The sequence below is a fragment of the Ruminococcus sp. RTP21198st1_G1_RTP21198_201120 genome (genome assembly GCF_040924265.1).
Taxonomy (GTDB): Bacteria; Bacillota; Clostridia; order Oscillospirales; family Ruminococcaceae; genus Hominimerdicola; species Hominimerdicola aceti.
This window is the reverse complement of record NZ_JBCOMH010000007.1, coordinates 1-57671: the sequence shown is the minus strand read 5'-3', so window position 1 is coordinate 57671 and position 57671 is coordinate 1. Positions and strand designations below refer to the sequence as shown.

Below are 57671 nucleotides of genomic sequence, written 5' to 3'. Positions count from 1 at the left end.
ACCTATGACCTTCCTCATAATGTAAGATTGGCTGACGCTGAAGAATACGGTATCAACAGCTTTGACAGCTTCTATGGCTTTGTTGCAGGTCTGATGGCTGGCAACTATGACATTCAGGAAGTTTTCGTTGACGGTATCCTGAAGATCGGCGGCAGAGATTATGACGCTCTTGGCAATATGCTTGAAAAGGTAGCAGTTCTCACAAAGGACGTAAACGTTACTTTCACAGTATCTGCTGACGTTGACGAGCTGCCTGCAAAGGTAAAGGCTTTCATCAAGTAAGGCTTTGCGCTTCGTTTATTGGTATTTTGATAGCAAAAACGAAAAAATTGAAAAAAAGTATTGACAAATCACGTTTCTCAGGTTATAATGGAATTTGTGATGTTTGAGGTGCAAGTATGAATGTACAGTTGAAGGAACTTTTCGATATAATCGGAGAGCGAAAAACGATCGATTATTCCATAACAGCAGACAAGCTGTCGGAGTATGGCGGATATTCTTTTGCATCGCCCGTTGCGGTAACAGGTGAGATAGAGAACAGGGCAGGGGTGGTAACGCTCAGGTTCAAGACTGTTTTTACTATGGATCACACCTGTGACAGATGTCTAAAGGAGTTCAGCAGGGAGTATGTTTATGACTTTGAACACACTTTGGTGAGAAGTGTTCAAAGCGACAGGGACGATTATGTGGTCTGCGAGAACAATACTCTTGATCTGGACGAATTAGCTATTTCAGATTTGTTGTTACAGCTGCCTACAAAAATTCTTTGCAGGGATGACTGCAAGGGTTTGTGTTACGTTTGCGGACAGGATTTGAATGAGGGCAAATGTAACTGCTCTTGACGGGAAATAGCTGAACAGACTATAATGATTTTACTGACGAGGAGGTGCCAGAATGGCAGTACCAAAGAGAAAAGTATCCAAGGCTAGACGTGACAAGAGACGTTCAGCAGTTTGGAAGCTTGACGCACCTGCACTTTGTAAATGTTCTAACTGCGGTGAGCTTACTTCACCACACAAGGTTTGCAAGAATTGCGGTTATTATAAGGGCGTAGAGGTTATCAAGAAGGAAGCATAATTTTTGATAAGCACATAGAGCAGAATGGCTTAGGCCGTTCTGCTCTTTTTTGTTGTAGCAGTGAAAAAGGCGGGCAAACGCTGTTTGCTTCTACATATTTGTAGTAAAAATCTATGGAATGTGGGTGCTGTATTTCTCGTATGGTTGACAAAACAAGAGAAATTGTGTTATACTATACGATGTATCAATGTGCAAATTTATATGAAATGAGGTCGATATATATGTCATTGCCGATCGTTGCGATAGTGGGCAGACCTAATGTTGGTAAGTCTACTCTTTTTAATAAGCTTATCGGTCAAAGACTTTCTATAGTTGAAGATACTCCTGGAGTCACAAGAGATAGGATATATGCAAAGTGCGAATGGCTCGGACACGAGTTCATGCTGGTTGACACAGGCGGAATCGAGCCTGAGTCTGATGATATTATCCTTGCTCAGATGCGCAGACAGGCGGAGCTTGCTATACTGAAAGCTGATGTCACCATTCTTGTGACAGACCTTAAATGCGGAGTTACTGCCACTGATTATGAGGTGGCACAGATGCTTTTGAAATCGGGCAAGCCTATTGTGCTTTGCGTGAACAAGGTGGATAATGTGGGCGAACCGCCTATGGAGCTGTATGAGTTCTATAATCTCGGTTTGGGCGAACCGTTTCCTGTTTCTTCTGTTCATGGTCACGGAACAGGCGATCTCCTTGACGAGGTGCTGAAATATCTTCCGGAGGAAAATGAAGAGGACGATGACGATGATTCGATAAAGGTCGCTGTTATCGGCAAGCCTAACGTTGGAAAGTCCTCTATAATAAACAAGATATGCGGTGAGGAACGTGTTATCGTGTCAAATATTGCAGGCACTACCCGTGACGCTACTGACTCGGTTGTGGAAAATGAAAAGGGCAAGTTCGTTTTTATCGATACGGCTGGTATCAGACGTAAGTCAAAGGTGCTGGAGACTATTGAGAAATACTCTGTGCTGAGGGCTTATATGGCTGTTGACAGAGCCGATGTTGCGGTTATCGTTATTGACGCAACTGTGGGCTTTACTGAGCAGGATTCAAAGGTTGCAGGCTATGCTCACGAAAAGGGCAAGGCTTGCGTTGTTGCTGTGAACAAGTGGGACGCTATCGAGAAAGAAACTAACACCATGAACGACTTTCAGAAAAAGCTTCAGGACGATTTCAGCTTCATGAGCTATGTGCCTTTTGTGTTCATCTCTGCAAAAACAGGTCTGAGAATGGACAAGCTTTTTGATACTATCAAGTTCGTTGCAGAGCAGAACTCTATTAGAATACCGACAGGCAGACTTAACGATGTTCTTGCATATGCTACCCAAAGGGTACAGCCACCGTCTGACAAGGGTAGAAGGCTGAAGATATACTACATGACGCAGGTGTCTACCAAACCGCCTACATTCGTGTTTTTTGTAAACAGAGCCGATCTGTATCATTTTTCCTATCAGCGTTATATTGAAAATCAGATAAGAGAGACCTTCGGACTTGAAGGCACGCCTATCGTTTTCAAGATAAGAGAGCGTGACAAGGACGACGTTAAATAAAATTCTGGAGGTTATTTTGTGGACATATTTTTAAGTCTGGCATTCACTATAATTTTTTCCTATCTTTTCGGAAGTCTTAATTCTGCCATAATCGTGTGCAGAGTTTTAAAGCATAAGGATATCCGTGATTACGGAAGCAACAACGCAGGTTTGACCAATGTTCTGAGAGTATTCGGAAAAGGGCCTGCGGCGGCAACGCTGTTGTGTGACCTTGCAAAGGGCGTGCTTGCGGTAGTTATCTGCCGACTTGTGGTGACTAACTGTTTCGGCGTGACATTTTTTCATGACGATAAATTTATCGGATATCTTGCGGGCTTTTTTGTAATGCTTGGACATATTTTCCCGGTATTCTATGGTTTTCACGGTGGAAAGGGCGTTCTTATTGCGGCAACGACCCTTATCGCTATCGACCCACTGACCTGTGCTTTCTCGGTGGCTGTTTTCGCTATCGTGCTTGCGGCAACAAAATATGTGTCTGTAGGTTCTATATGCGCCGCTATCGCATATCCTGTTTTTACGCCTATCGTTCAGCTTTTTATCATCAAGGGCGACGGCGTTCTTGCAAACACTCTTATGGCAACGGCTATCGGTCTGCTTATCATTTATATGCACAGACCTAATATCAAACGCCTTATGAACGGCACCGAAAACAAATTCGGAAGCAAGAAAAAGGCGTAAGGGAGGTTTTATTATGGCAGATATTACTATACTCGGTTCAGGCGGATTTGGTCTTGCACTGGCAATAATGTGCGACAATGCAGGGCATAAAGTAACAGTATGGTCAAAGTTTCAGGACGAGATAGATGCTATCAAGAGAACAGGTGAGCTTAAAGCAAAGCTTCCTGGCGTTCAGGTGAACAAGACTATCGAGCTTACAACGGATATAAGCTGTGTTAAGGATAAAGACATGGTGATACTTGGCATACCTTCACCTTTCCTCAGAGAGGTCTGCGAAAGCGTTGTGCCTTATCTTGAAAGCAGAACAATAGTTGTGAACACGGCAAAGGGTCTTGAGGGCGGAAGCCTTAAAACTATGTGCTGTGTGGCGAGAGAGTGTTTTCCGAACAATCATGTTGCGGTGCTTACCGGTCCGTCACACGCAGAGGAAGTGGCAAGAAAAGTTCCAACTACTGTTGTTACTGCTTCTGACGACAGGGAGGTTTCATATTATATACAGAACACTCTTTCTAACGATACGTTCAGAGTGTATGTTAATGATGACGTTATGGGCTGCGAGATAGGCGGTTCGCTGAAAAACGTCATCGCTTTGGCGGCAGGCGTTTGCGACGGCCTTGGACTTGGTGACAATACAAAGGCTGCACTTATGACAAGGGGTATCAGAGAGATATCACGTCTTGGAGTTGCAATGGGAGCAAAGCTTGAAACCTTTGGCGGACTTAGCGGCATAGGCGACCTTATCGTTACCTGTTGCTCAATGCACAGCAGAAACCGCCGTGCGGGTATTCTCATAGGCAAGGGAGTTACCCCTGAGGAGGCTGTAAGACAGGTCGGCACTGTTGAGGGCTATGTTTGCACCAAAAACGCATGGGAGCTTTCAAAGAGAATGGGCATTGAAATGCCTATCACAGAACAGCTTGCAAAGGTGCTTTTTGAGGGTGAGCCTGCGGCTAACGCTATCAAAAATCTTATGGGCAGACCAAACAGAAATGAAACTGAGTCAACTTTTCTGAGCTAGGAAAGCGACCGTTGAAAGGACGGATACATATGCTTAAAAGATACACTATCAAGACAGAACGCAGAGGGCTTTACAACATCACAAGCTATGTAAGGCAGGCTGTGACCGAATCAGGAGTTCAGGAGGGCATTGCAGTTATATTCTGTCCCCACACCACGGCGGCGATAACCATAAATGAGAATGCCGACCCCGACGTAAAAACAGATCTTCTTTACGCTTTGGAGGAAACATTTCCGAACAGACCGCAGTTCCGTCACGCTGAAGGAAACTCTGACGCTCATATGAAGTCAAGCTGTGTTGGTGCTTCGGAAACTGTTATCATCGACGATAACGAGCTTCTTCTTGGCACTTGGCAGGGTATCTATTTCGCTGAGTTTGACGGACCGAGAACAAGAAACTTTTTTGTGAAGATAATAAAGGGCTGATTTTGGCGTTTTTCCTCTTTACAATCTGCTGAAAATATTGTATAATTAATATGGATAATTCCAACGAAATATGTGTTAAGGAGTGCTTTGAAATATGGAACCTAAATATAAGAGAATATTGCTCAAATTAAGCGGCGAGGCTCTCGCAGGCGATAAGAAGATAGGTCTTGATTATGACGTTATCACCTCATTCGGCAAGAGCATAAAAAAATGTGTTGACGCCGGTGTTGAGGTAGGTATCGTTGTAGGCGGCGGCAATTTCTGGAGAGGCAGATCAAGCGGTGCAATGGACAGAACAAGAGCCGACCATATCGGTATGCTGGCAACTGCTATGAACGCACTTGCTGTTGCGGACGGTCTTGAGAACTGCGGACTTGAAGTGAGAGTACAGACGGCTATATCCATGCCACAGGTCGCTGAGCCTTACATCAGAAACAAGGCTATGCGTCATTTTGAAAAGGGCAGAGTAGTTATCTTCGGCTGCGGCACTGGTAACCCGTTCTTCTCAACTGATACGGCTGCTGCACTGAGAGCGGCTGAGATAGAGGCTGATATATTCTTTAAGGCTACCATGGTAGACGGTGTTTATGACAAGGATCCTCACAAGTATCCTGACGCTGTTAAGTATGACACACTTACATTTGCTGATATCCTTGCAAAGGGTCTGCAGGTAATGGACTCGACCGCTGCGGCAATGTGTAAGGACAACAATATCCCGATACTCGTTTTCGATCTTGCAAGACCAGACAATATCTATGACGCTTGCATGGGCGAAAATATAGGCACTCTCGTAAAATAATAAAGATAATCAAGAAAGGATCGTTTGAATATGAAACAGATCAAGGAAAATGCTAAGACAAAAATGGAGAAATCCATAAACGTTATGCTTTCGGACTTTGCAGGCATCAGAGCAGGCAGAGCTAATCCGTCCGTACTCAACAAAGTCCAGGTAGAATATTATGGCGCAATGACTCCTGTTACACAAATGGCGGCGGTTTCTGTTGCTGAGGCAAGAGTGCTTGTTATACAGCCATGGGATAAGTCAACTCTCAAGCCTATCGAAAAGGCTATCCAGGCTTCTGATATCGGCATCAATCCACAGAACGACGGCTCTGTTATAAGACTTACTTTCCCACAGCTCACTGAGGACAGACGTAAGGAGCTTGTTAAGGACATTAAGAAAATGGGCGAGGAGTGCAAGGTCGCTATCCGTTCTATCAGACGTGACGCTATGGAAAAGTTCAAGGCAATGAAGAAGAACAACGAGATCACAGAGGACGATCTTAAGGACTGCGAGGATGAGATCCAGAAGCTTACTGACAGGTTCGTTAAGGAAGTTGACGGTCACGTTGCCGAAAAGGAAAAAGAGATACTCTCTATCTAAGCCATGGCGAAGAATGAGAAGATAAGCCTTGGAGAGAACGTGTCTGTGCCTGTTCATGTGGGCGTTATCATGGACGGCAACGGCAGGTGGGCGAAAAAGAGGGGTATGCCCCGAAAGTTCGGTCACAGAGAGGGCGCAAAGACCTTTCGTGCCATAACAAGACACGCCAAGGCGCTTGGAATACAATATATAACTTACTATGCGTTTTCTACCGAGAACTGGAAAAGACCTAAGGACGAGGTAGACGCAATTATGGATCTTTTTGAAAAGTATCTTGACGAGGTCAGGGACTTTATCGAGGAGAATATCAGGGTGCGCTTTATAGGCGACAGAACAAGACTCAGCGAAAATCTGCAAAGGAAAATGGCTTCCGTTGAGGAGGACTCAAAGGACTTTGACTCTATGACCCTTGTGCTTGCTATCAACTACGGCGGCAGGGACGAGATCTGCCATGCGGCTAAGAAATTGGCTCAGCAGGTGAAAGAAGGCAAGCTGGAGCCTGAGGATATCACAATGGATATGATAGAGAGAAATCTCTACACTGAGGAGATACCTCCTGTTGACCTTGTTATAAGACCTAGCGGAGAGCAAAGATTGTCAAACTTTATGATATGGCAGGCGGCTTACGCGGAGTTTTATTACACAAATATCCTATGGCCTGACTTCAAAGGCAGCGACCTTGACAAGGCTGTTATCGCATACAGCGAAAGAAACAGAAGATTTGGAGGGGTGTAAAAAATGTCTACCCGTATTAAATCTGCGGCAGTTGCCATTGTTATCGCAGTGATACTGCTTATCGCACACGGAACGTTCCTGTTCAATATTGCGGTGGGCGCAATTTCTGCACTTGCAATATATGAGATATTCAGGGCGACAAAAATGACAGAGCATAAGTATCAGACCATTGCCTGCTGTGCGTTTGCCTTTGTGGACGCTTTCATGCCTGTGTTCTACAGACACGGCTGGCTGTACTTTTTCAGCTACAAGCTTTACATGGGGCTTTTCGTTATAGCAATGTGTCTGCTTTATCTTAAAGAGCATACAAGATTCCAGTATACAGAGTTTTTCTTCATGCTGGGCGTGGGCATACTTCTGCCGTATTCATTCTCAACTTTGGTCACAATGGCAGGCTTGGGCGGCAAGGGCGTGTTTATGATAGTTCTTACTCTTGCAGCGGCTTGGCTGGCTGACAGCGGTGCTTATTTTGCAGGAACTTTCTTCGGCAAAACAAAGCTTTGCCCTGAGATAAGCCCTAAGAAAACTGTGGAGGGTCTTATAGGCGGTGTTATCTCAAATGGTATTCTTATGCTTATAATAAGCCTGTTCTATCAGTTCGTACTTAAAGGCGAGCCTATCCACTATCTAGGCGTTCTTATCGCAGGTATGCTTGCGGCTCTTATCGGACTTGTGGGCGACCTTACAGCTTCGGTGATAAAAAGACAGACAGGTATAAAGGACTATGGCAACATAATGCCGGGTCACGGTGGAATAATGGATCGCTTTGACAGCGTTCTGCTCGTTGCACCTTTTATGTACTATATGTTCACACAGGGGCTCATACTTAAATAGAAAATTATGACTTTTAGGGGCAGGCTTAGGCTTACCCCTTTTAAGCGTTATTAAGGCAACACCGCTTGCAAACCATCTTTATGCGGAATTGCCTGAATTTATTTTATATGATGAGGGACAATAAATGAAAACAATGACCATACTCGGTTCAACGGGTTCTATAGGCACGCAGGCATTAGAAGTGGCTGCAAAGCATAATATTAAAGTAAAGGCGCTTGCGGCAAATTCTGACGTTGAAAAGCTTGCGGCTCAGGCTAAGAAGCTTTTGCCTGAGCATGTGTGCATCTACCGTGAGGACAAAAAGGCAGAGCTCGAAAAGCTTCTCAGTGGCACTGGCATAAAAATATCCACAGGCATGGAGGGACTTAAAGAGATAGCAAGAATGGACGGGGTCGATATCATGCTCAACTCAGTCGTTGGCATGGTGGGTCTTGTGCCAACCCTTACGGCTATCGAAAAAAGCACTGACATTGCACTTGCAAATAAGGAAACACTTGTGGCAGGCGGTGAGCTTGTTATAAAGGCGGCTGCTGAAAAGGGAGTGAAGATATATCCTGTTGACAGCGAACATTCGGCTATCTTTCAGTGCCTGCAGGGAAACGAGGGCAACAAGCTCAAAGGGATAATCCTTACTGCTTCGGGAGGACCATTCTTTGGCAAAACAAAGTCTGACCTAGAGGGCGTGACAGTTGAGCAGGCTCTTAATCACCCTAATTGGTCAATGGGCAGAAAGATAACCATTGACTCTGCTACGCTTATGAACAAGGGTCTTGAATTTATCGAAGCAATGTGGCTTTTCAAGCTCAGACCTGAGCAGATCGAGATAGTTGTCCATAGACAGAGCGTTGTACATTCAGCGGTGGAGTATGAGGATAATTCTGTTATCGCACAGCTTGGCGTGCCTGATATGAAAATACCCATACAGTATGCTCTGCTTTATCCTGAAAGAGTGGAATGCGATGTGAAAAAGCTGTCCCTTACAGACTATGGAAAACTCACTTTCGAGAAGCCTGACTATGATACGTTCGATTGTCTGAGGGCTTGTATAAAGGCTGTCACTATCGGTGGAAATCTTCCTGCGGCAGTGAATGGAGCGAATGAGGAAGCCGTTGCGGCTTTTCTTGACGGCAGGATAGATTTTCTTGACATTGGCAGGATAGTAATGAATGTCTGCGAGAATACACCACGAAAAGAGATAAAGTGCGTGGAAGATGTGCTGGAAGCGGATAGAAAGGCTAGGAAGAGAGCGAAGGAGCTTATCGAAGCTTAGTGAGGAGCGGCTTTTAAGTGAGGAGTGAGGAGTGAGGAATGGCAAAGCCATACCGAGCAAAGCGATTTTGCGGCAAGATAAACTATCCCGAATATTTGTAGGGGCTGGCGCCCTCGACAGCCCGCTCGGAGGAGCGAGGTTTGAATTATCCAGAGCTTATGTAGAAAACATTATGTGGATAACACAAATGAGATTGTAGACGAAATGTCGGAGGGGTCGGGACGTCGGATTTATGCAAAGCAGAAATTGTGCCGCTCCCCTACAGAAAATAAATTACCACAACATTAGTAAATCAAACGCACAGAGTGTTCATGCGAGGTAAAAAAATGAGTATATTATTTGCAATATTGATCTTTGAAGCTATCATAATAATACACGAGCTTGGTCACTTTATTGCGGCGAAAGCCAGCGGAGTAAAGGTCAACGAGTTCGCTATTGGCATGGGTCCTGCCATTATCAAAAAGAAAAAGGGCGATACCCTTTACGCTTGGCGTGTGTTTCCCATAGGCGGCTATTGTGCCATGGAGGGCGAAGATAACGGCAGCGGTGACGAGGGTGCTTTCTGCAACAAGAGCCTGCCTAGAAGAATGCTTATCGTGGTGGCAGGCGTTATAATGAATCTTGTGCTTGGATATATTATCCTTTGTATCAGCACCGCAAGGTCTGACGGCATCGCAACCACCACTATATCGTGGTTTGAGGATAACGCTATATCCCAATCGACCGGCTTGCAGGTGGGTGACGAGATAATCGAGGTCAACGGCATGAGGATTTTCACTACTATGGATATGTCCTATCAGTTTGGCAACGATGAGGACGGCAAGTTCGATATGGTGGTGAAGCGTGACGGAAAAAAGGTGGAGCTTAAAGATGTCACCTTTGCAACGGACGATAATACCATGCACATTGATTTCAAGGTCGCACCAAAAGCTGTGACCGTCGGCTCTGTGATAACTCAGTCTTTTAAGCAGGGCTGTACTGACGGCAGACTTATCTATATCTCCTTTGCCGACCTTATAAGAGGAAAGTATTCCATAAAAGACCTCAGCGGTCCTGTGGGTATCGTTGATACTATCGACAATGTTATCGACAGCGAAAGGGACAGCCAGTCAGGTAAAATAGATTGGTCGTCACTTATTGACACAATGTTGTCGCTGGGTGCGTTCATGACCATAAATATCGGCATTTTCAATCTCTTGCCATTGCCTGCACTTGACGGCGGAAGACTTTTGTTTCTTATTATCGAAGCGGTACGCCGTAAGCCTGTCAAGCCTGAGCATGAGGGAATGGTACACGCTATCGGTATGGCGGCTCTGTTGCTTCTTATGGTAGTGGTGACAGTGAGCGATATCATCAAGCTTGTTTAAAGGAGGAACTGTTTATGTCAGGTGAAAATAAGAGAAACGTAAGACCAGTCAAGGTGGGAGGACTTGTCCTTGACGGAAAAAAAATATATATTCAATCAATGCTCAATGTGCCGTCTACGGACATAGAAGGCTCTGTTAAGCAGGCTGTGGAGCTTGAAAAGGCTGGCTGTGAAATAGTAAGAGCGGCTATACCAAACATGGAAGCCGTTAAGCTTATCCCTGCTATCAAAGAGAAGATCTCTATCCCTCTTGTGGCGGATATCCACTTTGACTATCGCCTTGCCATTGCGGCGGCGGAAGCTGGTATCGACAAGATAAGGATTAACCCCGGAAATATCGGCTCTATGGATAGGGTGAAAGCGGTGGTTAAAGCCTGTCGTGAAAGAAATATCCCTATCAGGATAGGCGTGAACGGCGGCTCTCTGGAAAAGGAGCTTCTTGCAAAATACGGTTCGCCAACTGCGGAGGCTCTTGTGGAAAGTGCAATGGGTCATGTGAGAATTTTGGAGCAGTGCGACTTTGAGGATATCGTTATTTCTATAAAGTCATCAGACGTGCCGACTATGATAAAGGCATACAGACTGTGTGCACAGACCTGTAATTATCCTCTGCACCTTGGAGTAACTGAGGCTGGCACCGAGAGAATGGGTCTTATAAAATCATCTATCGGTATAGGTTCGCTTCTGTGCGACGGCATAGGCGAAACTATAAGAGTTTCACTTACCGACGAGCCTGTAAAAGAGATATACGCCGCAAAGGATATTTTAAAGGCTATCGGCAAGAGTGGCGGAGTAAGGATAGTTTCCTGCCCTACCTGCGGAAGAACTAGGATAGACCTTATAGGTCTTGCTAAAAAGGTTGAGGAAGCCACCAAGGATATAGACAAGGATATCAAGATAGCCGTTATGGGCTGTGTTGTGAACGGCATAGGCGAGTCTGGCAACGCTGATATAGGCATTGCAGGCGGTGACGGCTGTGCGGTGATATTCAGCCACGGTGAAAAGCTCAGAAAGGTATCAGAGGAGGAGGCTTTGCCTGCGCTTCTGGCGGAAATAGAAAAACTTTAAAAGGATATACCATAAATGAATACATACACCATTGAAAGCTTCTTTGAGAACTATAAGGAGCTTATACCCTCTGTGATAGAAAAGGGCAGGATATTAAGGCTGGGCTATAACGAAGAAAACGGCACCTTTACCTGTCAGGCGGCTTTTGACAAGCTGGTGCCTTTTGACAGCACAGTGGAATTTGAAATGAAAATGAGGGCGGCTCTCGGAGCAGGAAAGTTTATTTTGCAGCTCAAATATACCCCTGATATGCTTTGTGCGGAGTATTTTCCTGAGCTTTGCAAGTTCCTTAAAAGCAGATTTCCTCTTGTGAACGGCTTTTTTGACAACGCTGAGGCTGTTTATGAAAACGGCGTTTTCACCGTGGATATAAAACACGGAGGCGAAGCGTTGCTGAAAAAGGCGGGCATAGAAACGGCTTTTCCTGCGCTCACCATGGAGCTTTTTTCCGTAAGGGCGGATATAAAGCTCACAGGTGTGCTTGAAACTGATATGGAAGAGCATCAGCGTGAGCAGGAGGAGTTTTTGAACTCCCTCCCTGTGCCGAAAATAGACCCTGCACAGCCTGAGAAAAAGGCGGCTGTTACCACTAATACTGCAAGCGGTGCTTCTGTGGATTTCCGAACTGCAAATGTGGACTTCACAAGGTTCTCGCTTTTGTGCGATGACGCTCTTGTGCTTATGGGTGCGCCAATATCAGGAAACGAGCAGGTGATGCAGATGAAAGATATCCCTGCGGATTACCGTGGACGTGTGGTGGTCTGGGGCGATATTTTCGGACCTGTGGAAACAAAGGAAACAAAGTCGGGTATGCTTATAGCACACCTGAATTTTACCGACTATACTTCCTCAAACTCTATAAAGTTCATAGGCTCAAACAAGAATTTCAGAAACATGAAAGGCTTGAAAAGGGCAGTGCTTGAGGCAATGCTGGAACACCTTAAGGCAGGCAAGACCATACTTGTGGCAGGTGAGATAGAGGAGGACGATTTCGACCATTCTATAAATATCAAGCCTGACAGCATTATGGTCGTAAAGCGTGAAAAGGAAAAGGATACCTGCGAGCATAAGCGTGTGGAGCTTCATTGCCATACCAATATGTCTATGATGGACGCTCTCACTCCTGCGGGCAAGCTTGTGGAAAGAGCCTATTCATGGGGACACAAAGCACTTGCCATAACAGACCACGGTGTCGTTCAGGGCTATCCTGACGCCGGAAATACCTGTATCGGCATACGCAAGGGCGGCGGTGACTTCAAGGTGCTTTACGGCATAGAGTCATACGAGGTCAATAATGACGAAAAGATATTCCGTGGAACGGACAAGCGTGAACTTACAGACGAGATAATCTGCTTTGACCTTGAAACTACGGGTACAAATCCTAATGAAGATAGGATCATCGAGATAGGCGCTGTCAAGCTGAGAGATCTTGAAGTTGTGGACAAGCTCGATATTTTCGTGAACCCTGAAAGACCTATCCCTGAGTTTATCTCAAACCTCACCCACATCACTGACGATATGGTAAAGGACGGTGCAAGCGAAAGGGAAGCTCTCCTTAAATTCAAGGAGTTTATCGGTGACGACCCTGTTCTTGTGGCGCACAATTCTCAGTTCGATACGGGCTTTATATCCGCCTGTGCAAAAAGACAGGGCATCGAGATAAAATATTCTTCTATAGACACTGTGCCAATGTCGCAGATAATGCTTCCGGAGCTTGAAAAGCATAAACTCAACTATGTGGCGGAGCATTTCGGACTTGGGGATTTTCAGCACCACCGTGGCTGTGATGACGCAGAGGTGCTTGCAGGGATATTCATAAGGCTGTCGAAAATGCTCATGGAGCAGTATCCTCTGATTCTTATAACAGTGGATATGCTCAACAGTTTGCTTGCAAATGAAAATCAGGTGCTTGCAAAGCCGACTTATCACCAAATTATTATCGTAAGAAATAACACGGGTCTGAAAAATTTGTATAGGCTTATATCAGACTCCAATCTTAAATATTTCAAAAGACGTCCGAGAATACCAAAATCTGAGCTTGTAAGACACCGTGAGGGTCTTATCCTCGGTAGTGCCTGCGAGCGTGGCGAGGTCATTCAGGCTTATCTCGAGGGCAGAAACTATGAGGAGATCAAGCAGATAGCAAGCTTTTATGACTATCTGGAGATCCAGCCTGACGGAAACAACAAATTTATGCTCACCACCGAAAAGCCTCCTTATGACAGGATACACACAGCGGAGGATATAAAGGATATAAACCGCTTTATTGTAAAACTTGGGGAGGACTTGGGCATACCCGTCTGTGCAACAGGCGACGTGCATTTTATGGACAAGACCGACGCACAGTTCAGGTCGGTGATACAGGCTTCAATGGGCTTCCCTGACGCCGATACTCAGCCTCCTTTGTACCTTAAGACCACAAACCAAATGCTTGACGAGCTGAGCTATCTTGGCGAGGAAAAGGCATTTGAGGTCGTTGTAACGAATACAAACAACGTGGCTGATATGGTAGACCCTGATCTGAAAGCGTTCCCGAACGGTACTTATACGCCTTTTATCGAAGGCTCGGTTTATCAGCTTCAGTATATATGCTGGAAGAAATGCTGTTCCATTTACGGCGACTGCGACCCTGAGACTATAGAAGTTCCTGAGGGCGAGGACGTTGACGTATCAAAATATTTTGAGGGACACATTCCAGACCTTGTTTTCAAAAGACTTAAAAGAGAGCTTGACTCTATTATCAAGCACGGATTTGCAGTGCTTTACATGATATCTCAGAAACTTGTTGCCAACTCTAACGAGAATGGCTATCAGGTAGGTTCAAGAGGCTCGGTAGGTTCGTCCTTCGTTGCCTCCATGTCGGGTATCTCTGAGGTAAATCCTCTTGTGCCACACTATGTCTGTCTTAACTGCCACCACAGCGAGTTCATTACAGACGGCTCGGTAGGCTCAGGCTTTGACCTGCCGCCGAAAAACTGTCCTGTGTGCGGAGAGAATATGCACCGTGACGGACACGATATCCCATTTGAAACGTTCCTTGGCTTTGACGGCGATAAAGCCCCTGATATCGACCTTAACTTCTCAGGTGACTATCAGGCAAAGGCGCATAAATATACGGAAGTTCTTTTCGGTGAGGACCATGTGTTCAAAGCCGGTACTATCGGCATGATCCAGGAAAAGACAGCTTTCGGCTATGTTATGAAATATCTTGACGAGCGTGGAAAAACAGTGCCAAAGGCTGAGATAGAGCGTCTTAAGCTTGGCTGCTGCGGCATAAAGAGAACGACCTCTCAGCACCCGGGTGGAATGGTCGTTATCCCTAGCGACTATGAGGTCTATGACTTCACACCTGTTCAGCACCCTGCGGAAAAAGTGGACTCTGACATGGTCACTACCCACTTCGACTTCCATTCTCTCCACGATACTATCTTGAAGTTGGACGAACTTGGTCACGATAACCCGACAATGTATAAGTATCTGGAAATGTTCACAGGACGAGATATCCTCGATTGCCCCATGTCTGACCCTGCGGTCTATTCGCTGTTCACTTCCCCTGAGTCACTTGGAGTGACGGAGGAGGATATAATGTGTCAGACGGGAACACTCGGTATACCTGAAATGGGTACGCCGTTCGTAAGACAAATGCTTCTTGACTGTCAGCCGAAAAACTTCTCTGACCTTTTGCAGATATCAGGACTTTCACACGGCACTGACGTATGGCTCGGCAACGCACAGGAGCTTATCAAAAACGGCACCTGCGATATCTCAAATGTTATCGGTACTCGTGACAGTATCATGACATATCTGCTTTATCATGGCGTTGAGCCAAAGCTGTCATTTAAGATAATGGAGATAACCCGTAAGGGAAAAGCTCCGAAACTGCTCACAGAGGAAATGAAAGAGAATATGCGTCAGCATGACGTTCCGGAGTGGTATATCGACAGTTGTTTGAAGATAAAATATATGTTCCCGAAAGCCCATGCGGCGGCATATGTTACGGCAGCTATAAGACTTTGTTGGTTCAAGGTGCATGAGCCGCTTGCGTTCTATGCAACTTATTTTACGGTCAAGGGCGAGGATTTTGACGCAGAGATCGCTCTCAAGGGAAAATATATCGTCAGAAGCAAGATAGAAGAAATAAAGAATAAACCAAAAGACGAGGTGTCGGGTAAGGACAGCGGTGTGCTTGAAATTCTCATGCTTGTGAATGAAATGCTCAGCCGTGGATATGACTTTTTGCCTGTAAACATCAAAAAATCTCACGCAACTATCTATCAGATAGAGGACGGCAAGATAAGGCTTCCGTTCTGTTCACTTAACGGAGTGGGCGAGTCTGCGGCGATAAGCATTTACGAAAAGGCGCAGAACGGCGAGTTTATCTCTATCGAGGAGTTCCAACAGCAGAGCGGAGTGTCCAAATCTGTTATCGAAACTCTGGAGAAAAACGGAGCTTTCGGCGATATGCCTAAATCTAACCAGATATCGTTGTTCTGATAGTTACTATGCACAATTTCATACTTTGCCCTTGTAACACTATTGACAAACAAGGGCGGGTGTGATAAAATTATTTGTGTTGATACTATGCTATCACTTTACTACGATAAAGTGAGCGAAGGCGTTACATAACAACATAGAAAGTACAATCTATAATTTATATACAGGAAGGAAAAGTGTATGAAAAGATATGATCTTATAACCCCTGAGGGTACGAGAGATCTGCTGTTTGAGGGCTGTCTGGCACGAAGAATGGTGGAGGACAGGCTGTCAAAGCTGTTTGAGGGCTTTGGCTACAGCGAGGTGGTAACACCGGGAATAGAGTTTTATGATCTGTTTATGGGAAGCTCGAGAAACTTCCAGCAGGAGAGCCTTTATAAGCTTACAGACTCAAAGGGCAGACTTATCGTTATGCGTCCTGATTCCACGATACCCATAGCAAGACTTGCTTCCACAAGATTAAAGGGAGCAAAGCTTCCCCTTAGACTATACTACAATCAGAGCATTTTTGAAAATAACTCCCTGCTCAAAGGACGTTCAGACGAGGTAGTTCAGGCAGGTATCGAGCTTATTGGCGGAGAAAATTCCAAGAGAGCAGATTACGAGGTGCTATGCACTGCTGTTGAAGCCCTTTCAAGCTTTGATAAGGAGAATTTCAGACTTGAGATAGGTCATATCGGATATTTCAAGGAGCTTGTGGCTCAGCTTGACGTTGACGACGCAGTAAGAGAGGAGATAAGACTTCTTATCTCTGCAAAGAACTATCCTGCACTTAACGATATACTTGACGAGGTGGGCGACAATCAGGTGACTAATGCGCTCAGACAGCTCCCAAGACTTTTCGGAGGTGTTGAGGTGTTCGACAAGGCTGCTGATATTTATACTGACGATAAGATAACAGGCATACTTTATAACCTTAAAGAGGTCTACACCAGACTTTCAAGCCTTGGTTATGAGGGCAAGATATCTGTTGACCTTGGCATCGTGAGTCATGCGGATTACTACACAGGCATTGTGTTCAAGGGCTATCTTTCAGAGGTCGGTCAGTCGGTGCTTAAAGGCGGAAGATATGACAGACTTCTGGCAGAGTTCGGCAACGATTGCCCGGCGGTGGGCTTCGGCATAAGCGTTGACTCTGTTGCAAGACATATCGAAAAGCTAGGCGGAGCACCAAAGCTCAGAACTCCTGACGCAGTTGTGTTTGGCGAAAAGGGCTACGTGGTGGAAGCCATGGAATATGCTCAGACACTCGTAAGAGAGGGTCTGACAGTTGAAAACTCGCTTTTCAACACCCTCGATGAAACAAAGTCTTACGCAAAGTCAAAGGGAATAAAGAAGCTTGTGGTCGTTGGCAGCGAGATAACAGAGCTTGATATATAAGTTTGGAGGATAAGTTAAAATGAACAGACCCCTTAGGATAGCTCTTACAAAGGGCAGACTTGAAAAGGATACAGTCGGTCTTTTAGAGAAGATAGGCTATGACTGTACCGCAATAAGAGAAAAGGGAAGAAAGCTTATTCTTCCTGTACCTGACGGAAACCTTGAAGTTGTGCTTGCAAAGGCAAACGACGTTATCACATACGTTGAGCATGGCGTGTGCGATATGGGTGTTGTTGGCAAGGACACTATCATGGAAATGCAGGGCAAGTTCTTTGAGCTTGTTGATATCGGCTTCGGCAGATGTAAATTTGCACTTGCCACAAAGAAAGGCTCAAAGTTCTACGGCGGATTTGATGTCAAGACAGTTGCAACAAAATACCCTAACATCACAAGAAGATTTTTTGAAGCAAAGGGAATGGACGTTGACATCATCAAGATAGAAGGCTCAGTTGAGCTTGCACCGCTCCTTGAGCTTGCAGACGGTATCGTTGATATCGTTGAAACAGGCACGACACTTAAAGAAAACGGCCTTGAAGTCATCGAGGACGTTTGCCCTATCTCTGCAAGGCTTATCGTAAATATGGTAAGCATGAAAATGCGCCAGCAGGAGATCGAGAATTTTGTAAAGCTTGTTGAAGAAAATATCGACAAGTAGTTTATATAAACGGAAAGGACAGTATTGAAATGGCTGAAATAAAGAAGATTTTTGTCAACGGCAAAGACGAGGTAGAGTTTTTCAAGCAGCTTGAAAAGAGAAGTGGCGAAACAAATAAGAAGGTCACAGCCGTTGTTAATGAAATAATCGAAACTGTCAGAGAGGGTGGCGACAACGCTGTAAAGGCTTATACAGAAAAGTTTGACGGCAAGCTCCCAGAGTATTATGAAGTTCCAAGAGATGTTATAAATGACGCTCTCACTGAAGCCGATCAGGACTTTGTTGACGCAATGCTCAACGCAGTTGCGAACATCACAGATTTTCACCAAAGACAGAAGTCACAGAGCTTTATAAATGCTAAGGATAACGGCTGTATTCTCGGTCAGAAGGTAAGAGGACTTAACAGAGTTGGTCTTTATGTTCCGGGCGGCACAGCAGCTTATCCGTCAAGCGTGCTTATGAACGCTGTTCCTGCAAAGATAGCAGGCGTTAAGGAGATAATCATGGTAACTCCACCGCTCAAAGACGGCACACCAAATAAGGATATTCTTGTGGCAGCAGCTCTCTGCGGAGTTGACAGAGTGTTCATGAGCGGCGGCGCACAGGCTATTGCTGCCCTTGCCTACGGCACAGAGGAGATACCAAAGGTCGATAAGATAGTAGGCCCTGGAAATATCTATGTTGCAACAGCAAAGAAGCTTCTTTATGGTGTTGTTGATATAGACATGGTGGCAGGTCCGAGCGAGATACTTGTTATGGCTGACGAAAAGGCTAACCCTAAGTTCATTGCCGCAGACCTTATGTCACAGGCTGAGCATGATAAGCTTGCTTCCGCTATCCTTGTTACAACAAGCGAGAGCATTGCAGACAGAACTATCGAAGAGATAAACAGACAGGTGCAGAGCCTTTCAAGAAAAGAGATAATCGAGAGCTCTCTTGAAAATTACGGTGCTATCCTTATCTGCAATACAAAGGACGAAGCTTGCGACCTTGCAAACAGATTTGCTCCTGAGCACCTTGAAGTGCTTTTTGAAAACCCTATGGAGTATCTTGGCAGACTTGATAATGCAGGTTCAATATTCCTTGGTCAGTATGCTTCAGAGCCGCTTGGCGACTACTATGCAGGTCCTAACCATGTTCTTCCAACAAGCGGCACAGCTAGATTCTTCTCGCCTCTGTCAGTAAACAGCTTTGAAAAGCGTTCAAGCTTTACATACTATACCGAGGACGCTCTCAGAGAAGCAAAAGACGATATCGTTCTTATTGCAGAAAAAGAGGGTCTGACGGCTCACGCAAATGCAATAAAGGTAAGATTTTAAGCGGTAAAGGTGATGAAAATGCGTACAGCGGAGATAAAAAGAAAAACTAAGGAAACTGATATAGAGGTGTTCGTGAAGCTTGACGGTGAGGGCAAGGTAAGTGTAAACACAGGCATAGGCTTTTTTGACCATATGCTCACAGCCCTTGGCGTTCACAGCGGAATAGACATGGACGTTGAGTGTACAGGCGACCTTTATGTTGACGGACACCACACAGTTGAGGACGTTGGCATATGCTTGGGCAAAGCCTTTGCGGAAGCATTGGGCGACAAAGCAGGCATTGCAAGATATGGCTCGGCTTTCGTGCCAATGGACGAAGCACTGGCATTCTGCTCACTGGATATAAGCGGCAGACCTTTTCTTGCGTTCAATGCTGAGTTCCATGATGACAGGATAGGTCAGTATGACACCTGCCTGACAGAAGAATTTTTCAGAGCCTTTGCTTTCAATTCAGGCATAACACTGCATATCCGTGAGGAGTACGGCAAGAACGACCACCATATTGCAGAAGCAATGTACAAAGCAGTGGCTCACGCTTTGAAGGACGCTGTAAAAATAACAGGAACAGGAGTTTTATCCACCAAAGGAGTGCTTTAAATGATAGCAATAATCGACTACGGTGCAGGCAATATATTCTCTGTAAAAAACGCTCTGGACTATCTTGGTTTTGAGAACAAGCTCACAGACAAAAAAGAAGATATCGAAAAAGCCGACGCAATTATACTCCCCGGCGTGGGAGCGTTCCCATGGGCAATGAATATGCTCGGTCTTAGCGGTCTTATCGACACTATCAAGGAGCAGGCTAAAATAAAGCCTTTCCTTGGCATATGCCTTGGAATGCAGCTTCTTTTTGAGAAAAGCTATGAGTTTGAGGAGTGCAAGGGTCTTGGCCTTATCGGTGGCTATGTTGACAAGATAAACGAGCCTGACCTCGTTATCCCGCACATGGGTTGGAACAAGCTTGTGTATAACCACGATTGTCCTCTTTTTGACGGTCTGGGTGATGACGAGTATGTCTATTTCGTACACTCATACAAGGCTTTCTGCGACAATAAAAGTCTGTATGCCTACTGCGAATACGGCTCGAAAGTCCCTGCGGTGGTATCGGACGGAAGATATATCTTCGGCTGTCAGTTCCACCCTGAGAAGAGTGGAAAAACTGGTCTTAAAATACTTGAAAACTTTGCGAAAATGTCACAGGAGGTAAAATAATATGCTTGCAAAAAGAATTATACCATGCCTTGATGTGCGTGACGGAAAGGTTGTAAAGGGAGTAAATTTCGAGGGCATAAAAGAAGTCGGCGACCCTGTTGAATGTGCATATGAATACAATTTGCAGGGTGCAGACGAGATAGTTTTCTATGACATAACAGCCTCCCACGAGGGCAGAGGCGTTATGCTGGACGTTGTACGTGAAACAGCCAAAAAGGTATTTGTACCGCTCACTGTTGGAGGCGGTATCAAAACTGTTGACGATATAAGAGATACTCTCCGTGCAGGCGCAGACAAGGTGTCTGTGAACTCTCAGGCAGTGCAGAATCCTCAGCTTATAAAAGACGGCGCGGATATTTTCGGCTGTCAGTGCATCTGCGTTGGCGTTGACGCAAAGAAGGTCGGCGACAACAAGTGGACGGTCTACATCAACGGCGGAAGAGTGGATATGCGAATGGATCTTATCGACTGGGTGAAAAAGTGCGAACAGCTTGGTGCAGGTGAGATATGCCTGAACTCTATCGACACAGACGGTGTAAGGGGCGGCTTTGACCTGCCAATGCTGAAAGCTGTGTGCAGTGCTGTAAAGATACCTGTTATCGCAAGCGGCGGAGCAGGAAAGCTTTCAGACTTTGCTGACGCTTTCCTTGAAACTGATTGCTCAGCGGCTCTTGCGGCAAGCCTTTTCCATTTCAAAGAGCTGACAGTACAGCAGGTAAAGGACGATTGCAGGAGCAAGGGAATTATCGTGAGGTGAGCATAATGATTGTTTTCAATATCGTATTTACTTTGTTTATACCAGTGCTTATGATATTGTGCGGCTATCTGATGTATAAGCATACACCGAAAGATATCAACTGCTTGGTGGGCTATCGCACTGCTATGTCATTGAAAAATCAGGAAACGTGGGATTTTGCCCACAATTATTGCGGACGTCTGTGGGTAAAGGTCGGAGCGGTCATGACGATAATTTCGGCATTGGTCTGTGTTCCATATTTCTTTATGAGCAGCGGCAAGGCGACTGTGATAATGTGCATAGCTGAAGTGATACAGGTGGTATTTTTGTGCTGGACGATAGTACCAACAGAACGAGCACTCAAAGATAATTTCGACCAAGACGGCAACAGAAAGGACAAATAATGAACCCAATAAAAGTTGATATAAACGATCTGGATAAATATTTTGTAAAAAGCGAGCTTACCCCTGCTATCGCATTTGATGTGGATACAAAAACTGTGCTTATGCTTGCTTATATGAATAAGGAGAGCCTGAAAAAAACACTTGAAACAGGCTATACATGGTATTGGAGCAGATCAAGACAGGAATATTGGAACAAGGGTGCAACAAGCGGTCATCTGCAAAAGGTGGTTTCTATCTATGCGGACTGTGATAACGATACCCTGCTTCTTAACGTAAAGCAGACAGGTGTAGCCTGCCATACAGGCTCATATAGCTGCTTTTTCAATGAGATATATAATACGGAGGAAGAATAAAATGACAGTTTATCAGGAAATTTTCGAGGTAATAAAACAGCGTAAAGCTGACTATGAGGCAGGCAAGGCGCAGGAGAACAGCTACACAGCTTATCTTTTTGACAAGGGCGTAGACAAGATTTGCAAAAAGGTGGGCGAAGAGGCTACAGAAACAGTTATCGCTGCTAAAAACGGTGACAATGACGAGCTGAAAAACGAAATAAACGACCTTCTCTATCACGTTATGGTGCTTGCGGCAAATCAGGGACTTGAGTGGTCTGACGTGGAAAAGGTCCTTGACGAGAGAAACGAAAAAATAGGCAATCTGAAGAAATTTCATCAGGTAGACAAGAACACCTGATTATATGTATCCAAAGGCTCTGCGTTCATGCGCAGGGCTTTTTTTGCTTTATGAGAGGATTTTCAGAAATTTAAGCACACAAAAGCCTTTTGCCGAATAGAATATAGCGAAGTAAAAAAACTTCCATGATTTGATTTATAGGAGGACTTACTATGAGCGATTTTAACGGCAAACCTTTCAAGGAAGCAATGTGTATCGAGGCAATGCGTGTGTTTGATTCATGCTCGTCACAGGATTGTCTGGAGGATCTTGCGTTTACATTCAGCCAGGCAGACCAGACCGTGATAAACGCTGCGGCGTATATCAAAAGCACTTGTATCGACGTGACAGACGTAAGCTTTGCAATATCTCCGGTGGCATTCAACCACGGCTTTTATGCAGTTGACGTTACTTACACATTCAGGGCGCAGATAGAAGCATATGAAGCAGCAGGCGCAGCTCCAACAGTAGTTTACGGCACCTCATCATTCACAAAAAAAGTTATTCTTTTCGGCAGCGACGGCGGCACACAGAGATTTTCTACCTGCGAGCCGAACCAGGTCGTCACCACCTCGCCTACAAGCGGCTGCTCATGCTGTTGCTGCACAGCGGCAATGCCTTGCGCTTCTGTGAGCGTAGCAGCGCCAATGTGTCTTGACGCAAAGCTTGTCGCAGAGCCTGCACCAAGCGAGGAAAAGAACGTTCTTATCACTATCGGACTTTTCGCTATCATTCAGTTGTCAAGACCTGTGCCTATAATGGTGCCTGTATATGATTACTGCGTACCTGGCAAGGAGTGTTCCACAAACAGTGACAGCCCATGTGAGATGTTTGAAAAGATAGCATTCCCGACAGTAGAATTTTTCCCAAGAGGACTTGAAGAACCCCACTGCAAGGAAGAAAATGATACAGGGGGTCAGGGCGAAGCTCAGGGATAATATGTGATCTATGGGGGCGGAGTTTTCTGCCCCTTTTTGTTTTGCAAAGCAACCTGTTTGGCTCTTCGCTCCCAAAACGCTTGACAAGAAGCCTTAAAAGATTTATAATTAAAAGGAATGTACGAAATGAAATGAGGATATCAATGACTGAGAATTTTTCGGAAATAATAAATGAGGAAACCGCTCCGCAGAAGCTGCTCCAATGGTCTGGTGAATACGAAAGAACTTGCGGTCACAAGCCACTTGCCCTTATCCATTCATACGGCTGTCAGCAGAACGTCAGCGACGGCGAGAAGATAAAAGGTATGCTCTCAAAGGTGGGCTATGAGTTCACGTCCGATGTGAACGAGGCTCAGCTTATATTGTATAACACCTGCGCTGTAAGAGAAAATGCCGAGGACAAGGTGTTCGGCAAACTTGGCGACCTTAAACATCTCAAAGAAAACAATCCCGAGCTTATTATAGGTATCTGCGGCTGTATGGCTCAGCAGAAGCACGTTGCCGAGAAGATAAAAAAGACCTACCGTCAGGTGGATCTTGTTTTCGGAACTTTTGCATACAACGATATGTATAATATGCTGTGGGAGATAATATCAAAGCATGACAGGATATTCAATCTGTCAGAAAATCATGTTGACATAAACGAGGATTTCTTGCAACTTCGTGACGATAAGATAAGAGCGTTCGTGCCTATCATGTATGGCTGCAACAATTTCTGCACCTATTGCATAGTGCCTTACGTCAGGGGCAGAGAACGCAGCAGAAAGCCTGAGTCCGTTATCGCAGAGGTAAAAGCACTTGTGAAAAACGGATACAAAGAAATAACACTGCTAGGTCAGAACGTTAATTCATACAGTTATGGTTTTCCTGAGCTTTTGAGAGAGCTTGACAAGATAGAGGGCGATTTTCGCATAAGATTTATGTCAAGCCACCCAAAGGACGCAAGCCATGAGCTTATTGACGCTATACTTGAATGCAAAAAGGTGTGCAAGCATTTGCATCTTCCTGTGCAGGCAGGCTCAGACAGGATACTAAAGCTTATGAATCGCCGCTATACCACGGCGGATTATCTGAAAATAATCGACTATGCCAGAAGCAAAGACCCTGAGTTTTCATTCACAACAGACCTTATCGTTGGCTTCCCAAGTGAAACATACGAGGAATTCTGCGAAACTAAGGAGCTTATCAAAAAGGTAAAGTACGATAATATCTATTCTTTTGTGTATTCAAGACGAAGCGGCACAAAGGCTGCCGAAATGGAGGATCACATCTCAGACAAGCAGAAGGGTCTGTGGCTGAGAGAACTGCTTTTGGAGCAGAGAGAGGTGTCAACAGCGTGGCTTTCAAGATTTGTGGGAAGAACTGTAACCGTGCTGCCAACAGGCGAGGGCAGAACTGGCGCTGATTATCTCACAGGCAAGAGCGACGAGGATATGATCGTCGAGGTGAAAGCGGATAAAAAATATATCGGTAAATTCATTCAGGTTCGCATAACAAAAGCAATGAACTGGGCTTTGAGAGGCGAGCTTGTTGAAGATAAATAACAGCGAAAGCTGAATAATATTTAAAGGAGAATTACCATGGATGTAATTGAAATGACAAGAAAGCTTGGACAGGCTATTCAGGAAGACGAGAGATACAAGGCTTATATGGAGGCTTGTTCTATCAATGATACAGATGTTGAGATACAGAACAAAATAGGCGAGTTCAATCAGCTCCGTTCACAGCTCAGCGTTGAGATGCAGAAGCCTGATAAGGACGGCGAGAAGATGACAGCACTTGACACTCAGATCAGAGAGCTTTATGACGAGATCATGGCTATGCCTAAGATGATCGCATTTAACGAAGCTAAAGAAGTTATGGATAAGCTTCTCGGCTCTGTAAACTATATCATCTCAATGGCTGCAAACGGCGAAGACCCAATGACTTGCCCAGAGGAAGCTCCTCATAGCTGTTCAGGAAGCTGCGCATCATGCGGCGGCTGTCACTAAGACAGTATCAAAAAACGAATAACAGTCAGGGGGAGCTTATCCCCCGTCTGCCCGAATCTGAAGATACCTTCGGACTGGGGCGGATAATTTCTATGGCGATATGACACCAAAAGTGTTCGTATCGAAAAAACAAGTAGGGGCGAACAGTGTTCGCCCGCATTTTGAAAGCATGAGAATATTGCGGTATGATAAATATATGAAACGGAGTGAGTTTGAGTGGAAACCAAAGATATAGATTTTTCAAAGCTGTCACCTATGATGAAGCAGTATTTTGAAGTAAAGAACAAATATAAAAACCATATACTGTTCTACAGACTGGGAGATTTTTATGAAATGTTCTTTGATGACGCTATCATTGCGTCAAGAGAGCTTGAACTTACCTTGACAGGTCGTGACTGCGGACTTGAGGAAAGAGCGCCTATGTGTGGTGTGCCTCACCACGCCTGCGACGTTTATCTGAAAAAGCTTATTGAAAAAGGCTACAACGTGGCTATCTGCGAGCAGACCATGGACCCTGCAATGTGCAAGGGAATAGTGCCGAGAGAGGTCATAAGAGTAGTCACACCGGGTACGCTTATCGAAAGCAGTATGCTTGATGAAACGTCCAACAACTATATCTGTGCATTTTATATGAGAGCCAAGGAAAGCGCATTGTGCCTTGCGGATATTTCCACAGGCGAGGTGCATCTGTTTGAGTTTGAGGGCAAGGAAATGACAAGTTCGGCTATAAATGAGCTGTCGAGATTTTCCCCTGCGGAGATTCTTATAAATGACGCTTTTCTTTCAAATAAAGAGCTTTCAAGCTTCATAAGAGAAAAGCTCAAGACCAGCGTTCAGCTTTTGGAGGAGAACGATTTTTCCCCTGAGATACATACAGAAGAGGTGCTGAAACAGTTTTCCACAAACAGCCTTGAATCTATTGGCGTTAAGCCTGACACAGTTGCAGCATTTGCAGTGTGCGGGCTTTTTGCATACATACACGATACACAGAAAGCATTGGTGGGCAGATTTTCCGAGATAATAAAGCATGACGCCGACCCTATCATGACTATCGGCTTCACTGCAAGAAGAAATCTGGAGCTTACAGAAACTCTCAGAAATAAAGAGAAAAAAGGCTCGCTCCTATGGGTGCTTGACCATACCAAAACTTCAATGGGCAAGCGTATGCTAAAATCCTTCCTGGAACAGCCCCTTGTCAATCCTGCAAAGATAATCGACAGACTTGACGCTGTTGAACAGCTCACAATGAAGCCTGTTGAACTTGGAGAGCTAAAAGAGATACTGGGAGGAGTCTATGACCTTGAAAGACTCATGACAAGGGTAATGTATAAGACCGCTACCCCTAGAGATCTTAAATCACTGTCGCTGACAGCACTTAAACTCCCTGAGATAAAGGAGCTTCTCAAAGGTTTTGATTCAAAGCTTCTTGCAAACTGCAACAATAAAATATCCACCCTTGAAGCTATCTCAAACCTTGTTGAGAACGCCATTGTTGACGAACCGCCTGTTAATGTCAAGGACGGCAACGTTATCAAAGACGGCTTCAACGAACAGCTTGACGGACTGAGAAATATAATCTCAGGAGGCAAGGGTATAATTGATGATATTGCGGAGCGTGAAAGAGAAAAAACGGGTATCAAAAATCTGAAAATAGGCTATAACCGAGTTTTCGGATATTATATCGAGGTAACAAAGTCTTACTATGACCTTGTGCCTGACAACTATATAAGAAAACAGACCCTTGCCAACTGCGAGCGTTTTATCACGGACGAGCTTAAAGTCGCAGAGAACACTATCCTCGGTGCAAGCGATAAGATAGTTACTCTTGAGCAGGAAATATTTGCGGAGATAAGAGATTTTGCAGCCACACAGCTTAGACTTGTGCAGGAAACTGCCACAGCAGTGGCGCAGATAGACGTGCTTTGCTCGTTTGCAACTGCGGCGGTGAACAATAACTATACAAAGCCTGAGATAGCCATTGACGGCATTATTGATATCAAAAACGGCAGACACCCCGTTGTTGAGCTTATGCAGAAAGACGAGGTGTTCGTGCCTAACGACACATATCTTGATCTTACAAGCAACAGAATGGCTGTCATAACAGGTCCGAATATGTCAGGTAAATCAACTTATATGCGTCAGGTTGCTCTTATCACCCTTATGGCGCAGATAGGCTGCTTTGTGCCTGCGGACTATGCAAAAATATCTGTGGTCGACCAGATTTTCACAAGAATAGGCGCTTCTGATGACCTTACCGCAGGTCAGTCTACCTTCATGGTGGAAATGAGCGAGGTTGCAGATATCGTAAAGCACGCCACCAAGAACAGCCTTGTTATCCTCGACGAGGTGGGCAGAGGTACTTCAACCTTTGACGGAATCTCCATTGCAAGGGCAGTGTCGGAGTATATCTCCACCAACAGATCAATGGGCTGTAAGACCCTGTTTGCAACACACTATCATGAGCTTATCAGCCTTGAAAAAGAGCTTGACGGCGTTAGAAATTTCTCTGTCGCAGTAAAGCGTCAGGGGGATAGTATCAAGTTCCTTAGAAAGATAGTTCCGGGCGGAGTTGACGAAAGCTACGGCATAGAAGTTGCAAAGCTTGCGGGTCTGCCAAACAAGATAATAAACAGAGCCAAAGAGCTTCTCGAACAGCTTGAAGCGGAAAACAAAAAGGCAAGACTTGCCGCTCAGCAGATAGAAAGCGACCAGATATCCTTTGACAAAATAAGCGACAGCATCGTTACCGACAGACTTAGAAAAACCAACATAGACGAAATGACCGACAGCGAGCTTAGAGATTTTGTGAAAGACTTGCTGAAATATGTTTAGGTGAGCGTTATGAAAAAGTGGTATGACGAGGAGTACGAGTTTGAAATAGAGGTCACGGGATTTCTCCGTGGCGACCATACTGAAAGATATTGCCGAAACGGAGAGGAGATAGGGGATAAATATTTCTGCACCTATGGCTGTCCTGTGAATAAGAACGGCTATGGCATTTGCAGTAAAACAATGATGATGCTTTATCCCATTATGGAAGCTGTCCGCAGCGGCGGCGATATGACTAAGATAGGCGGCGACAGCAAATATACAAAAACTATCGTCTGTCCTGACGGCTGTGTCATGTTCCGCTTGACAGCAAAGCCGACAGGCAAGGAGAATTTTCATACAGGCGGCTTTTGGAAAGAGCCATAGAAAAGGATAGAAAAATGTCAGAAATAAAAGTTCTGAGCAAGGAAGTTTCCGAGCTTATTGCGGCAGGCGAGGTAATAGACAGACCTGCTTCAATAATAAAGGAGCTTCTTGAAAACGCAATAGACGCAGGTGCGAACGTCATAACAGTTGAGATAAAAAACGGCGGCCGCACCTATATAAGAGTGACGGATAACGGCAAGGGTATCTCAAAAGATGATCTGCCTATAGCCTTTCTTCGTCATGCAACAAGTAAGATATCAGTAAAAAATGACCTTGACAGTATTATGACCCTCGGCTTCAGAGGTGAAGCACTTGCTTCTATCTGTGCCGTATCCAAGGTAGACGTGCTTACGAAACGTCCCGAGGAGGATTACGGCACGCATTATGTTATCGAGGGCGCAGTGGAAAAGACCTGCGAGGAGTGCGGCTGTCCTGACGGCACGACTTTCGTTGTGAGGGATATTTTCTATAATGTTCCTGCAAGACTAAAGTTTCTGAAAAAGGACGTTTCAGAGGGCAATTTTGCCGCAGACCTTGTTACAAAGCTTACCCTTTCACACCCTGAGATATCATTCAAGTTCATCAGGGATAATAAAGTTGAGATATTGACAGCAGGGGACGGCAAGATATATTCCGCAGTTTATTCAGTTTATGGCAGAGATTTTGCAAACTCCATGCTTGAAGTTGACTATACATGGCAGGGTATGCACATAACAGGCTTCACTGTGAAGCCTCTGTCTGCAAAGCCTAACAGACGTTTTCAGAATTTCTTTGTGAACAAAAGATATGTGAAATCAAGGGCTTGTGCGGCAGCATTGGAAGAGGCATACAGAAATCTTCTTATGACGGGAAAATTCCCAGCTTGCGTGCTTTATATTGATATTCCGCCGAACACCATAGATGTGAACGTCCACCCTACTAAAATAGAAGTGCGTTTTTCAGACGAAAAGCTTATGCACGAGGCTGTGTTTTTTGCGGTGAAAAATTCCCTTATGAAGAATGACAGACCTAATGAGATGCACCTTGAAAACAAGCGTAATTTCACCGACAGAGAGCTTTTTGATATACCTAAAAAAGATAACAGCGTCCAGCTTAAATTCTCTATGGAGGATAATAGTCAAAAGCCTGTTGCCTCAAAGGCTGATATACCTGCCCCAAAGCCGCAGACAGAGAAACAGTACGAAAATTCGTACAGCTATCAGAAGCCTGCACCAACGCTTAAAACTGTGGAGAGCAGGAGCATAACTGAGGAAGAAAAAGAAAAACTCAGCGGCAGTGACGATATGTTTCTTGCAAGCCTTGAACAGCCTGCAAAGAGAAAAACAGCCGTCACAGAGCTTTCAGGTCCTGAGCCGAAACCCCATAAGGTGACAGTGGAGGAGATAAACAAAGCGATAAGCGAGATACCTCTTCCCGAAGAGCCGGAGGAGCAGAGCGGAGAAGCTTTCAAGTTTATCGACGCTCAAAGCTTCACAAAGAAAAAGCCTGTTTCCGTTATCGTGGAGGAGAAAGAGCCTGAAAAGCCGAAGCCTGTTGTGGTGGGCGAGCTTTTCAAGACCTATGTTGTGGCACAGGTGGGCGACGAGATGATACTTATGGATAAGCATGCCGCCCATGAGAGATATATTTTCGAGAGGATAAAAAGCGATGCCGAACAGCTTGAAACGCAAATGTTCCTAGAGCCTATCATGGTGTTGCTTTCTTATGACGAGTATGACGCTCTCACCGCAAACCTCGATAAGGTGTCACAGCTTGGCTTTGAGATAGAGCCGGACGTTGCGCCAACTGTTGCAGTAAAGGGCGTGCCTATCATTCTTGGTGACGATAACCCTGCGGATATAATCAGCGAACTTGCAAAGAATTTTATCGAGAATAAACTCAATCCGCAAATAGAGCTTTTTGATGACCTCTACCATTCTATCGCCTGCAAAGCGGCAATAAAGGCGAACGATACCAACAGCGGAATAGAATTGCAGGCGCTCGTGAACGCCGTTTATGGTCAGGAAAATATCAGATATTGCCCTCATGGCAGACCTGTTATGATAACCCTCACCAAAAGAGACATCGAAAAGCAGTTCAGACGAGTTCTATAAAAAATGCAGGAGGCGAAAGCTATGGAAAATAAAATACCTCTCCTTGTCATTGCAGGGCCTACCGCCAGCGGAAAGACCGCCTGCGCAGTGGAGCTTGCAAAGATATATGACGGTGAGATAGTTTCCGCAGACTCTATGCAGATATATAAGGGTCTGAGCATCGCTACTGCCAAGCCTACCAAAGAGGAAATGCAGGGCGTGCCACATTATCTTATAGATTTTCTCGAGCCTGAGCAGGCTTTTTCCGTGGCAGATTATGTGAAGCTCGCAGGTGAGCGTATCAGAGAGATACACAGCCGTGGCAAAGTTCCTATTCTCTGTGGGGGAACAGGACTATATATAAGCTCACTTGTGAACAACGTGATCTTTGACGATACCGAAACGGACGGCTCAGTGAGAAAACGTCTTGAGGAGGAAGCCAAGACGCTGGGCGGTCACGCTTTGTGGGAAAGGCTCAGAGAGGTCGATCCCGAAACTGCGGAGAAAGTCCATGAGAACAACCTGCCAAGGGTCATACGAGGACTTGAAGTCTTTGAAACTACAGGTATACCGCTTTCACAGCATAAGGTGAACAGCCGTCGTGAGAAGTCGCCATATAACGCCTGCATTATCGGTCTTACAGCTTCCGACAGACAGTATCTCTATGACCGTATAAACCGCCGTGTTGATGTAATGGTGGAAAATGGACTTATAGAGGAGTGCAGAGTTTTTTATGACAGCTTTACCCCTGCTACAGCTTATCAGGCGATAGGCTATAAGGAGCTCGTGCCGTATTTTGAAGGCAAAGCTGAGCTTTGTGAATGCCTCGACAAAATCAAACAGGAAAGCCGTCATTATGCCAAAAGACAGCTTACTTGGTTTAGACGAGTTGACGGAATTCAGTGGGTGGAAACAGATAAATTTGATAGTTTTCAAAAAATTATAGAAAATATCAAAAATATTATAGCCAAATCGGAAATTATGTGATATAATATAATTTGAAAGATTTTATAGTAAAAAAAGCAATACATTGCTGTAAAAATTTTTAGGAGTGTTATTTATGAATAAGAATCTTAATCTTCAGGACGTTATACTCAACCAGATCAGAAAAGACAAGATAGCGTCTACTTTTATCCTTATGAACGGCTACCAGTTCAAAGGCGTTGTAAAGGGCTTTGACAGCTATGTTGTAGTTCTCGATTGCGAGGGCAAGCAGAACATAGTTTATAAGCATGCTATCTCAACTATCGTTCCGTCAAGATATATCAACGTTCTTGACGCCGCAGGCAATTCAGATATTTAAGAGGGCAGTAAAAATGAATTCTCTGACCGTTAAAATACTTACCGGTCTGCTTTCTGTGCTGATAATCACAACTATCGGCAGTCAGATATACAGTGCACTTACAGAGCGTCATGACACCGAGGAAGCTGTGCTTGTTACTATCAATGAGGATATTGCTTTTAAAGGCGTTATAATCAGAGATGAAAAAGTGGTCACCTATGACAGCGGCGGAGTTTTGGATTATACCTATTCCGACGGCAGTAAAATATCTGTTGGCAATACCATAGCGTCAGTTTATTCTTCTGAGGACGCTGTCACAGCGAAAAACAAGATAAAGATACTTGAAAGCGAGATAGCCGCCCTTGAAAGAGCACAAAATCCGGGTACAACTAATTATGTTCAGCCTGAAACGCTCAAAAGCAAGATAGATAAGGAATATAAGGAGCTTCTCTCATATTCTTCTCAGGATAATTTCTCTGAGTTTGCAAAAACAAGAGAGGATATGTCCCTTGTGATGAATATTTATAATATCGTCACAAAGACCGAGCAGAGCTATGACGAAAGGATAAGCCAGCTTCAGGCGAAAGTCAAGGAGCTGGAGGAACAGACCTCAGGCTCAGGAAAAACGATCACTGCTGACGAAACAGGCTATTTTGTTTCCTATGCAGACGGCTATGAGAGCGAGCTTACTATGGAGAACGCTTCCCAGCTCACTGACAAGGATATCCAAAAGGTCATCGACCGGCCTAGTAAGGACGCACCGAACGCCATTGGCAAAATGTTTTCCGACTATTCATGCAGGATAGCAGGGATCATGGAAAACGATAAAAGGATAACAGAGGGCGCATGGCTTAGAATGACGCTCAGTACCACAAAAAACATCTATGACGTTCAGGTGGAGTCTGTTAAGCCTTGTGAGGACGATGAGAACAAAGTGGTCGTCGTGCTTTCCTGTGACAGACTTGACGAAGCTCTTGTTGAGTCAAGAGTGCAGTCTGCGGAGCTTATCTTCGACGAGTATCAGGGCCTTAAAGTTCCAAGAAGTGCGATACGTTTTCAGGGCGATCAGAAGGGCGTTTATGTGATACTCGGCAAGGACGTTACCTTTAAGAAGATCAATGTTATTTACGAGGGCGATGATTATGTGCTCTCTGAAAATACCTCAAACGAGGATTATCTGCTGCTTTACGATCAAATTTTGTTAGAGGTGGTATCAGATGAAGATGTGCAGCAAAGTAGATCAGACAGCAACGCTGTCACCTCAGGATAATTATTTTCCGGAGGTTCTTGAAAACTGTAAGGAAATATGTTATAATGTAGAGAACGCCAAAGCAAAATGGCGTAAGCCTGACGAAGAAGTCAGGATAATGGCTGTCACAAAGACAGTGCCGCCTGAAAAGGTGAATTTCGCTGTGGCTCAGGGCTTTAAGCTGCTGGGCGAAAACAGGGTGCAGGAGTTTCTTTCCAAGAAGGAAGCTTACGATAAAAGTGCAGAAGTGCAGTTTATCGGACATTTGCAGACCAATAAGGTGAAATATATAATCAATGATGTTACTCTGATACAGTCTGTCGATAACCTGAAGCTTGCTCATGAGATAAGCAGGCTTGCAGTGAAGAATAATAAAACTATGAACGTCCTTGTGGAAATAAATATAGGCGATGAAGCTACTAAAAGCGGCGTTTCCGCTGAAATGGCTGAGGAGCTTGTAAGACAGACGGCGCAGCTGCCTAACGTTTCTGTTAAGGGACTTATGGCAATACCGCCTGTTGGCTCAGGGGAGGACGTTTTTGAAAAAATGCACGGTATCTTTCTTAGTGTAAAGGAAAAGGATATACCGAACGTGTCTATGGATATTCTCTCAATGGGAATGTCTGGGGACTATGAGCTTGCCATAAAGCATGGCTCAAATTTGGTGAGGATCGGAACAAAGCTTTTCGGAGCTAGAAAATATTTGGAGGATTAAAAATGGGTGCAATGCAGAAATTAAAAAATCTCTTTGTAGGCGAAGATGAACTTGAGCAGGAGGACGCAATGTATCAGCAGCCGATGTATGAGAATAAAACAGAATACAACGAAGCACCAAAGAACACAGGTGCATATGGCAATAACGCACGTCCGGTAAGAATGGAGCAAACCACGACTTTGCAGATAGTTCTTGCAAGACCAAACGATTTTTCAGAGGTCAAGTCTATCGGCGGCGATATAAATGAGGGAAAGACAGTGCTCCTTAACCTTGAAACAGTCAAGAGCGAGGATGCAAAGAGAATACTTGACTTTATCTCAGGCGTTGCGTATGCAAATGGTGCAGACATCAAGATGATGGCTCAGAAAACTTTCGCTATCATGCCTAGAAACGTTGGCTTCTCAGGAGTTGACCTTATGAGTGAGCTTGAAAATAACGGCTATAGCTTCTAAAAATGGCTCGTGCTAAATATCAGTTTTTGCCCGACCTGTCTGAGGACGATATCCGTCTGTTAGACAGAGTGTCCGATTGGATAATGGCGGCTGATGAAAAGTATATAACAAAGTTTTCTGCGTTTCTCGATGAAAGGCAGTGTCTGCTGTGTGAAAAACTCATGGTGTCTGTGAAATATGAGAATTATAGGCTTTGGGGCGGATATGAAAACGCCGCAAGGCGTATGTTGTGTGTCTATCCTGAATATGGCGAGGCAGAAAGTGAGGATTTTCCTATCACCGCAATTACACTGCTGTATCGCAAAGAGGATAAAATAACTCACAGAGATATCCTAGGCTCGCTTATGGGACTAAGAATAAAAAGAGACAGCGTTGGCGACATTCTTGTGGGAGAGGGAAAGTCAGCGGTGTTCCTGCGTTCTTCTGTGGCAGGCGAGGTTACAAGCGCCCTGACGAAGGTCGGCAGAGCAGGAGTAAAGCTACAGGAGGGCTATGACGGCAGTATACATATTGAGCAGAAAACTCAGGAAATAAGCGGTACTGTGGCTTCCATGCGTGCAGATTGTATCTTAAGTCTTGCAGCAAGGATATCACGAGAAAAGTCAGCACAGCTTATAAAAAACGTGGGCATCGAAATAGACCATATGCCGAAAAATTCACCGAAAATACCTCTTGAAGAGGGCTGTACATTTTCAGTGAGAGGATACGGAAAATTCAAGCTGCTTTCAGTTGACGGCACAACTAAAAAAGACAGAATACATATAACTTTAAATAAATTTGTGTAAAGATCACGGAGGTCCTAGTATGTTAAATCCAAATAATATTAAAGGAAAAACTTTTGATACCGAGAAAAACGGTTATTCAAAAGAAGACGTAAAAGAATTTCTCGGGCAGGTAGCCGAGGATTATGCCGAAGTAGTAAAGGCAAATCAGGATACCGAAGCTAAGATAATCAAGCTCGTTGAGAAGATAAACGAGTACAGAGAGGACGAGGAGGCTATCCAGCAGGCTCTTGTCGTGGCTCAGAAAGAGTCAAATAAGATACTTACTGAGGCCAAAACTCAAGCTCACGATATGATCGAATCTGCCAAAACAGAGCAGGTAAGACTCGCAGAGCAGAGTGCCTCTGAGTGTGAGAGAATAGTTAAGGAGCATAAGGAAAAGTGCGCTGAGCTTATCAGAACTAATACCGAGATAACAGAAAAGAAGATAAATGAAGTAAGAGCCGCTTATGACGAGGAGCTTGCTAAGTTTGAAAACCTCAAGGCTGAGGTAACTCAGTTCAAGGCTGACCTTACTCAGCTTTATAATAAGCAGATAAGACTTATTATGGAAATTCCTGCGTCCGAGCCTGCCGAGGATACAGCAGAGGAGTATGAGGAAGAAGAAACAGTCGAGGAAACTCAGGAAGCTGTAGAGGAGCAGGCAGAGGAAACAGCTGAGCCGGAGGAAACTGTTGAGGCTGAATCTGCACCTGTTACTGACAGTGAGCACGTTGAGAAGATACTTAACACTGGTTCTTTCGACCCTGTTATACCAAAGACAGCTCCTGCTGAGCTTAAATTTGGAAAAAATAATTAATATCAAGGCTCTGTTTTCCGCAGAGCCTTACTGTTCATAAATGGAGTAGGGAATAGATGTTTGTAATTTCGCTTGTTATCATGGCAGTTCTCGTTGCCGCCGACCAGCTCATAAAGCTTGCCGTGACAAATAACCTGCCGTTGAATGGTCAGCCTGTCGAGGTCATAAAGTTCGGTAGCTTTAAGGTATTCAGCCTGACCCATATAAGAAACACAGGAGCAGCATGGAGCATGATGTCAGGAAAGACCTGGTTTCTTATCGGTCTGCCTGTTGTCGTACTGATCGCGGCGGTGACCTATATGTATAAGATACGCAAAGGCTCAAAGCTGGAGCTTGTGTCGCTGGCTATGGTACTTGCAGGCGGTATCGGCAACCTTATCGACAGAATAAGGGTAAAAGAAGTTGTGGACTATATCAAGTTCGAGCCTATCAATTTCCCTATTTTCAACTTTGCGGATATCTGTATCGTTATCGGCGGAATTTTGTTCGTTATCTGCTTCTGCTTTTTGGACGAAAAGAAAAAGCCGATCCGTGACGATATAAAGGTCAAAGACGAAAATGACAAAGCTTGATTTTATTGCAACTGCCGAGGAAACAGGCGAGCGTATCGACAGATTTCTGTCAGCGCAGGATACAGGTCTTACACGTTCCGCTGTGCAGAAGCTTATCGAGGACGGTGGCGTCACAGTTGGAGGCAAAAAAGTATCGAAAAATTATAAGCTGCATAACGGTGACAGCGTTGAGATAATTATTCCCGACCCTGTGGAGCTTGACGTCAAGCCACAGGATATCCCAGTGGAAATAGTCTATGAGGACAGCGAGTTGCTCGTGGTGAATAAACCTAAAGGCATGGTGGTGCACCCTGCCGCAGGCAATCCCGACGGCACTTTGGTGAATGCATTGCTTTATCATTGTCAGGGCAGGCTTTCTTCAATAAACGGCGTCATTCGCCCTGGGATAGTCCATAGGATAGACAAAAATACAAGCGGACTGCTGATCGTTGCCAAGACCGACAGCGCACATAACTTTCTTGCGGCTCAGATAAAAGAGCATAGCTTTACAAGAGAGTATGAAGCTATACTCACAGGCGGTCGCCTAAAGACCCCTACTGGCACAGTTGACGCACCTATCGGCAGAAGCAAATATGACAGAAAGAAAATGTGCGTGACAGAGCAAAACTCCAAGCACGCAGTTACCCATTATGAGGTGCTGGAGGAGTTAGGTCAGTATTCGCTGGTGAAATTCCGCCTTGAAACAGGTCGAACCCACCAGATAAGAGTACATTCCGCCTATATCGGTCACCCTGTCTACGGCGACGATGTTTACGGCAAAGCTGTAAAGGAAATCGAGGGGCAGTGCCTACACGCAAAGAAAATTGGTTTTATACACCCTGCGACCAAGGAATATATGGAGTTCGACAGCGAATTGCCCGATTATTTTCAGGCGGTGCTGAAAAAACTCAGAGTAGGGAATTGACCCACGGAAGTGATTTTATGTTTGAAGATATATCAAAAGTCCTGCTTATAACGGATATGGACGGAACTTTTCTCCCCGCAAGCAAGATACCTACCCCGAAAACTCTCGCCGCTGTCAAGCGTTTTGAAGAGGCTGGGGGCAGATTTTCTATCGCTACAGGCAGAGCCATTCAGGCGGCCAGACAGTATTTTGACATGGTGAATGTGAATTGTCCTATCATAATGTCAAACGGTGGAATGGTCTACGATATCCATACGAAAGAGCAGATATATAACGTCTTTCTGCCAAGCTTTGCGGCGGATATCGTCAAGGAGATACTTGCCGATAATCCTTATGTTGGTTGTGAAGTGCTTACTGTCAACGAGGTCTATGTGCCAAGCATGACGCCTATGGAAAAGCGTCATAACGAGATCTGCAAGCTCATTCCCGTTCAGTGTGCCGTTGACGAGATACCTGACAAGAACTGGTATAAGGTGCTTTTTGCAGTTGAGCCTGAGCGTATGGACGAGCTTATAAACTATGTGGCAAAAAAAGGCTACAAAGGTGTAGATTTTGTGCGTTCAAGTATCGAGTATTACGAGATACTTCCACAGAATATATCAAAAGGTACGGCTCTTGAGGAGTTGAGAAAAGCTTGTGGCATGGATGATTTTACTTTCGTGGCAGCAGGCGACTATAATAATGATATTGAACTTCTTCAAGCGGCTGACGTGGCATATTGCCCGTCAAATGCGGCAGAGGAGGTCAAAAAGGTTGCGGATAAGGTCTTTGAGCAGTCCTGCGAGGAAGACTTCATAGCCGCAGTCATAGATGAAATTTTTGAAAAACTGAAGAAATAATATTTTTTGGAGGTCAAAAGTATGGACGAAACATTAAAGAAACAGCTTGAGATCACAGCCTGCAAGGTTCGTCTTGGAATACTCGAGGGAGTATTCAACGCAAAGTCGGGTCATCCGGGCGGATCGCTCTCCATAGCAGATCTGCTCACTTATCTCTATTTTGCCAAGATGAACGTATATCCTGATAAGCCGGAAGAGCCTGAGAGAGATAGACTCGTGCTTTCAAAGGGTCACACAGCACCTGCACTTTATGCAACTCTTGCAGAAAAAGGCTTTTTTCCAAAGGAGGAGCTGAAGTCCCTCAGACATATCGGTGCAATGCTTCAGGGTCACCCTTGTATCTCTATCCCTGGCGTAGATATGTCCTCTGGATCCCTTGGACAGGGCATTTCTGTTGCTTGCGGTATGGCACTTTCAGGCAAGCTCACAAGCGATACCTATAAGGTGTATACTATCCTTGGCGATGGTGAGATCGAAGAGGGTCAGGTATGGGAGGCTGCAATGTTCGCCGCTCATTATAAGCTTGATAACCTCGTTGCTGTTGTGGATAATAACGGACTTCAGATCGACGGAAAGATAGAGGACGTAATGTCGCCATATCCTATCGTTGACAAGTTTGCAGCATTTGGCTGGCACGTTATCACAGCCGACGCTCACGATTTTGACTCACTTGAAAAAGCATTCAACGAGGCAGAAACAGTATGCGGTCAGCCTTGCGTTATCGTAATGAAGAGTATCAAGGGCAAGGGCGTTTCATTTATGGAAAACAACGTTTCATGGCATGGTTCAGCACCTAACAAGGAGCAGTATGAGCAGGCTGTGGCAGAAATAAACGAACAGCTTAAAAGTCTGGAGGGTTAAGCAATGGCAGAATTGAAGAAGAAAGCTACAAGAGAAAGCTACGGCGAGGCTCTTGCAGAGCTTGGCGATAAGTACGATAACCTCTATGTTTTTGACGCAGACCTTGCTGCTGCAACAAAAACAGGTATATTCAAGAAGAAATTCCCTGACAGATTTTTTGACTGCGGTATCTCTGAGTCAAATATGATGGGCGTTGCAGCAGGTATGGCAGCAACAGGCAAGATACCATTTGCTTCTACATTTGCAATGTTCGCCGCAGGCAGAGCATTTGAGCAGGTTAGAAACTCTATCGGTTATCCTCACCTCAACGTGAAGATAGGTGCAACACACGCAGGTATCTCTGTAGGCGAAGACGGTGCAACACATCAGTGCAACGAGGATATCGCTCTTATGAGAACTATCCCTGGCATGGTGGTAATAAACCCTGCCGACGACGTTGAAGCAAAGGCTGCCGTTGAAGCCGCTATCCTCCATGAAGGTCCGGTTTATCTCCGTTTCGGCAGACTTGCCACACCTGTTTTTAACGACCCTGAAACATATAAGTTCGAGCTTGGCAAGGGCGTTAAGCTCCGTGACGGCAAGGATATAGCTATCGTTGCAACAGGTCTTATGGTTTATGAGGCTATCGAGGCTGCAAAAACACTGGCAGCTGAGGGTATCGAAGCAACAGTTATCAATATCCACACTATCAAGCCAATCGACGAGGATATCATCGTTGAAGCCGCAAAGAACACAGGACTTCTTCTCACAGTTGAGGAGCATAGCGTTATCGGCGGACTTGGCTCAGCCGTTGCAGACGTTCTTGCAGCAAGACACCCTGCAAAGCTTGTTAAGATCGGCGTTAATGACGAGTTCGGTCACTCAGGTTCGGCAGTTGATCTTCTTAAAGAATATGGCCTCTGCGCAGACAATATCGTTGCAAAGGCAAGAGATGCTGTTAAGGCAAAGTAATAAAAACACCAAACGGACGGATATCTTCCGTCCGTTTTTTTGTACACAAAAAAAGACACGCTTATGATCTCGTAAACGTGTCTTTTCTTATGCTTTTACAGTGCCTGCATGAGTGTCGATAATGTTGTTTATACATATGTAAAGATAAGGCTTAAGCTCGCCAATGTCCACAGGCTCGTTGTAAAGTATGGACGAGTAGCAGGTTGAGCTTACAAGCTCAACTATCATGAATATCATGACCTCAGGCTGAACAATATCATAAGGAGCGTCAGCAAGCATAGCGTCATAAATGTTGCGGAAGTCGATGTCATCGTCCTTTATAGGCGACGTAAGAGCGTGCTTGAAAACGCCCCAGCTAAGATTCTTTGCAATAAAAGTCAAAAGCGACTTGTTCTCGTTTAGCTGGTTGATGATGTTGTCAACAATAAAAATAATTCGTTCGTTAAATGTAAGCTTCTTGCCGCTCGCATTTAATGCCTCGATAGCGTTTCTGAAAAGCTGTGACGACTTGTGAGAAACAAGCTTGTTCCTTATGTCATATTTGTCCTTGAAATAAAGATAAAACGTCCCTTTCGCCACACCAGCGTTGTTCACGATGTCTGAAATAGAGGTCTTGCTCACTCCCTTGGTGGTAAAAAGACTAAAAGCCGTGTTAAGCAGAGAGTCCTCCTTTACCTTTTTATTGGTATCAAGCTTGCCCATTTTAACACGTCCTTCCTTATTATAATATATACAATTTGTATGCCACACATACACAGGTTTACTGTGGTTGACCTTAAATCTATTATAATACAAAACCGACTCAAAGTCAACGGAGCAAAATGACCAATAGTCACTTGTGACCGTTGGTCATTTTGTGCAACTCTACAAAAAGAATGACTAATGGTCATTTTACTATTGACTGTTGGTCATTTTTGATGTATACTATGAGATGTAATAAGACCGAAAGGTCAAAAACTATGTGAAGGGAATGACATTTGATGCAGAAATTTGGCAGAGGAGTTGTAAAGCTCCGAGTACCGATACTCATAGTCAGCGTTCTGTTGCTGATACCGTCAATATTCGGTTTTCTCAGCACAAGAATAAACTATGATATTCTTTCATACCTCCCGTCAGACATTGAAACCATGAAAGGTCAGGATATAATGCTTGACGAGTTCGGCAAGGGTGGCTTTTCGCTGGTAATGCTTGACGGCATGGAGGATAAGGACGTTGAAAAGGTCAAGGAGAAGATCGAAAAGGTAGACCACGTTTGCGATGTTCTCTGGTATGACACCCTGGCAGACGTTTCACTTCCAAAGGAAGTTCTTCCTGATGATATTTACGATTTCTTCAATACAGATAACTCCACAATGATGGCTGTCTTTTTTGACGAGGCGACCTCCGCTGACGGCTCACTTGAAGCTGTCAAGGAGATAAGAAGCATCGCCGGTGAACAGTGTTTCGTAAGCGGTATGTCGTCAGTCGTTGAGGATATCAAGGATCTGACAATGCAGGAAGCTCCGATGTATGTTGTTATCGCAGTAATACTTACAAGTATCATACTTGCACTTACAATGGATTCGTTCCTTATCCCACTGTTCTTTATGCTCAGCGTGGGCATGGCGATAGTCTATAACATGGGAACGAACTTCATACAAGGCGAGATATCGTTCATCACCGAAGCTCTTGCAGCCGTGCTTCAGCTTGCGGTAACGATAGACTACTCGATCTTCCTGTGGCACAGCTACAAAGAGGAGAAAGAAAAGCACCCTGGTGACAACAAAGAGGCAATGGCAGTGGCCATCGGCAAAACTATCACCTCAGTTGTTTCAAGCTCCATAACAACAGTTGCAGGTTTCCTTGCACTTTGCTTCATGAGCTACGAGCTTGGCATGGACATGGGTATCGTAATGGCAAAGGGCGTTGTTATTGGCGTTATCTGCTGCATAACAGTTCTCCCGTCAATGATACTTGTCTTCGATAAGGCACTTGAAAAAACAATGCACAAAGACCTTGTTCCAAGCCTTGAAAAGCCTTCAAAGTTCATTATCAAGCATCATGCAGCATTTATCGTACTCTTTATAGTTGTACTTATCCCTGCCATATATGGTCAGATAAACACCAATGTCTACTATAACCTGACAGATACTCTTCCAAAGGATCTCAACAGTGTTATCGCAAACACAAAGCTAGATGAGGAATACAACATGGCAACGACCCATATGCTCCTGGTTGACGCTGATATGAAGCCAAAGGAAGTAAACTCTATGCTCGACGAAATGGGCAAGGTTGATGGTGTAAGCTTCTCAATGTCACTGGATACTCTTATCGGTCCGTCTATCCCTCGTGAGATAGTTCCTGAGTCAGTAACAAAAATACTCAAGAGCGATAAATGGCAGCTTATGCTAATAGGTTCTGAATATAAGGTAGCTTCTGATGAAGAGAATGCCCAGATAGATGAGCTTAGCAAGATACTTAAATCCTACGATAAGGACGGAATGCTTATCGGTGAGGCGGCGGCAACAAAAGACCTTATCGACATAACAGATCATGACTTCAAGGTAGTAAATATAGTTTCTATCGCCGCTATCTTCATCATCATTCTTATTGCACTGCGTTCAGTTTCACTGCCTATCATTCTGGTAGCCGTTATCGAATTTGCTATCACAGTAAACATGGGTGTTCCGTGCTTTACAAATACAACGATACCGTTCATAGCGTCTGTAGTAATCGGTACTATCCAGCTTGGTGCAACAGTTGACTATGCTATCCTTATGACAACAAGATATAAGACCGAGCGTAACGCAGGCAAAGACAAACATGAAGCTGTCACTATCGCACTCAGCACTTCAATGAAGTCTATCATGGTCAGCGCACTTGGCTTCTTCGCTTCAACATTCGGCGTTGGCGTATATTCAAGCGTAGATATGATCTCACAGCTTTGTACGCTCATGTCAAGAGGTGCAATAATCAGTATGATAACTGTTATCTGCATACTTCCTTCAATGCTTATGCTGTTCGATAAGGTAATAATCAATACAACAATGGGCATGAAGAAAAAAGAAAATAAGCTTTATAAGCTTCCTGAAATAAACTAATTCGTAAAGGAGATATAGTTATGAAAAAGTATTCAAGAGTTCTTGCAGGCATACTTGCCGTACTTCTTTCCGCAGGCTGCACAGGTCTTTATGCAGCAGCTCAGTCAGACAGCTCTTCCGCTGCCGACAGCACTGCCTCAACAACAAAGAGCGAATCAGATAAAAAAGATACAAAAGATACAAAGAAAGCTGATAAGTCTGACAGTGATACAGAAAAGCAGGCTAAGGAAGAAACAGTTTATGTTATCACTGACGCTTCCGGCAACAAGACAAAAACAGTCGTTTCCAACTGGCTGAAAAATCCACAGGGCGTAAAGAAGCTGGAGGACGTTTCCGACCTGACAGATATCGAGAATGTTAAAACAGACGAGGGCTTTACAGCCAATGGTGATAAGCTCACATGGGATACCGAGGGCGGAGATATCTACTATAAGGGCTATACCGATAAGGCACTCCCGGTTGATGTAAAGGTAACATATACCCTTGACGGCAAGGAGATAAAGCCTGAGGACCTCGCAGGCAAGAGCGGTAAGCTTACAGTAAGATATGACTATACGAACAACGATAAGAAAACTGTCAAGATAAACGGCAAGAAAACAGATATCTATGTTCCATACCTTATGGCAACAACAGCTATCCTTGATACTAACGTTTATTCAAACGTTGAAGTAACAAATGGCAAGCTCATTTCAGACGGAAGCAGACAGATACTTATAGGCGTTGCAATGCCTGGCCTTACAAAGAGCCTTGATCTTCAGGATAACGAAGATATCGAGATACCGGAGTATGTTGAGTTCACAGCAGACGTAAAGGACTTCGAGTCAACAACTGCTCTCACAGTCGCAACATCTGACATCTTCTCAAAGCTTGACCTTAGCGATATTGGTGATGCTGACGATCTTCAGGATAAGCTTGATGAGCTTTCTGATGCTACAGACGAGCTTGTAGACGGTACAGCAGAGCTTTACGCAGGCATCAAGAAGCTGTCCGATTCCTCAGGAACACTTATCACAGGTATCGACAAGCTTTATTCAGGCTCTAAGTCACTTGACGATGGTGCAAAGACACTTAACAGCGGTGCAACAAAGCTTCGTGACGGAGCAAAGACCCTTGATTCTTCAACAGGTGAGCTTATGAGAGGTATCTCCACAGCTCATAGTGGTTCAACAGCCCTCCTCGGTGGTTTTGATCAGGTAAACAGTGGTATGTCAACCTTGAAGAATGGCTCATCATCACTTTCAAGCGGACTTTCACAGGTATCCTCAGGCGCAAAGCAGGTAAATAACGGTGCTGCAAGCCTTGCCGCAGGCACAAATAAGCTTGTTACAGGTGTAGGCGACCTCCAGACAGGCTCTAAAAACCTTGCCGCAGGCACAAAGCAGACCTATGACGGTTCAACTGCACTGAAAAAAGGCGTTGCAACACTTAATGCAGGCGTTTCCACACTCTATGAAAAGGTGCAGTCACTTCCTGCAAGCGTTGAACTTCTTTCAAATGGCATAACAAAGGTAGATAACGCACTTACACAGTCTATCGCATATGACCAGCAGGTACTCGCAGGACTTGAGCAGCTTCTCGGCAATTACGAAGAAGGCTCAGCAGAGTATACGAGCATAAGCAATATGATAGCAGCCGTAAATGGCTCTATCCAGTATCAGCAGGGCGCACAGAGCGGCCTTGGCGATGTTTCAACAGGTGTCGGCACAATGGCTACCGAGGGCAAACAGCTTGTTGACGGCGTAACTCAGATATACAATGGTCTTAACGATAAGAAGAAAGGTCTTGTCGCAGGCGTTGATAATTTGAATACAGGACTTAAAACAGTAAACGAGGGTGCTTCTGCACTTAAAACCGGTATCGGCACACTTGCTAAGTCCAGCAAGGATCTTAACAATGGTGCAGCTACACTCTCCGCAGGCACAAAGAACCTCTCCGCAGGAGTTAACTCAGCACAGGCAGGCGCAAGCAAGCTTGATAAGGGCGTTGACAGCCTGAACTCAGGCGTATCAAAGCTTTCAAACGGTGCAAAAACTCTTGACAGCGGTCTTGGTCAGCTTGACAACGGCAGCAAGCAGCTAAAAGACGGTACTGCAACACTCTATTCATCACTTGTAGAGCTTGCACAGGGTACAACAACACTTTCAAGCGGCAGTGCAGAGCTGTTCAGCGGTATCGGTCAGCTCAAAGACGGCAGCTCACAGCTTTCATCTGGTGTTAAGAAGCTTGAAAGCGGTGCAAAGACCCTTAAAGACGGCATGGCTAAGTATAAGGACGAGGGCATCGGCAAGCTCCTTGACATCTACAACAACGACCTCAAGGGACTTATCGACAGACTTGACGCTCTCAAGACAGCAGCCGAGGATTCAACAACATTCTCAGGTGCAGCCGATGGCGTTGAAAGCTCAGTTAAGTATATTTACGAAACTGCGGCTATTGAAAAAGCAGACGAGTAATTTTTACTTCCCACACATAGCAAAGACCCCCTTGGACAGAAATGTCCGAGGGGGTCTTTGTATTTATAAACGTATTATCTGTACAAAAAAACGGACGGAATCTCTCCGTCCGTTTTATATATCCTACTGTCTTAGATAGACGCCGTTTTCTTCGATGTAGTCCTCCATGTCCTGCTTGTATTCAAGATCAAGAGAATCTTTAGGAAGTGCCTTGAGTGCTTTCTGACCAATGTCTTTTCTGAAATGCTCTCCCTCAAACTTTATCTTGGAAACAGCTTTGTAAGACTTGTCTAGTGCGCCCTGAAGCGTGTAAGCATTGCAGGTAACACCCAGAACACGTCCGCCGTTTGTGTAGAATTTGCCGTCCTCGTACTTAGTGCCTGCATGATAAATAAACGCTCCGTCTACCTGACCCTTGTCGTCCATACCGAACATCTCGATACCCTTTTTGTATTTAACAGGATATCCTCCGCTGGCCATAACAACGCAAGTGCAGTAACCCGACTTCCAGCCGATCTTGACATCAGCCAGCCTGTGTTCATAAATAGCCTCAAATATCTCGCAAAGATCACCCTCCAGCATAGGAAGAACGACCTGCGTTTCAGGGTCGCCGAAACGGCAGTTGTATTCAATTACCTTTGGACCATTAGGGGTGAGCATAAGTCCGAAATACAAACAGCCCTCAAAAGTCCTGCCCTCAGCATTCATTGCATTTATAGTCGGCAGGAAGATCTTCTCCATGCACTCCTTGGCAATGTCATCAGTGTAGTAAGGGTTAGGTGCAACAGTACCCATTCCGCCTGTGTTCAGACCCTTGTCGCCGTCCAACGCTCTCTTGTGATCCATTGAAGAGATCATAGGAACAACAGTCTTGCCGTCAGTGAATGAAAGCACAGAAACCTCCGGACCTGTGAGATATTCCTCCACAACGATAGTGGAACTGCTCTCACCGAACTGCTTGTCATCTATCATGGAGTGTATAGCCTCCACAGCCTCTTTCTCACTCTCCGCCAAAATAACGCCCTTGCCAAGTGCAAGTCCGTCAGCTTTTATAACAGCAGGGTATGTGTTCTGTTCCTTGACATATTTTATAGCGTCCTCACTGTTTGTGAACACCTCGTATTTGGCTGTAGGAATATTGTATTTCTTCATAAGATCCTTAGAAAAGACCTTTGAACCCTCGATTATAGCCGCATTTTTCTTAGGACCAAAGGTCTTAAAACCCTCAGCCTGCAAAGCGTCTACCATTCCAAGTACAAGCGGATCGTCAGGTGCAACAGCCACCATGTCTACTTTAAGCTTCTTTGCCAGAGCCACAACGCCCTCGATATCCGTTGCCGCAACATCAAAACATTCTGCATAGCGTGAAATGCCACCGTTTCCGGGTGTGCAGTAAAGCTTTCCTACCTTAGGGGACTCCGCAAGCTTCATAACGATAGCGTGTTCACGTCCGCCTCCGCCAACAACTAATATGTCCATTTTCAGACCTCCTCAGTGTGTTTTTCCAATTATAACAATACCGCACACCTATGCTGTGCGGTATCGTCATTTATTTACTTCGTATATTATTACTTAAGCTCAAAGCTGTCAAGAACTGTCTTGAACTCGTCAGAAAGCTTGCTGTAAGCGTTCTCGCTTGCACCATATGTTATAACAACAAGGTTGCCGTTGTCAGAAGTGATTATCTGATTGAGCAGTACCTTCTGTGAGCCGATCTCGCCTGTTACGTCAACAATGTAAGCGTCCTTGCCAGCAAACTTATCTTCCTTGTCGTTTGTAACAGTGTAGCCGTCCATGGAATTATATGTTTGCTTGATCTGGTCAGCATAATCACTTGCTGTAAGACCATTGAGCAGATCGTTTGACATTGAGATAACGTTGATAGAAGCAGACTCAAGCTCGGCATCATCGCCTGCGTCAGCGTATGTGAACATTACGTCAACACCAGCGGACTCCTGCATTGCCCACTTCTTTGAGTCGATCTTGAAAGTATACAGATCGCTTGTGTAAACGTCATTCTCATATGTGCCTTTAGCCTCGTCGCCAGTGCTTGTTGTGTCGTCAGCAGAAGTTGTTGTGTCAGCAACTGACTCCTCAGGTGCAGCAGTTGTAGTTGTTGTGTCAGCCTTAGACTCGACAGCAGGTGCGGCTGTAGTTGTAGTAGTTGTTGTTTTAGCCTCCGCCTTTGACTCGTTCTCAGAATCATTTGACTCTGAGCAGCCTGTAACTGCGAATACCATTGACAGTGCCATGAGTGATGCAAGTAACTTTTTCATAATAAATTTCTCCTTTTTTTCTTGACCTTTATTGTTTTGCATTAATGCACAAAAATTAGTGATGGAACAATCTTATTCCAGTGAATGCCATTGCCATGTTGTACTTGTTGCAAGTCATGATAACATGATCGTCCCTGATAGATCCGCCTGGCTCGGCAATGTAAGCCACACCGCTCTTTTTAGCCCTCTCGATGTTGTCGCCGAATGGGAAGAAAGCGTCAGAACCAAGGCAAACGCCTGTGTTCTTTGCAAGCCATTCCTTCTTTTCAGCCTCAGTGAGCACCTCAGGCTTTACCTTGAATGTGTTCTGCCATACGCCCTCAGCCAGTACATCATCATGCTCGTCAGAAATGTAAACGTCGATAGCGTTATCTCTGTCAGGACGTCTTATGTTGTCAACGAACTGAAGTCCAAGAACCTTTGGGTGCTGTCTGAGCCACCAGATGTCAGCCTTGTTTCCTGCCAGTCTTGTGCAGTGTATTCTTGACTGCTGACCTGCACCGATACCGATAGCCTGACCGTCCTTTACATAGCAAACGCTGTTAGACTGTGTGTATTTAAGTGTGATAAGTGAGATAACAAGATCAGTTTTCTTGTCCTCAGGGATCTCCTTGTTGTCTGTCACGATATTTGTGAGCATATCGTTGTCTATTTTCAGCTCGTTTCGACCCTGTTCAAAAGTTACGCCGAAAACCTGCTTTCTCTCAATAGGTGCAGGAATATAGTTCTCATCTATCTTGATGATGTTGTATGTACCCTTTCTCTTTGACTTGAGTATCTCAAGAGCCTCGTCAGTGTAGCCCGGTGCAATGATACCGTCAGAAACCTCTCTCTGAATCATCTTTGCAGTGCAAGCGTCACACTCGTCAGAAAGTGCGATAAAATCGCCGTATGATGACATTCTGTCAGCACCTCTTGCTCTCGCATAAGCGCTTGCAAGTGGAGTAAGCTCGCCCAGATCGTCAACAAAATATATCTTCTTTTCGACCTCGCTCAAAGGCTTGCCGATAGCAGCGCCCGCAGGTGAAACGTGCTTGAAAGAAGTTGCCGCACACATACCTGTTGCCTTTTTAAGCTCTCTTACCAACTGCCAGCCGTTGAATGCGTCAAGCAGATTGATGTAACCGGGCTTGCCGTTGAGTACCTCGATAGGGAGATCCTTGCCATCCTCCATAAATACTCTTGACGGCTTCTGATTAGGGTTGCAGCCGTATTTCAAAAGCATTTCATTTGCCATAATTTTTACCTCCTGTTTATATGAATAAGCCTTAGTTCATTGCAAATATTGCCACTCCTGCCATTACTGCCACAAGCAGTACCGCAGCGAATGAGATATAGAAAAGCAGTATGAGCTTGCCCTTGCTTTTCTCCTTAACGTCCCACTTCTTCGAGGGGATACTAGGTCTTGTCACACCCATTATTATCGGCATGATGAGCAGATATCCAAGCATACCGAGTATAAGGTTTATGCTCGGCGTATCGTCCATATTCTTCATGAGCAGAAAAATAGGTATCACAATAAGAATGTGCGCCAGCACCATGAATACTCGCCATATCCTGCGCTGTTTTATCTTTTTGTCCCTTATGCCGTTGAGTTCTTCCTCAGAAGCTTTTCTCTTTAGAAATTCTTCCTGCCTGAGCCTTACTTCTTCAAGCTTCGCCTCATCAACTATCTTGACCGTCCTGGTGCCGTCGTCAATGTAGTTCTGAGTGCCGCAGTAAGGGCAGTAGACGATCTTCTTATCGTCCTCTATCGTTATTTCACCGCCGCAGTTTTTGCACTGAAGTGCGATAAGTTCCAACTTGCTCCCCCCTGACTATTTGATGAAACGTAAGTAAAGCTTGCCCACTCCGAAGAATATCGCAGTGAACGTGATGTAGAAAAGCACCGCAGTTTTTATCCTGCCCATGCCCCCAGCGTTCCTCGGTTTAATAAGCGCCATTATCACAGGCAGAGCCACCCATAAGCATATGGAAGCGATTATTGCAAATACAGACTGATACATCACCGCACCGCTGAATACAAGCGTGAATATAACGTGCAAAACGATGCAAGCTATTATCCACCCCTGCTTCTGTGAAGCGTTCTTGTATCTGCCGCTCGCCTCCTCGTCACGAAGCTTCTGGTCAAAGTCTGATACCTCTTTATTGAGCTTTATCTCTTTGAGCCTTGCTTCGTCAATGACGTTTATTATCCTGTTTCCGTCATCGAGCAGTATCTGCGATCCGCAGTATTTGCAGAACGTCTTTTTCTGTCCCTCGTGAACTTCAAGCTCGCCGCCGCATTTGGGACATTTTAATGCAACTAACTCCATTTTTTCTATACTCCTGCTTCGCTTTAGGGATATTACTTGCTGTACTTATTTATAACCTTAGAAACAGCCTTGCCGCTTGCGATATCAATGTATCTAACAAACAGCGAAACCTTGTTGTCCTCGTTGAGAGCCTCCCAAAGCTTGCCCGTGAACTCTTCGATATCATTTGGTATCTCTACCTTCTTAGGCTCGCCCTCAAAGCTTGGCAGAGGATTTCCGTCACCCATGTAAGTGTGGATAAAATGACCCACGCCGTCAAGAGGGTCAGTGTATGTATAAGTAAATCTCTCACAGCAATCAGGATCTCCGTCAGCAGATTTGAGTATGCTCATAGCATAATTATATGCGCCGTTCTCAACGTGCATGATACCTGAAATACGAGGAGTGTAGTTTGGAGCGTCGTCCTCATACTGTCTCGTCCTCAGTGACTGCTCAAAAGTCTGCTGCTTGTCCATAAGCTCGTAGATAGTGTCCGTCTGATCGCCGTTTGTAACGATAGTCTTGTTTCCAAGCACACGAACAGGGGAGTATATAATAAGGTGTGGGTCAGAAAGCTTGCTAGGGTCAGCAGCTTCTGTCTTTATGCCGTCCTCAGTTTCCGTGAAAACTCTGTTTCTGGAATTAACACTTCTGCCCATGATAAAATAAGCCGTTACCGCACTCTTTCCGTCAGCAGACTTGCCTATAACTATTCCTCTGCCCGGATATGAGTTGCTTTTAAGCTCGTCATAAATATTAAGGGTCTTCATATCTTGTCCTCCATAATTTTTCTCAGTCTTTAAGGTCAACGTAAGCCTTGCCGTCCTTAATGCTTATCCTGTCCTCGCAGAACAGCGAAACCGCCTTAGGCAAAAGCTTCCATTCAACGTTTTCCATTATCTTCTTCTGTAAACTTTCAGGCGTTTCGTCATTTGCAACATCTACAGCACCCTGCAAAATTATCGCTCCGGCGTCAGCCTTTTCGTTTACAAAATGTATAGTCGCACCCGATACCTTTACGCCGTATTCAAGAGCCTTTTCATGAACTCTAAGTCCGTAAAAGCCCTCACCGCAGAATGACGGTATAAGCGCAGGGTGAACGTTTATTATCCTGTAAGGATAAGCCTTTGTGACGCACTCGTCAAGAATGACCATAAATCCGGCCAGCACCACAAGGTCAGCACCTTGTCTGTTAAGCTCAGCCAGAATAGCCTCGCTGTAACTCTTGCTGTCAGCATATTCCTTTCTCGGAATAACGACAGTGCTGATACCTGCATTTTTCGCCCTCTCCAGAGCATAAGCACCCTCCTTCGAGGATATAACGCAGGTTATCTTGCCGTTTTTTATAATGCCGCTTTTTTCAGCGTCAATAAGCGCCTGTAAGTTTGTTCCGCCGCCCGAAACAAGCACGCATATCTTCTTCATATCTCTTTACCCTTAGCAGATGATAACGCCCATGTCAGAGTCAACAAGCTCGCCCAGAACGTAAGCTTCTTCGCCTGCCGCCTTGATAGCTTCGATAGCCTTGTCAGCGTCAGCCTTGTCAACAACAACTGTCATACCAACGCCCATGTTGAATGTGTTGAACATATCTCTCTCAGGAATGTTTCCTGTCTTTGCGATAACGTCGAAAATAGGAAGCACCTGAACGTCGCTTCTTGCTATCTTAACAGAAAGACCGCTTGGAAGTGAACGTGGAATGTTCTCATAGAATCCGCCGCCTGTGATGTGAGATATAGCCTTTACCTTAACAGAATCAAGCAGGCTCATAACAGCCTTTACATATATCTTTGTAGGTGTGAGAAGTGTCTCGCCAAGTGTCTTGCCAAGCTCGTCATAGTGAACAGAAAGAGTCTTTTCGTCAACGCTGAATACCTTTCTTACCAGTGAGAAGCCGTTTGAGTGTACACCGCTTGACTTGATAGCTATCATAACGTCCCCGGCCTTCTGAGTGCTTGGGTCAAGTATCTTGTCCTTGTCAACAACGCCAACAGAGAAGCCTGCAAGGTCATATTCGTCAACAGGGTAGAAACCAGGCATCTCAGCCGTTTCGCCACCGATAAGCGCACAGCCTGACTGTACACAGCCCTCTGCTACGCCAGAAACTATCTGAGCTATCTTCTCAGGATAGTTCTTGCCAACAGCGATGTAGTCAAGGAAAAACTGTGGCTTTGCACCGCAGCAGATAATGTCGTTTACGCACATTGCCACGCAGTCGATACCAACTGTGTCATGCTTGTCCATAAGAAAAGCTATCTTGAGCTTTGTGCCAACGCCGTCTGTGCCTGAAACGAGAACAGGCTTTGTGATACCTGTCATGTCAAGCTCAAACAGACCGCCGAAGCCGCCGATGCCGCTGAGAACACCGCTCGTCATGGTCCTTGCAACGTGCTGCTTCATAAGCTCAACTGCCTTGTAGCCTGCCGTTACGTCAACGCCTGCTTCCTTGTAGCTGTTTGAAAAACTGTTTGTATTCATGATAAAATATCCTTTCAGTTATTTACTTCTTTTCCGATATCTTCGATTCAAATTTGTCCTTAGGCATATCCTTAGGAACTTCGATAGGGTATTTCTCTGTAAAGCAGCCTACGCAGAAATCACACTTTGAATTTCCCGCAAGCTTTTTAACGCTTTCAACACTGAGATATCCCAAGCTGTCTGCACCGATATATTCGCATATTTCTTCATTGGTCATCTTGCAGGCGATAAGATTTTCCTTGCTGTCTATATCCGTTCCGAAATAGCATGGTGCAATGAATGCAGGGGAGGAGATACGAACGTGAACTTCCTTTGCACCTGCGTCCCTCAGCAGCTTGACTATACGTCCCGAAGTCGTTCCTCTGACGATACTGTCGTCTATCATAACGACCCTCTTGCCCTTAACAGTGCTTGAAATAGCGTTGAGCTTTATCTTGACGGAGTTCGTCCTCTCTGTTTGGCTAGGCTGAATGAACGTCCTGCCTATGTATCTGTTCTTGATAAATCCAATGCCGTATGGTATGCCGCTTTCCTGAGAAAATCCCAGCGCAGCGTCAAGTCCCGAGTCAGGCACGCCTATGACGATATCAGCGTCAACAGGGTGTTCTCTCCAAAGATATTTTCCTGCCCTGAGCCTTGCCATGTGAACGCTCGATCCCTCGATAACAGAGTCAGGTCTAGCAAAATATACATATTCAAATACGCATATAGTACCCTTTTTACCACAGTGAGTCGTGATAGAGTTCACACCGTTTTTGTCAATAACTATCATTTCACCTGGTTTAAGATCTCTTATGTATTCAGCGCCGATGCTGTCAAAAGCACAGGTCTCCGACGCTACCACATAGCCGTCGTCTATCTTTCCGAGGCAAAGGGGTCTGAAGCCGTCAGGATCTCTCGCCGCAATAAGCTTTGTCGGCGACATAACGAGCAGCGAATACGCACCCTTTATCCTGTACATAGCCTTTTCAAGAGCCGCCTGTATAGACGGTGCTCTAAGACGTTCCTCGGTTATGGCGTATGATATGACCTCAGTATCATTTGTGCTGTGGAATATCATGCCCTTGTTTTCATATTGCTCTCTAAGTTCTCTTGCGTTAGTAAGATTGCCGTTGTGAGCGATAGCCATAGGACCTTTTATGTGACGAACAACAAGCGGCTGAGCGTTTGAAGCATTGCAGTTGCCTGTAGTCGAATATCTCACATGACCTATAGCAATATTGCCCTTGCCGAGCCGTTCGAGAGTTTCCTTGTCAAAAACCTGATTGACAAGACCCACGTCCTTGTGATAGCTGAACACGCCGTCGTCGTTTACAACGATACCGCAGCTTTCCTGACCTCTGTGCTGTAAAGCGTAAAGAGATACATAAGTCTGAGCCGCAACATCGCTTGTCTTGTTAGTATAAATGCCGAAAACGCCGCATTCTTCATGGATACCTGTTACCAATTAAATCATTCCCTTCCGTTCCAGCAGTAGGTGCAAAGCTCACAGCTTGGCAGACCCACAGCCTTTACAGTGCCTTCAAGCGACTGGAATTCAACAGAGGTAAGCTTAAGTCTTCTGCATATCTCGTCCCTGAGGAGCTTGCCACGCTCAGTGCTTGAATCGCTGTATTCTTCAATGTATTTAACTCCCTCGATACCCTCGTTCTCATCAATGATCTGTCTTGCGATAAGTTCAAGCTCCGAGGTGCTGCGTGAAAAGTTTAGATACTTGCAGCCATACATGATAGGAGGACAGGCTGATCTCATGTGGACTTCCTTTGCACCGTTCTCATAAAGAAACTCAACAGTTTCCCTCATCTGAGTTCCTCTGACGATACTGTCGTCAACGAACAGAAGCTTCTTGCCCTCGATAAGTTCGTGAACAGGTATAAGCTTCATCTTCGCAACTCTGTTTCTCATAGACTGGCTTGTTGGCATAAAGCTTCTAGGCCATGTAGGAGTGTATTTGATGAACGGTCTTGCAAAAGGTATGCCGCTTTTGTTTGCATATCCTATAGCGTGAGGAACGCCCGAATCAGGTATTCCGCAAACGAAATCAACGTCAGGGAGCCTGCCGTTTTTCATATCGTTCTCTGCCATTATCTCACCGTTGCGTGTTCGCATAAGTTCAACGTTCACGCCCTCATAGCAAGCGGTAGGGTAGCCGTAATAAGTCCAAAGGAAAGTGCAGATCTTTTTCTTGTCTGTACCTTCGCTGAGGATATTGTAGCCGTCCTTGGTTATCTCAGTTATCTCTCCCGCCTTTAGTTCATGACAGGTGGAGTATCCAAGCTTCTGATATGCAAATGATTCAAAAGAAAAGCAATATCCGTCAGAACGCTGTCCTATTATAATAGGAAGCCGTCCGTCCTTATCTCTGGCAACGATCATCGACTTGTCTGTCATTATTGCAAGTGACATCGTGCCTTCTATCTTGTCCTGTGCGTATCTTATGCCGTCAACAAAGCTGTCCTTCTGTGCGATCAGCGCACCGATAAGCCCTGCGGAATTGATAGAGCCGCTGCTCATTGTTTCAAAGTTTGCGCAGCCCTTTTCAAGCAGTTCGTCAGCCAGTTTAGCGGCATTTTGTATTACACCGATAGAGCACACTGCGTAAAGTCCTAACTTCGAGCGTACCATTATCGGCTGAGGATCTGTGTCGCTTATGCAGCCGATACAGATGTTTCCTCTCATTTTGTCAACGTCTTTTTCAAATTTAGTACGAAATGGTGAGTTTTCAATGCTGTGAATATTTCTCTGAAAGCCAAGCTCAGGGGAGAATGAAGTCATTCCGCCCCGCCTTGTGCCTAAGTGTGAATGATAGTCGGTCCCGAAGAAAACGTCCTGAATACAGTCATTAGCTGAAACAGCTCCGAAAAAACCGCCCATAGATATTATTCTCCCATTACTCTCTTTATCATCTCATGGTAAGCCTCTTCAACGCCGCCCATGTCTCTTCTGAATCTGTCCTTGTCGAGCTTCTCATGTGTCTTAGAATCCCAGAAACGGCAAGTATCAGGTGAGATCTCGTCAGCAAGAAGTATCTTTCCGTGGAATCTGCCGAACTCGATCTTGAAGTCGATAAGGTCAATGCCGATGTTCTTGAAGAAGCCAAGCATGAACTCATTTACCTTGAAAGCATACTTTGTGATATCCTCGATCTCTTCCTCAGTAGCAAGACCAAGACCAAGAGCATAATACTTGTTGATGAATGGGTCGCCAAGCTCGTCGCACTTGTAGCTGAACTCAAGTGTAGGCTGCTTGAGCTTTGTGCCTTCCTCGATACCGAGCTTCTTTGAGAAGCTTCCTGCTGCAACGTTTCTTACGATAACTTCCAGCGGAACGATCTCGACCTTCTTAACGATAGTCTCTCTGTCAGAGATCTCCTCAACAAGATGAGTAGGGATACCCTCTTTTTCAAGAAGCTTGAACATATAGTTTGTCATTTTGTTATTGATAGCACCCTTGCCAACGATAGTGCCTTTCTTCTCGCCGTTGAAAGCAGTAGCGTCGTCCTTGTAGTCAACGATAACAAGATCAGGATCGTTAGTAGCGAATACTTTCTTAGCCTTGCCCTCATAGAGCTGTTCTGTCTTTACGATGTTTTCCATAGATTTATTCCTCCATAAAATTATTTACATTATTTATATGATATACCGAAAACATATCCACTGCCGTTTCAATATGTAGGAGCGAACATCGTTCGCCCGCCGACAGCAAAACTTCCCCAATATATCAAATATAACATACAGCCGAGCTATATGTCTGTATCAAAAATCAAAGTGCAGCGAGCTTGTCCTGCAAAGCCTTGTCCTTAGCCACAACGCCGTCTATCATGTCTTTCTTAGCCTTTTCAAGCTTTTCAGCCAGTCCCTCATCAGAAAGAGCCAGCATCTGGATAGCAAGGATAGCAGCATTTTTAGCACCGTCCACAGCTACCGTAGCAACAGGGATACCGCTTGGCATCTGAACAGTGGCGAGCAGAGCGTCCATGCCGTCGAAATTAGCACCCTTGCAAGGGATACCGATAACAGGCAGAGTTGTGTGACCTGCAATAACGCCGGCGAGATGAGCAGCCATACCTGCGGCACAGATGATAACGCCGAATCCGTTATCCTTAGCCTTGTCAGCGAAATCGCTTGCAAGAGCAGGAGTTCTGTGAGCAGACATAACATGACATTCATAAGGAACGCCGTAAGCCTTGAGTTCCGCAACAGCCTTGCTGACAACAGGAAAATCGCTGTCAGAGCCCATTATAACCGCAACTTTTTTCATTCTTTCATACCTCCGAGTAAAACAAAAAATTACAAATAAAAAAACTGCAACAATAGTGTTGCAGTTTAGTCAGTGCATAATTACATTGTGTGAGTGCAGAAAATTAAGGCGGGACGCAGTTATACTCAATGATCCGCCGATAAATGAATATGTAATTGGTGAAAAACAGCACATTTCAGCCATATATCTCTCCTGAATACATACAAAAATACTGCACAATATCGTCAGACAGCAGGGCATAGACCGAGCCGTCTGTGTAAGGTCATTTTACCGTTTTTTCTCCATAACAGCGTACAAAGCCTTACAATAATATTGTACAATATTTATAGATAAATTTCAACACATATTTATATAAAATTTATATCAATTAATCTTTGATTTATTGTGAAATTTGTCTACATTAACTTTTTGTTCAGAAAATACTTGTATCAGTGATCTGACCGTTTGACAAGCTGTTGACGAGACCACGCATTTCCTCTTTGGAGCGAATACAGTGTGCCGAGTCGATTATCTGCTGTCTTTGAAGCGGATCCAGCTTAGCAAAGTAAGCATATGCCGCAGGCACCTGAGCAAGAGCCATAGACAGCCCCAGCGGTAATTCCTGCCCGTGAGCAAAAGAGTTGTTTTTCATTTTTATCACCTCCGCATATATTATTTCCCGGGCAATAAAAAATTAAACCCTTACGATCTTATATGTGATACTGCATAATTTATCGCATCGTAATTTGTACAAACAAATGATTTATATTTTAATTTGACAACATTTCTGCAATTGTTGCATTTTTTATGCAACAAAAGTGGCGATTTTCGGGATAAGTATAAGGATATTATCCCAAATCGAATATCCTGCAAGGTAGCAGTGTATGAGGACACATTTTGTCAACGTGAGTTAGGTGAACACGATGAGAGGTTCTGATCGCACAGAAAAGCACTTCCTGCACCTTGTTT

58 protein-coding genes (1 of these 58 running past the window's edge) are annotated in these 57671 nt (G+C 44.9%); 44 read left to right on the top strand and 14 right to left on the bottom strand.

Annotation, left to right across the window (positions count from 1 at the left end; genetic code table 11):
• From AB5627_RS06000 to AB5627_RS05795, 42 genes are all read left to right on the top strand, one after another.
• Positions 1-282 carry the 3' portion of a hypothetical protein gene (locus AB5627_RS06000; protein ID WP_022287400.1) on the top strand. 123 nt of this gene lie to the left of the window's left edge, so only the last 282 of its 405 coding nucleotides appear in the window; the start codon falls outside the window, past its left edge; the stop codon is at positions 280-282.
• A 116-nt stretch (positions 283-398) separates the two neighbouring features.
• Positions 399-842, top strand: a complete 444-nt coding sequence (locus AB5627_RS05995) for a DUF177 domain-containing protein (RefSeq protein ID WP_022287399.1) — start codon at positions 399-401, stop codon at positions 840-842.
• A 52-nt stretch (positions 843-894) separates the two neighbouring features.
• Complete coding sequence (gene rpmF, locus AB5627_RS05990) at positions 895-1077, top strand: 50S ribosomal protein L32 (protein ID WP_022287398.1); 183 nt, start codon at positions 895-897, stop codon at positions 1075-1077.
• A gap of 221 nt (positions 1078-1298) precedes the next feature.
• Positions 1299-2630 (top strand): ribosome biogenesis GTPase Der, encoded by a 1332-nt coding sequence (der, locus tag AB5627_RS05985; protein ID WP_022287397.1) that lies wholly within the window; start codon positions 1299-1301, stop codon positions 2628-2630.
• A gap of 18 nt (positions 2631-2648) precedes the next feature.
• Positions 2649-3308, top strand: coding sequence for a glycerol-3-phosphate 1-O-acyltransferase PlsY (gene plsY, locus AB5627_RS05980; protein ID WP_368369733.1), 660 nt, complete (start codon positions 2649-2651; stop codon positions 3306-3308).
• Between the two features lie 13 nt (positions 3309-3321).
• On the top strand, positions 3322-4326 hold the full coding sequence (locus AB5627_RS05975; RefSeq protein WP_046439996.1) for an NAD(P)H-dependent glycerol-3-phosphate dehydrogenase: 1005 nt from the start codon (positions 3322-3324) through the stop codon (positions 4324-4326).
• 29 nt (positions 4327-4355) lie between these two features.
• Positions 4356-4751: a secondary thiamine-phosphate synthase enzyme YjbQ gene (locus tag AB5627_RS05970; RefSeq protein ID WP_117923027.1), complete on the top strand. Its 396-nt coding sequence runs from the start codon at positions 4356-4358 to the stop codon at positions 4749-4751.
• A gap of 94 nt (positions 4752-4845) precedes the next feature.
• Positions 4846-5550, top strand: coding sequence for a UMP kinase (gene pyrH, locus AB5627_RS05965; protein WP_022287393.1), 705 nt, complete (start codon positions 4846-4848; stop codon positions 5548-5550).
• Between the two features lie 30 nt (positions 5551-5580).
• Positions 5581-6135, top strand: a complete 555-nt coding sequence (frr, locus tag AB5627_RS05960; RefSeq protein ID WP_022287392.1) for a ribosome recycling factor — start codon at positions 5581-5583, stop codon at positions 6133-6135.
• Between the two features lie 3 nt (positions 6136-6138).
• On the top strand, positions 6139-6870 hold the full coding sequence (locus AB5627_RS05955) for an isoprenyl transferase (RefSeq protein ID WP_117863218.1): 732 nt from the start codon (positions 6139-6141) through the stop codon (positions 6868-6870).
• 3 nt (positions 6871-6873) lie between these two features.
• Positions 6874-7704 (top strand): phosphatidate cytidylyltransferase, encoded by an 831-nt coding sequence (locus AB5627_RS05950; RefSeq protein WP_022287390.1) that lies wholly within the window; start codon positions 6874-6876, stop codon positions 7702-7704.
• 124 nt (positions 7705-7828) lie between these two features.
• Positions 7829-8974, top strand: a complete 1146-nt coding sequence (locus AB5627_RS05945; protein WP_022287389.1) for a 1-deoxy-D-xylulose-5-phosphate reductoisomerase — start codon at positions 7829-7831, stop codon at positions 8972-8974.
• Between the two features lie 326 nt (positions 8975-9300).
• Entirely contained in the window at positions 9301-10341 is a 1041-nt protein-coding gene (locus AB5627_RS05940; RefSeq protein WP_022287388.1) for an RIP metalloprotease, read from the top strand.
• Positions 10342-10355: 14 nt separating this feature from the next.
• Positions 10356-11408 carry a flavodoxin-dependent (E)-4-hydroxy-3-methylbut-2-enyl-diphosphate synthase gene (gene ispG / locus AB5627_RS05935; RefSeq protein WP_022287387.1) on the top strand — a complete coding sequence of 351 codons (1053 nt, stop codon included), beginning with the start codon at positions 10356-10358 and terminating at the stop codon, positions 11406-11408.
• A 15-nt stretch (positions 11409-11423) separates the two neighbouring features.
• The gene (locus AB5627_RS05930; protein ID WP_022287386.1) at positions 11424-15902 is read left to right on the top strand and encodes a PolC-type DNA polymerase III; all 4479 of its coding nucleotides are present in this window, start codon (positions 11424-11426) and stop codon (positions 15900-15902) included.
• 180 nt (positions 15903-16082) lie between these two features.
• Positions 16083-17282, top strand: a complete 1200-nt coding sequence (gene hisZ / locus AB5627_RS05925) for an ATP phosphoribosyltransferase regulatory subunit (protein WP_022287385.1) — start codon at positions 16083-16085, stop codon at positions 17280-17282.
• 19 nt (positions 17283-17301) lie between these two features.
• Positions 17302-17937, top strand: a complete 636-nt coding sequence (gene hisG / locus AB5627_RS05920; protein ID WP_022287384.1) for an ATP phosphoribosyltransferase — start codon at positions 17302-17304, stop codon at positions 17935-17937.
• Positions 17938-17966: 29 nt separating this feature from the next.
• A complete protein-coding gene (gene hisD, locus AB5627_RS05915; RefSeq protein ID WP_022287383.1) occupies positions 17967-19256 on the top strand; it encodes a histidinol dehydrogenase in 1290 nt (429 codons plus the stop codon).
• An 18-nt stretch (positions 19257-19274) separates the two neighbouring features.
• The gene (gene hisB / locus AB5627_RS05910; RefSeq protein ID WP_022287382.1) at positions 19275-19853 is read left to right on the top strand and encodes an imidazoleglycerol-phosphate dehydratase HisB; all 579 of its coding nucleotides are present in this window, start codon (positions 19275-19277) and stop codon (positions 19851-19853) included.
• Positions 19854-20468 (top strand): imidazole glycerol phosphate synthase subunit HisH, encoded by a 615-nt coding sequence (gene hisH / locus AB5627_RS05905; protein ID WP_022287381.1) that lies wholly within the window; start codon positions 19854-19856, stop codon positions 20466-20468.
• Between the two features lies 1 nt (position 20469).
• Positions 20470-21225: an imidazole glycerol phosphate synthase subunit HisF gene (hisF, locus tag AB5627_RS05900; RefSeq protein WP_022287380.1), complete on the top strand. Its 756-nt coding sequence runs from the start codon at positions 20470-20472 to the stop codon at positions 21223-21225.
• Positions 21226-21230: 5 nt separating this feature from the next.
• Positions 21231-21608, top strand: coding sequence for an SdpI family protein (locus AB5627_RS05895; RefSeq protein WP_022287379.1), 378 nt, complete (start codon positions 21231-21233; stop codon positions 21606-21608).
• Entirely contained in the window at positions 21608-21961 is a 354-nt protein-coding gene (gene hisI / locus AB5627_RS05890; protein ID WP_022287378.1) for a phosphoribosyl-AMP cyclohydrolase, read from the top strand. The genes AB5627_RS05895 and hisI overlap by 1 nt, the downstream gene beginning before the upstream one ends.
• Position 21962: 1 nt before the next feature.
• Positions 21963-22301 carry a phosphoribosyl-ATP diphosphatase gene (gene hisE, locus AB5627_RS05885; protein WP_022287377.1) on the top strand — a complete coding sequence of 113 codons (339 nt, stop codon included), beginning with the start codon at positions 21963-21965 and terminating at the stop codon, positions 22299-22301.
• Between the two features lie 152 nt (positions 22302-22453).
• Positions 22454-23218, top strand: a complete 765-nt coding sequence (locus tag AB5627_RS05880; RefSeq protein ID WP_022287376.1) for a hypothetical protein — start codon at positions 22454-22456, stop codon at positions 23216-23218.
• 143 nt (positions 23219-23361) lie between these two features.
• The gene (miaB, locus tag AB5627_RS05875) at positions 23362-24762 is read left to right on the top strand and encodes a tRNA (N6-isopentenyl adenosine(37)-C2)-methylthiotransferase MiaB (protein ID WP_022287375.1); all 1401 of its coding nucleotides are present in this window, start codon (positions 23362-23364) and stop codon (positions 24760-24762) included.
• Between the two features lie 36 nt (positions 24763-24798).
• Positions 24799-25209 (top strand): YlbF family regulator, encoded by a 411-nt coding sequence (locus tag AB5627_RS05870; protein WP_022287374.1) that lies wholly within the window; start codon positions 24799-24801, stop codon positions 25207-25209.
• A gap of 216 nt (positions 25210-25425) precedes the next feature.
• The gene (gene mutS / locus AB5627_RS05865) at positions 25426-28041 is read left to right on the top strand and encodes a DNA mismatch repair protein MutS (protein WP_022287373.1); all 2616 of its coding nucleotides are present in this window, start codon (positions 25426-25428) and stop codon (positions 28039-28041) included.
• Between the two features lie 9 nt (positions 28042-28050).
• Complete coding sequence (locus AB5627_RS05860) at positions 28051-28404, top strand: TIGR04076 family protein (protein WP_022287372.1); 354 nt, start codon at positions 28051-28053, stop codon at positions 28402-28404.
• A 14-nt stretch (positions 28405-28418) separates the two neighbouring features.
• Positions 28419-30497, top strand: coding sequence for a DNA mismatch repair endonuclease MutL (mutL, locus tag AB5627_RS05855; RefSeq protein WP_265290549.1), 2079 nt, complete (start codon positions 28419-28421; stop codon positions 30495-30497).
• 21 nt (positions 30498-30518) lie between these two features.
• Positions 30519-31463, top strand: a complete 945-nt coding sequence (gene miaA, locus AB5627_RS05850) for a tRNA (adenosine(37)-N6)-dimethylallyltransferase MiaA (protein ID WP_022287371.1) — start codon at positions 30519-30521, stop codon at positions 31461-31463.
• Between the two features lie 73 nt (positions 31464-31536).
• Entirely contained in the window at positions 31537-31779 is a 243-nt protein-coding gene (gene hfq / locus AB5627_RS05845) for an RNA chaperone Hfq (protein WP_022287370.1), read from the top strand.
• Between the two features lie 13 nt (positions 31780-31792).
• Positions 31793-33028 (top strand): HlyD family efflux transporter periplasmic adaptor subunit, encoded by a 1236-nt coding sequence (locus AB5627_RS05840; RefSeq protein WP_022287369.1) that lies wholly within the window; start codon positions 31793-31795, stop codon positions 33026-33028.
• A complete protein-coding gene (locus tag AB5627_RS05835; protein WP_022287368.1) occupies positions 32976-33722 on the top strand; it encodes a YggS family pyridoxal phosphate-dependent enzyme in 747 nt (248 codons plus the stop codon). The genes AB5627_RS05840 and AB5627_RS05835 overlap by 53 nt, the downstream gene beginning before the upstream one ends.
• A gap of 2 nt (positions 33723-33724) precedes the next feature.
• Positions 33725-34174 (top strand): cell division protein SepF, encoded by a 450-nt coding sequence (locus AB5627_RS05830; RefSeq protein WP_242989556.1) that lies wholly within the window; start codon positions 33725-33727, stop codon positions 34172-34174.
• A gap of 2 nt (positions 34175-34176) precedes the next feature.
• Positions 34177-34959, top strand: coding sequence for an RNA-binding protein (locus AB5627_RS05825; protein WP_368369731.1), 783 nt, complete (start codon positions 34177-34179; stop codon positions 34957-34959).
• A 19-nt stretch (positions 34960-34978) separates the two neighbouring features.
• A complete protein-coding gene (locus AB5627_RS05820) occupies positions 34979-35755 on the top strand; it encodes a DivIVA domain-containing protein (protein ID WP_117856577.1) in 777 nt (258 codons plus the stop codon).
• Positions 35756-35811: 56 nt separating this feature from the next.
• Positions 35812-36327: a signal peptidase II gene (lspA, locus tag AB5627_RS05815; RefSeq protein ID WP_117956424.1), complete on the top strand. Its 516-nt coding sequence runs from the start codon at positions 35812-35814 to the stop codon at positions 36325-36327.
• Positions 36314-37231 carry an RluA family pseudouridine synthase gene (locus AB5627_RS05810; protein WP_117956423.1) on the top strand — a complete coding sequence of 306 codons (918 nt, stop codon included), beginning with the start codon at positions 36314-36316 and terminating at the stop codon, positions 37229-37231. The genes lspA and AB5627_RS05810 overlap by 14 nt, the downstream gene beginning before the upstream one ends.
• Before the next feature lie 17 nt (positions 37232-37248).
• Entirely contained in the window at positions 37249-38070 is an 822-nt protein-coding gene (locus tag AB5627_RS05805; protein ID WP_022287362.1) for an HAD family hydrolase, read from the top strand.
• Between the two features lie 21 nt (positions 38071-38091).
• Positions 38092-38931, top strand: a complete 840-nt coding sequence (locus AB5627_RS05800) for a transketolase (protein WP_022287361.1) — start codon at positions 38092-38094, stop codon at positions 38929-38931.
• 3 nt (positions 38932-38934) lie between these two features.
• On the top strand, positions 38935-39882 hold the full coding sequence (locus tag AB5627_RS05795) for a transketolase family protein (RefSeq protein WP_368369729.1): 948 nt from the start codon (positions 38935-38937) through the stop codon (positions 39880-39882).
• A gap of 87 nt (positions 39883-39969) precedes the next feature.
• Here the strand turns inward: AB5627_RS05795 and AB5627_RS05790 are convergent, their stop codons facing one another.
• The gene (locus AB5627_RS05790; protein ID WP_022287359.1) at positions 39970-40584 is read right to left on the bottom strand and encodes a TetR/AcrR family transcriptional regulator; all 615 of its coding nucleotides are present in this window, start codon (positions 40582-40584) and stop codon (positions 39970-39972) included.
• Positions 40585-40862: 278 nt separating this feature from the next.
• On the opposite strand from AB5627_RS05790, the gene AB5627_RS05785 reads away from it, so the two are divergent.
• Both AB5627_RS05785 and AB5627_RS05780 read left to right on the top strand, forming a co-directional pair.
• On the top strand, positions 40863-42962 hold the full coding sequence (locus AB5627_RS05785) for an RND family transporter (protein WP_022287358.1): 2100 nt from the start codon (positions 40863-40865) through the stop codon (positions 42960-42962).
• A gap of 20 nt (positions 42963-42982) precedes the next feature.
• The gene (locus tag AB5627_RS05780; RefSeq protein ID WP_022287357.1) at positions 42983-45415 is read left to right on the top strand and encodes a hypothetical protein; all 2433 of its coding nucleotides are present in this window, start codon (positions 42983-42985) and stop codon (positions 45413-45415) included.
• A 123-nt stretch (positions 45416-45538) separates the two neighbouring features.
• On the opposite strand, the gene purD is transcribed toward AB5627_RS05780, so the two are convergent.
• From purD to AB5627_RS05715, 13 genes are all read right to left on the bottom strand, one after another.
• On the bottom strand, positions 45539-46894 hold the full coding sequence (gene purD, locus AB5627_RS05775) for a phosphoribosylamine--glycine ligase (protein WP_337399021.1): 1356 nt from the start codon (positions 46892-46894) through the stop codon (positions 45539-45541).
• An 89-nt stretch (positions 46895-46983) separates the two neighbouring features.
• A complete protein-coding gene (locus tag AB5627_RS05770) occupies positions 46984-47691 on the bottom strand; it encodes a PsbP-related protein (RefSeq protein WP_195551178.1) in 708 nt (235 codons plus the stop codon).
• Positions 47692-47746: 55 nt separating this feature from the next.
• Positions 47747-48928 (bottom strand): phosphoribosylaminoimidazolecarboxamide formyltransferase, encoded by a 1182-nt coding sequence (locus AB5627_RS05765; RefSeq protein WP_041337193.1) that lies wholly within the window; start codon positions 48926-48928, stop codon positions 47747-47749.
• 31 nt (positions 48929-48959) lie between these two features.
• Entirely contained in the window at positions 48960-49493 is a 534-nt protein-coding gene (locus AB5627_RS05760; protein WP_041337194.1) for a hypothetical protein, read from the bottom strand.
• A 15-nt stretch (positions 49494-49508) separates the two neighbouring features.
• Entirely contained in the window at positions 49509-50006 is a 498-nt protein-coding gene (locus AB5627_RS05755; protein WP_022287352.1) for a zinc ribbon domain protein, read from the bottom strand.
• A 32-nt stretch (positions 50007-50038) separates the two neighbouring features.
• Entirely contained in the window at positions 50039-50755 is a 717-nt protein-coding gene (locus tag AB5627_RS05750; protein WP_022287351.1) for an IMP cyclohydrolase, read from the bottom strand.
• Between the two features lie 22 nt (positions 50756-50777).
• Positions 50778-51410 (bottom strand): phosphoribosylglycinamide formyltransferase, encoded by a 633-nt coding sequence (purN, locus tag AB5627_RS05745; RefSeq protein ID WP_022287350.1) that lies wholly within the window; start codon positions 51408-51410, stop codon positions 50778-50780.
• A gap of 12 nt (positions 51411-51422) precedes the next feature.
• Positions 51423-52463: a phosphoribosylformylglycinamidine cyclo-ligase gene (gene purM, locus AB5627_RS05740; protein ID WP_022287349.1), complete on the bottom strand. Its 1041-nt coding sequence runs from the start codon at positions 52461-52463 to the stop codon at positions 51423-51425.
• Positions 52464-52485: 22 nt separating this feature from the next.
• Positions 52486-53910, bottom strand: coding sequence for an amidophosphoribosyltransferase (purF, locus tag AB5627_RS05735; RefSeq protein ID WP_022287348.1), 1425 nt, complete (start codon positions 53908-53910; stop codon positions 52486-52488).
• Between the two features lie 5 nt (positions 53911-53915).
• Entirely contained in the window at positions 53916-55337 is a 1422-nt protein-coding gene (locus AB5627_RS05730; RefSeq protein ID WP_022287347.1) for an amidophosphoribosyltransferase, read from the bottom strand.
• A gap of 5 nt (positions 55338-55342) precedes the next feature.
• The gene (gene purC, locus AB5627_RS05725; RefSeq protein ID WP_022287346.1) at positions 55343-56059 is read right to left on the bottom strand and encodes a phosphoribosylaminoimidazolesuccinocarboxamide synthase; all 717 of its coding nucleotides are present in this window, start codon (positions 56057-56059) and stop codon (positions 55343-55345) included.
• A 166-nt stretch (positions 56060-56225) separates the two neighbouring features.
• Positions 56226-56723 (bottom strand): 5-(carboxyamino)imidazole ribonucleotide mutase, encoded by a 498-nt coding sequence (gene purE, locus AB5627_RS05720; protein WP_178182195.1) that lies wholly within the window; start codon positions 56721-56723, stop codon positions 56226-56228.
• 412 nt (positions 56724-57135) lie between these two features.
• Positions 57136-57354: a YdeI/OmpD-associated family protein gene (locus AB5627_RS05715; RefSeq protein ID WP_022288720.1), complete on the bottom strand. Its 219-nt coding sequence runs from the start codon at positions 57352-57354 to the stop codon at positions 57136-57138.
• Positions 57355-57671: the final 317 nt, after the last annotated feature.

Bases quoted from the DNA above. Each gene is read 5' to 3' on its own strand.
- AB5627_RS05995 (WP_022287399.1), top strand. From the start codon at position 399: ATGAATGTACAGTTGAAGGAACTTTTCGATATAATCGGAGAGCGAAAA.
- AB5627_RS05940 (WP_022287388.1), top strand. From the start codon at position 9,301: ATGAGTATATTATTTGCAATATTGATCTTTGAAGCTATCATAATAATA.
- AB5627_RS05755 (WP_022287352.1), bottom strand. From the start codon at position 50,006: ATGGAGTTAGTTGCATTAAAATGTCCCAAATGCGGCGGCGAGCTTGAA.
- AB5627_RS05800 (WP_022287361.1), top strand. From the start codon at position 38,092: ATGGACGAAACATTAAAGAAACAGCTTGAGATCACAGCCTGCAAGGTT.
- AB5627_RS05805 (WP_022287362.1), top strand. From the start codon at position 37,249: ATGTTTGAAGATATATCAAAAGTCCTGCTTATAACGGATATGGACGGA.
- purE (WP_178182195.1), bottom strand. From the start codon at position 56,723: ATGAAAAAAGTTGCGGTTATAATGGGCTCTGACAGCGATTTTCCTGTT.
- purM (WP_022287349.1), bottom strand. From the start codon at position 52,463: ATGAATACAAACAGTTTTTCAAACAGCTACAAGGAAGCAGGCGTTGAC.
- AB5627_RS05825 (WP_368369731.1), top strand. From the start codon at position 34,177: ATGGCTCGTGCTAAATATCAGTTTTTGCCCGACCTGTCTGAGGACGAT.
- mutL (WP_265290549.1), top strand. From the start codon at position 28,419: ATGTCAGAAATAAAAGTTCTGAGCAAGGAAGTTTCCGAGCTTATTGCG.
- AB5627_RS05795 (WP_368369729.1), top strand. From the start codon at position 38,935: ATGGCAGAATTGAAGAAGAAAGCTACAAGAGAAAGCTACGGCGAGGCT.
- AB5627_RS05765 (WP_041337193.1), bottom strand. From the start codon at position 48,928: ATGGCAAATGAAATGCTTTTGAAATACGGCTGCAACCCTAATCAGAAG.
- AB5627_RS05955 (WP_117863218.1), top strand. From the start codon at position 6,139: ATGGCGAAGAATGAGAAGATAAGCCTTGGAGAGAACGTGTCTGTGCCT.
- purC (WP_022287346.1), bottom strand. From the start codon at position 56,059: ATGGAAAACATCGTAAAGACAGAACAGCTCTATGAGGGCAAGGCTAAG.
- AB5627_RS05790 (WP_022287359.1), bottom strand. From the start codon at position 40,584: ATGGGCAAGCTTGATACCAATAAAAAGGTAAAGGAGGACTCTCTGCTT.
- hisG (WP_022287384.1), top strand. From the start codon at position 17,302: ATGAACAGACCCCTTAGGATAGCTCTTACAAAGGGCAGACTTGAAAAG.
- AB5627_RS05930 (WP_022287386.1), top strand. From the start codon at position 11,424: ATGAATACATACACCATTGAAAGCTTCTTTGAGAACTATAAGGAGCTT.
- AB5627_RS05715 (WP_022288720.1), bottom strand. From the start codon at position 57,354: ATGAAAAACAACTCTTTTGCTCACGGGCAGGAATTACCGCTGGGGCTG.
- AB5627_RS05810 (WP_117956423.1), top strand. From the start codon at position 36,314: ATGACAAAGCTTGATTTTATTGCAACTGCCGAGGAAACAGGCGAGCGT.
- ispG (WP_022287387.1), top strand. From the start codon at position 10,356: ATGTCAGGTGAAAATAAGAGAAACGTAAGACCAGTCAAGGTGGGAGGA.
- lspA (WP_117956424.1), top strand. From the start codon at position 35,812: ATGTTTGTAATTTCGCTTGTTATCATGGCAGTTCTCGTTGCCGCCGAC.
- AB5627_RS05945 (WP_022287389.1), top strand. From the start codon at position 7,829: ATGAAAACAATGACCATACTCGGTTCAACGGGTTCTATAGGCACGCAG.
- frr (WP_022287392.1), top strand. From the start codon at position 5,581: ATGAAACAGATCAAGGAAAATGCTAAGACAAAAATGGAGAAATCCATA.
- hisD (WP_022287383.1), top strand. From the start codon at position 17,967: ATGGCTGAAATAAAGAAGATTTTTGTCAACGGCAAAGACGAGGTAGAG.
- hisZ (WP_022287385.1), top strand. From the start codon at position 16,083: ATGAAAAGATATGATCTTATAACCCCTGAGGGTACGAGAGATCTGCTG.
- purD (WP_337399021.1), bottom strand. From the start codon at position 46,894: ATGGACATATTAGTTGTTGGCGGAGGCGGACGTGAACACGCTATCGTT.
- AB5627_RS05730 (WP_022287347.1), bottom strand. From the start codon at position 55,337: ATGGGCGGTTTTTTCGGAGCTGTTTCAGCTAATGACTGTATTCAGGAC.
- AB5627_RS05870 (WP_022287374.1), top strand. From the start codon at position 24,799: ATGGATGTAATTGAAATGACAAGAAAGCTTGGACAGGCTATTCAGGAA.
- AB5627_RS05840 (WP_022287369.1), top strand. From the start codon at position 31,793: ATGAATTCTCTGACCGTTAAAATACTTACCGGTCTGCTTTCTGTGCTG.
- hisB (WP_022287382.1), top strand. From the start codon at position 19,275: ATGCGTACAGCGGAGATAAAAAGAAAAACTAAGGAAACTGATATAGAG.
- AB5627_RS05750 (WP_022287351.1), bottom strand. From the start codon at position 50,755: ATGAAGACCCTTAATATTTATGACGAGCTTAAAAGCAACTCATATCCG.
- purN (WP_022287350.1), bottom strand. From the start codon at position 51,410: ATGAAGAAGATATGCGTGCTTGTTTCGGGCGGCGGAACAAACTTACAG.
- der (WP_022287397.1), top strand. From the start codon at position 1,299: ATGTCATTGCCGATCGTTGCGATAGTGGGCAGACCTAATGTTGGTAAG.
- hisE (WP_022287377.1), top strand. From the start codon at position 21,963: ATGACAGTTTATCAGGAAATTTTCGAGGTAATAAAACAGCGTAAAGCT.
- hisH (WP_022287381.1), top strand. From the start codon at position 19,854: ATGATAGCAATAATCGACTACGGTGCAGGCAATATATTCTCTGTAAAA.
- AB5627_RS05970 (WP_117923027.1), top strand. From the start codon at position 4,356: ATGCTTAAAAGATACACTATCAAGACAGAACGCAGAGGGCTTTACAAC.
- pyrH (WP_022287393.1), top strand. From the start codon at position 4,846: ATGGAACCTAAATATAAGAGAATATTGCTCAAATTAAGCGGCGAGGCT.
- AB5627_RS05895 (WP_022287379.1), top strand. From the start codon at position 21,231: ATGATTGTTTTCAATATCGTATTTACTTTGTTTATACCAGTGCTTATG.
- AB5627_RS05770 (WP_195551178.1), bottom strand. From the start codon at position 47,691: ATGAAAAAGTTACTTGCATCACTCATGGCACTGTCAATGGTATTCGCA.
- rpmF (WP_022287398.1), top strand. From the start codon at position 895: ATGGCAGTACCAAAGAGAAAAGTATCCAAGGCTAGACGTGACAAGAGA.
- AB5627_RS05830 (WP_242989556.1), top strand. From the start codon at position 33,725: ATGGGTGCAATGCAGAAATTAAAAAATCTCTTTGTAGGCGAAGATGAA.
- hfq (WP_022287370.1), top strand. From the start codon at position 31,537: ATGAATAAGAATCTTAATCTTCAGGACGTTATACTCAACCAGATCAGA.
- miaA (WP_022287371.1), top strand. From the start codon at position 30,519: ATGGAAAATAAAATACCTCTCCTTGTCATTGCAGGGCCTACCGCCAGC.
- AB5627_RS05780 (WP_022287357.1), top strand. From the start codon at position 42,983: ATGAAAAAGTATTCAAGAGTTCTTGCAGGCATACTTGCCGTACTTCTT.
- miaB (WP_022287375.1), top strand. From the start codon at position 23,362: ATGACTGAGAATTTTTCGGAAATAATAAATGAGGAAACCGCTCCGCAG.
- AB5627_RS05950 (WP_022287390.1), top strand. From the start codon at position 6,874: ATGTCTACCCGTATTAAATCTGCGGCAGTTGCCATTGTTATCGCAGTG.
- hisI (WP_022287378.1), top strand. From the start codon at position 21,608: ATGAACCCAATAAAAGTTGATATAAACGATCTGGATAAATATTTTGTA.
- AB5627_RS05785 (WP_022287358.1), top strand. From the start codon at position 40,863: ATGCAGAAATTTGGCAGAGGAGTTGTAAAGCTCCGAGTACCGATACTC.
- AB5627_RS05860 (WP_022287372.1), top strand. From the start codon at position 28,051: ATGAAAAAGTGGTATGACGAGGAGTACGAGTTTGAAATAGAGGTCACG.
- AB5627_RS05880 (WP_022287376.1), top strand. From the start codon at position 22,454: ATGAGCGATTTTAACGGCAAACCTTTCAAGGAAGCAATGTGTATCGAG.
- hisF (WP_022287380.1), top strand. From the start codon at position 20,470: ATGCTTGCAAAAAGAATTATACCATGCCTTGATGTGCGTGACGGAAAG.
- AB5627_RS05820 (WP_117856577.1), top strand. From the start codon at position 34,979: ATGTTAAATCCAAATAATATTAAAGGAAAAACTTTTGATACCGAGAAA.
- AB5627_RS05975 (WP_046439996.1), top strand. From the start codon at position 3,322: ATGGCAGATATTACTATACTCGGTTCAGGCGGATTTGGTCTTGCACTG.
- AB5627_RS05835 (WP_022287368.1), top strand. From the start codon at position 32,976: ATGAAGATGTGCAGCAAAGTAGATCAGACAGCAACGCTGTCACCTCAG.